This is a genomic window from Cellvibrio zantedeschiae, from assembly GCF_014652535.1.
GTDB lineage: Bacteria > Pseudomonadota > Gammaproteobacteria > Pseudomonadales > Cellvibrionaceae > Cellvibrio > Cellvibrio zantedeschiae.
Map to the genome: position 1 here is coordinate 1439909 of NZ_BMYZ01000001.1, position 57671 is coordinate 1497579.

Annotated in this window: 50 protein-coding genes and 2 tRNA genes (2 of these 52 running past the window's edge); 31 read left to right on the forward strand and 21 right to left on the reverse strand. The window is 44.0% G+C overall.

The genetic code is table 11. The annotated features are described in order from the left end of the window. The 3 genes in view from IE104_RS06335 to IE104_RS06345 are tightly spaced (at most 20 nt apart) and all read right to left on the reverse strand, a layout consistent with a single transcriptional unit that may run on beyond the window. A protein-coding gene (locus tag IE104_RS06335) for an ExbD/TolR family protein (protein WP_189416816.1) crosses the window boundary here: on the reverse strand, positions 1-42 show its start. The gene continues 369 nt to the left of window position 1, outside the view; 42 of the gene's 411 nt are visible here — the first part of the coding sequence; it begins with the start codon at positions 40-42; its stop codon lies off the left edge, out of view. A 14-nt stretch (positions 43-56) separates the two neighbouring features. After that, positions 57-785, reverse strand: a complete 729-nt coding sequence (locus IE104_RS06340) for a MotA/TolQ/ExbB proton channel family protein (protein WP_189416818.1) — start codon at positions 783-785, stop codon at positions 57-59. Positions 786-805: 20 nt separating this feature from the next. Further along, positions 806-1423 (reverse strand): energy transducer TonB, encoded by a 618-nt coding sequence (locus tag IE104_RS06345; RefSeq protein WP_189416820.1) that lies wholly within the window; start codon positions 1421-1423, stop codon positions 806-808. A 292-nt stretch (positions 1424-1715) separates the two neighbouring features. Between IE104_RS06345 and IE104_RS06350 the strand changes: the two genes are divergently transcribed. The 7 genes from IE104_RS06350 (at position 1716) to IE104_RS06380 (ending at position 8181) form a co-directional block, all read left to right on the forward strand. Continuing rightward, the gene (locus tag IE104_RS06350; protein ID WP_189416821.1) at positions 1716-1979 is read left to right on the forward strand and encodes a hypothetical protein; all 264 of its coding nucleotides are present in this window, start codon (positions 1716-1718) and stop codon (positions 1977-1979) included. Between the two features lie 149 nt (positions 1980-2128). Then, complete coding sequence (locus IE104_RS06355) at positions 2129-2584, forward strand: ferritin-like domain-containing protein (RefSeq protein WP_189416823.1); 456 nt, start codon at positions 2129-2131, stop codon at positions 2582-2584. A 399-nt stretch (positions 2585-2983) separates the two neighbouring features. Continuing rightward, positions 2984-3280, forward strand: a complete 297-nt coding sequence (locus IE104_RS06360) for a PepSY domain-containing protein (RefSeq protein ID WP_189416824.1) — start codon at positions 2984-2986, stop codon at positions 3278-3280. A gap of 134 nt (positions 3281-3414) precedes the next feature. Next, positions 3415-5769 carry a TonB-dependent receptor gene (locus IE104_RS06365; protein WP_189416826.1) on the forward strand — a complete coding sequence of 785 codons (2355 nt, stop codon included), beginning with the start codon at positions 3415-3417 and terminating at the stop codon, positions 5767-5769. A 42-nt stretch (positions 5770-5811) separates the two neighbouring features. Further along, positions 5812-6927, forward strand: coding sequence for an alpha-hydroxy acid oxidase (locus IE104_RS06370; RefSeq protein ID WP_189416827.1), 1116 nt, complete (start codon positions 5812-5814; stop codon positions 6925-6927). Positions 6928-6946: 19 nt separating this feature from the next. Continuing rightward, on the forward strand, positions 6947-7630 hold the full coding sequence (locus IE104_RS06375) for a Fe2+-dependent dioxygenase (protein ID WP_189416829.1): 684 nt from the start codon (positions 6947-6949) through the stop codon (positions 7628-7630). After that, positions 7627-8181 (forward strand): cytochrome b/b6 domain-containing protein, encoded by a 555-nt coding sequence (locus IE104_RS06380; protein ID WP_189416830.1) that lies wholly within the window; start codon positions 7627-7629, stop codon positions 8179-8181. Before IE104_RS06375 ends, IE104_RS06380 begins: the two co-directional genes overlap by 4 nt. Here IE104_RS06380 and IE104_RS06385 read toward each other — a convergent pair. Next, the gene (locus IE104_RS06385; protein ID WP_189416832.1) at positions 8178-8903 is read right to left on the reverse strand and encodes a substrate-binding periplasmic protein; all 726 of its coding nucleotides are present in this window, start codon (positions 8901-8903) and stop codon (positions 8178-8180) included. The genes IE104_RS06380 and IE104_RS06385 overlap by 4 nt on opposite strands. A 286-nt stretch (positions 8904-9189) precedes the next feature. Between IE104_RS06385 and IE104_RS06390 the strand changes: the two genes are divergently transcribed. The 7 genes from IE104_RS06390 to IE104_RS06420 all read left to right on the forward strand — a co-directional run bounded on the left by IE104_RS06390 (position 9190) and on the right by IE104_RS06420 (position 18907). Then, positions 9190-11529 (forward strand): catecholate siderophore receptor Fiu, encoded by a 2340-nt coding sequence (locus IE104_RS06390; RefSeq protein WP_189416836.1) that lies wholly within the window; start codon positions 9190-9192, stop codon positions 11527-11529. A 129-nt stretch (positions 11530-11658) separates the two neighbouring features. Next, entirely contained in the window at positions 11659-12321 is a 663-nt protein-coding gene (locus IE104_RS06395) for a PepSY-associated TM helix domain-containing protein (protein WP_229837650.1), read from the forward strand. Positions 12322-12329: 8 nt separating this feature from the next. Then, complete coding sequence (locus tag IE104_RS06400; protein ID WP_189416839.1) at positions 12330-12851, forward strand: DUF2271 domain-containing protein; 522 nt, start codon at positions 12330-12332, stop codon at positions 12849-12851. A 16-nt stretch (positions 12852-12867) separates the two neighbouring features. Beyond that, entirely contained in the window at positions 12868-13692 is an 825-nt protein-coding gene (locus IE104_RS06405; protein WP_189416841.1) for a DUF4198 domain-containing protein, read from the forward strand. A gap of 239 nt (positions 13693-13931) precedes the next feature. Further along, positions 13932-15497, forward strand: a complete 1566-nt coding sequence (locus IE104_RS06410) for an efflux RND transporter periplasmic adaptor subunit (RefSeq protein WP_189416842.1) — start codon at positions 13932-13934, stop codon at positions 15495-15497. An 84-nt stretch (positions 15498-15581) separates the two neighbouring features. Next, positions 15582-17516 (forward strand): MacB family efflux pump subunit, encoded by a 1935-nt coding sequence (locus tag IE104_RS06415; RefSeq protein WP_189416844.1) that lies wholly within the window; start codon positions 15582-15584, stop codon positions 17514-17516. 5 nt (positions 17517-17521) lie between these two features. Beyond that, the gene (locus tag IE104_RS06420; protein WP_189416845.1) at positions 17522-18907 is read left to right on the forward strand and encodes an efflux transporter outer membrane subunit; all 1386 of its coding nucleotides are present in this window, start codon (positions 17522-17524) and stop codon (positions 18905-18907) included. 662 nt (positions 18908-19569) lie between these two features. On the opposite strand, the gene IE104_RS06425 is transcribed toward IE104_RS06420, so the two are convergent. Continuing rightward, positions 19570-21207 carry an electron transfer flavoprotein-ubiquinone oxidoreductase gene (locus IE104_RS06425; protein ID WP_189416847.1) on the reverse strand — a complete coding sequence of 546 codons (1638 nt, stop codon included), beginning with the start codon at positions 21205-21207 and terminating at the stop codon, positions 19570-19572. Between the two features lie 191 nt (positions 21208-21398). Then, positions 21399-21647, reverse strand: a complete 249-nt coding sequence (locus IE104_RS06430) for a hypothetical protein (RefSeq protein ID WP_189416848.1) — start codon at positions 21645-21647, stop codon at positions 21399-21401. 214 nt (positions 21648-21861) lie between these two features. On the opposite strand from IE104_RS06430, the gene IE104_RS06435 reads away from it, so the two are divergent. Both IE104_RS06435 and IE104_RS06440 read left to right on the forward strand, forming a co-directional pair. Beyond that, positions 21862-22062: a DUF2788 domain-containing protein gene (locus IE104_RS06435; protein ID WP_189416850.1), complete on the forward strand. Its 201-nt coding sequence runs from the start codon at positions 21862-21864 to the stop codon at positions 22060-22062. A 314-nt stretch (positions 22063-22376) separates the two neighbouring features. Next, on the forward strand, positions 22377-25853 hold the full coding sequence (locus IE104_RS06440; protein ID WP_189416851.1) for a ThuA domain-containing protein: 3477 nt from the start codon (positions 22377-22379) through the stop codon (positions 25851-25853). 73 nt (positions 25854-25926) lie between these two features. Here IE104_RS06440 and xthA read toward each other — a convergent pair whose 3' ends face one another. From xthA to IE104_RS06465, 5 genes are all read right to left on the reverse strand, one after another. After that, a complete protein-coding gene (gene xthA / locus IE104_RS06445) occupies positions 25927-26739 on the reverse strand; it encodes an exodeoxyribonuclease III (protein ID WP_189416853.1) in 813 nt (270 codons plus the stop codon). 67 nt (positions 26740-26806) lie between these two features. Beyond that, positions 26807-28915 (reverse strand): carboxy terminal-processing peptidase, encoded by a 2109-nt coding sequence (locus tag IE104_RS06450; RefSeq protein ID WP_189416854.1) that lies wholly within the window; start codon positions 28913-28915, stop codon positions 26807-26809. A 138-nt stretch (positions 28916-29053) separates the two neighbouring features. Continuing rightward, positions 29054-29959: a transporter substrate-binding domain-containing protein gene (locus IE104_RS06455; protein ID WP_189416856.1), complete on the reverse strand. Its 906-nt coding sequence runs from the start codon at positions 29957-29959 to the stop codon at positions 29054-29056. Between the two features lie 117 nt (positions 29960-30076). Beyond that, complete coding sequence (locus IE104_RS06460; protein ID WP_189416857.1) at positions 30077-30493, reverse strand: hypothetical protein; 417 nt, start codon at positions 30491-30493, stop codon at positions 30077-30079. A gap of 320 nt (positions 30494-30813) precedes the next feature. Further along, positions 30814-31887, reverse strand: coding sequence for a 3-deoxy-7-phosphoheptulonate synthase (locus IE104_RS06465; RefSeq protein WP_189416859.1), 1074 nt, complete (start codon positions 31885-31887; stop codon positions 30814-30816). Positions 31888-32240: 353 nt separating this feature from the next. Here IE104_RS06465 and IE104_RS06470 point away from each other — a divergent pair, with 353 nt between their 5' ends. The 5 genes from IE104_RS06470 to IE104_RS06490 all read left to right on the forward strand — a co-directional run bounded on the left by IE104_RS06470 (position 32241) and on the right by IE104_RS06490 (position 34580). Beyond that, positions 32241-32732, forward strand: a complete 492-nt coding sequence (locus IE104_RS06470) for a hypothetical protein (protein ID WP_189416860.1) — start codon at positions 32241-32243, stop codon at positions 32730-32732. Between the two features lie 81 nt (positions 32733-32813). Further along, a complete protein-coding gene (locus IE104_RS06475) occupies positions 32814-33395 on the forward strand; it encodes an RNA polymerase sigma factor (protein ID WP_189416861.1) in 582 nt (193 codons plus the stop codon). A 12-nt stretch (positions 33396-33407) separates the two neighbouring features. Then, positions 33408-33764, forward strand: a complete 357-nt coding sequence (locus IE104_RS06480) for a hypothetical protein (RefSeq protein ID WP_189416863.1) — start codon at positions 33408-33410, stop codon at positions 33762-33764. Continuing rightward, positions 33757-34080 (forward strand): hypothetical protein, encoded by a 324-nt coding sequence (locus IE104_RS06485; protein WP_189416864.1) that lies wholly within the window; start codon positions 33757-33759, stop codon positions 34078-34080. Before IE104_RS06480 ends, IE104_RS06485 begins: the two co-directional genes overlap by 8 nt. Further along, positions 34077-34580 carry a DUF3106 domain-containing protein gene (locus tag IE104_RS06490; RefSeq protein ID WP_189416866.1) on the forward strand — a complete coding sequence of 168 codons (504 nt, stop codon included), beginning with the start codon at positions 34077-34079 and terminating at the stop codon, positions 34578-34580. Before IE104_RS06485 ends, IE104_RS06490 begins: the two co-directional genes overlap by 4 nt. A gap of 4 nt (positions 34581-34584) precedes the next feature. Here IE104_RS06490 and IE104_RS06495 read toward each other — a convergent pair whose 3' ends face one another. Both IE104_RS06495 and IE104_RS06500 read right to left on the reverse strand, forming a co-directional pair. After that, the gene (locus tag IE104_RS06495; protein WP_189416867.1) at positions 34585-35544 is read right to left on the reverse strand and encodes a transporter substrate-binding domain-containing protein; all 960 of its coding nucleotides are present in this window, start codon (positions 35542-35544) and stop codon (positions 34585-34587) included. A 99-nt stretch (positions 35545-35643) separates the two neighbouring features. Beyond that, the gene (locus IE104_RS06500; protein WP_189416869.1) at positions 35644-36591 is read right to left on the reverse strand and encodes a LysR family transcriptional regulator; all 948 of its coding nucleotides are present in this window, start codon (positions 36589-36591) and stop codon (positions 35644-35646) included. 232 nt (positions 36592-36823) lie between these two features. On the opposite strand from IE104_RS06500, the gene IE104_RS06505 reads away from it, so the two are divergent. From IE104_RS06505 to IE104_RS06520, 4 genes are all read left to right on the forward strand, one after another. Next, positions 36824-37573, forward strand: coding sequence for an electron transfer flavoprotein subunit beta/FixA family protein (locus IE104_RS06505; RefSeq protein ID WP_189416870.1), 750 nt, complete (start codon positions 36824-36826; stop codon positions 37571-37573). Next, positions 37574-38506, forward strand: a complete 933-nt coding sequence (locus IE104_RS06510) for an FAD-binding protein (RefSeq protein WP_189416872.1) — start codon at positions 37574-37576, stop codon at positions 38504-38506. A gap of 25 nt (positions 38507-38531) precedes the next feature. Beyond that, on the forward strand, positions 38532-39308 hold the full coding sequence (locus tag IE104_RS06515; protein ID WP_189416873.1) for a ferredoxin--NADP reductase: 777 nt from the start codon (positions 38532-38534) through the stop codon (positions 39306-39308). 166 nt (positions 39309-39474) lie between these two features. After that, on the forward strand, positions 39475-40260 hold the full coding sequence (locus tag IE104_RS06520; protein ID WP_189416875.1) for a DUF481 domain-containing protein: 786 nt from the start codon (positions 39475-39477) through the stop codon (positions 40258-40260). A 31-nt stretch (positions 40261-40291) separates the two neighbouring features. On the opposite strand, the gene IE104_RS06525 is transcribed toward IE104_RS06520, so the two are convergent. The 6 genes from IE104_RS06525 to murI all read right to left on the reverse strand — a co-directional run bounded on the left by IE104_RS06525 (position 40292) and on the right by murI (position 49824). Next, positions 40292-40600 carry a putative signal transducing protein gene (locus tag IE104_RS06525; RefSeq protein ID WP_189416876.1) on the reverse strand — a complete coding sequence of 103 codons (309 nt, stop codon included), beginning with the start codon at positions 40598-40600 and terminating at the stop codon, positions 40292-40294. Positions 40601-40646: 46 nt separating this feature from the next. Beyond that, entirely contained in the window at positions 40647-44141 is a 3495-nt protein-coding gene (locus IE104_RS06530; protein WP_189416878.1) for a UvrD-helicase domain-containing protein, read from the reverse strand. Next, entirely contained in the window at positions 44138-46846 is a 2709-nt protein-coding gene (locus IE104_RS06535) for a PD-(D/E)XK nuclease family protein (RefSeq protein ID WP_189416880.1), read from the reverse strand. Before IE104_RS06535 ends, IE104_RS06530 begins: the two co-directional genes overlap by 4 nt. Before the next feature lie 86 nt (positions 46847-46932). Further along, positions 46933-47613, reverse strand: coding sequence for a Bax inhibitor-1/YccA family protein (locus tag IE104_RS06540; RefSeq protein WP_189416881.1), 681 nt, complete (start codon positions 47611-47613; stop codon positions 46933-46935). A gap of 149 nt (positions 47614-47762) precedes the next feature. After that, complete coding sequence (locus IE104_RS06545) at positions 47763-48977, reverse strand: class I SAM-dependent methyltransferase (protein ID WP_189416883.1); 1215 nt, start codon at positions 48975-48977, stop codon at positions 47763-47765. A gap of 28 nt (positions 48978-49005) precedes the next feature. Then, positions 49006-49824, reverse strand: a complete 819-nt coding sequence (gene murI, locus IE104_RS06550; protein ID WP_189416884.1) for a glutamate racemase — start codon at positions 49822-49824, stop codon at positions 49006-49008. Positions 49825-49917: 93 nt separating this feature from the next. Between murI and IE104_RS06555 the strand changes: the two genes are divergently transcribed. Both IE104_RS06555 and IE104_RS06560 read left to right on the forward strand, forming a co-directional pair. Beyond that, positions 49918-51471 carry a DNA recombination protein RmuC gene (locus IE104_RS06555; RefSeq protein ID WP_229837652.1) on the forward strand — a complete coding sequence of 518 codons (1554 nt, stop codon included), beginning with the start codon at positions 49918-49920 and terminating at the stop codon, positions 51469-51471. Continuing rightward, positions 51468-51977, forward strand: a complete 510-nt coding sequence (locus IE104_RS06560; RefSeq protein WP_229837654.1) for a GNAT family N-acetyltransferase — start codon at positions 51468-51470, stop codon at positions 51975-51977. Before IE104_RS06555 ends, IE104_RS06560 begins: the two co-directional genes overlap by 4 nt. A gap of 28 nt (positions 51978-52005) precedes the next feature. On the opposite strand, the gene trmA is transcribed toward IE104_RS06560, so the two are convergent. Together trmA and IE104_RS06570 are read right to left on the reverse strand one after the other, a co-directional pair. Beyond that, positions 52006-53100: a tRNA (uridine(54)-C5)-methyltransferase TrmA gene (gene trmA, locus IE104_RS06565; protein ID WP_189416885.1), complete on the reverse strand. Its 1095-nt coding sequence runs from the start codon at positions 53098-53100 to the stop codon at positions 52006-52008. 22 nt (positions 53101-53122) lie between these two features. Further along, the gene (locus IE104_RS06570) at positions 53123-54649 is read right to left on the reverse strand and encodes a two-component system sensor histidine kinase NtrB (protein ID WP_229837656.1); all 1527 of its coding nucleotides are present in this window, start codon (positions 54647-54649) and stop codon (positions 53123-53125) included. Between the two features lie 213 nt (positions 54650-54862). On the opposite strand from IE104_RS06570, the gene IE104_RS06575 reads away from it, so the two are divergent. The 4 genes from IE104_RS06575 to IE104_RS06590 all read left to right on the forward strand — a co-directional run. Next, positions 54863-54938, forward strand: a tRNA-Val gene (locus tag IE104_RS06575). 28 nt (positions 54939-54966) lie between these two features. After that, a tRNA-Asp gene (locus tag IE104_RS06580) sits at positions 54967-55043 on the forward strand. Positions 55044-55697: 654 nt separating this feature from the next. Further along, positions 55698-57059 carry a hypothetical protein gene (locus IE104_RS06585; RefSeq protein ID WP_189416887.1) on the forward strand — a complete coding sequence of 454 codons (1362 nt, stop codon included), beginning with the start codon at positions 55698-55700 and terminating at the stop codon, positions 57057-57059. Between the two features lie 68 nt (positions 57060-57127). Then, positions 57128-57671 carry the 5' portion of a 1-aminocyclopropane-1-carboxylate deaminase/D-cysteine desulfhydrase gene (locus tag IE104_RS06590; RefSeq protein ID WP_229837658.1) on the forward strand. The gene runs 410 nt beyond the window's last position, so 544 of the gene's 954 nt are visible here — the first part of the coding sequence; the start codon lies at positions 57128-57130; its stop codon lies off the right edge, out of view.

Genomic DNA, 57671 nt, shown 5'->3' on the forward strand with positions numbered 1-57671 from the left:
ACTCATGTCTTTATCGTCTTCAAAATCACTACCAAAGGCCATGATCGTCTCCTGAATTATTCAGCTTTTGAGCGAATGGATTTGACCAGGGCGCCGTTGGTTTTGCTGCTGGCTGGCGGTGCACCCGTTAGGAAATAAGCATGTAATTGGTGTGCGAAGCGGTTGAGTTTGGCGCTTACCGTGCGGTTGCCGCGGTTGATGGCGTTGTAACCAAGCACAGCGGGAATCGCTACTACCAAACCGAAAGCCGTCATGATCAATGCTTCGCCTACCGGGCCTGCAATTTTGTCGATGCTTGCTGAACCGTTTACGCCAATGCTAACCAGCGCATGGTAAATGCCCCAAACCGTACCGAATAAACCCACGAAAGGCGCTGTTGAACCCACGGAGGCAAGTACAGCCAGGCCGCGTTGTAATTTATCGGTGCTTTGGTCAATTGAATCTTTCAAACACGCCGTAAGCCAATCAGATAGTGGCAAGTTGCCGTGCAAGTCGGTCTTGTGGTTTTGGTGATGGTCGAGGGCAGCCTGGCCTTCTTCAGCCAAATGACGATAGGGGTTATCGTTGCGATCAGTACCTAACACATGCAAGCCTTCGGCAAAGCTTTGCGCGTGCCAAAAATCCGAGAGCGCCTGGTTTGGTTTGCGAAGTCGCGCCAATCCCCATGTGCGCAAAACGATGACAAACCAACTCACAATAGACATAAGAAATAAAATAATCGCAACGGTTTTGATAACCGCATCGCCCTGGAGCCAGATGGACGCTATACCATAGGGAGAGTTCATAGTTGCCTCGTTAACTACATTTATCTGTTAAGTGAAAATTCAATCGGTAATTCATACCAAAAATCTATAGATTCGCTCCCGCGTTTGGCTGGAACGAAATGCCAATTTTTAACGGCGCGCAGTGCTGCTTCATCCAAACGGTCAGAGCCGCTGGACGTTTTCAAACGAAGATCGCCCAAGCTGCCGTCTGCCTTAACCAAGACTTCCAGCACTACGGTTCCTTGCTCACGCAACCGGCGCGATTGGGTGGGGTAGACGGGAGCGGGGTTATTGAGATGGCTTGCATCTGCCTGGGGTGGAACAACCGGCGCCGACGTTGGCTCGGCAGATTTCACCGGATTATCTACTGGCGGCGCGGGCTCTGGCTGTGCTTCCTGTTGAATAGCACGATCTGATGCGGGCGCTTTGGGTAAAGGAATTTTGGGAGCTACTACGGGCTTTTGCTCTGGCGGCGGGGGAGGCGTTGGCTCAAGCGGCTTGGTAACTGGCTCGCTGGATACGATCATTCCCTGAATTGTAGGTAGTTCAATCACCACTGGCGCAGCAGCTTGACGAGCAAGAAGCACGGCGCCTAAAACTGCGAAGTGGACTAGCACCACAATTAATAAGGAGTAATGAGCAGCGTATTTGGATTTCATTAATAGCGGATACTGGAAAGCAAAAGGTCTATGCTGCAAATGATAATATTTATCATTCGTCACTGCAATCTATTTCCGTTGGTCCCTAGCCAGGCCTACCCCCATAGCCCAATGCTCAGACATAAGTCATTTATACAAACGCTTAGTTCCCTCTTGCGTAATCGCTCTCTTTGGGTTTAATGATAATTATTCTCAATAATGCTTGTTTTGATCAGAAACCTTGTGTTAGCTTTGTCTTAAATGAGAATTATTCTTATTAATATGGGCGTTGATATCACAAGAGGGTTTTTCTATGCGCGAAGCTACGAGTGGTCGAGAGCTAAAGTTTGAGGATTTTCAGGAAGAGCTTTTTGTTTTTCTGGCCCGGCGATTCGGATCTATCGCCTTGGCAGAAAGAATCAGCAAGGAAATGAAAACGCGTATAAATGAATCGGACGTGCTGGGCCTGGTGGGAAATCCCAAGGTGTATTTAAGCAGCTACGGTCTGTCACTGGGATTACAGTTCCTTCAGGAAGAGTTGGGAATTAGCCCGCATCACAGGAATTTGCGTCAATAAGGGATGCATGTACACCTACATAAAAAGGCTTGTTTTAACGCGTGGATAATTCTGAAATTGTGTGGATGACATCTCTCCTGTATTGAACAATAATGTTTCGTTTTCTGCATAAACAGGGCGTTACATTTTTATTCGATGAGGGTACTGATATGAACGAAGCAGATAAAGTTGAAGCGATTAAAGCCTTAAATCGCATTATGGAAACGGAATTGGCTGGCGTGGTGAAATACACGCATTATTCGTTAATGGTGTTTGGCTACAATCGCATTCCTATAGTTTCATGGTTAAAAGGAAATGCTGATGAAAGCCTTGTACACGCGCACAGAGCGGGGGAGTTGCTTACCTTGTTAGGCGGGCATCCATCGTTAAAAATCGGTTCCCTGCTGGAAACAGAAAAACATGATATTGGCGATATTCTGCGCGAAAGCCTGGAGCATGAAACCTCTGCGATCAAGTCCTATTACGAGCTGTTAAGAATCGCAGAGGGCAAATCCATTTTACTTGAAGAATATGCACGTGAAATGATCGTGCAGGAAGAGCTTCATCTTGATGAGGTCGACAAAATGCTGCGTCGTCCCGGTGAAATCGCTGCCTTTCAATCTTGATCCTTATCTACAAGTTACTCATTGCGCTGCAAAGGATTGCGGCAAAGTCCTTATTTTCCTGCCTTTACCTCCAGCTCAACTTTTGATCTCTCCAGCTCACGACAGCTAGCTTCTCGCCATAGCAAATTCATTGGTGGGCGAGTGCGCTTATCCCGCTTGGATCACTGTCTATATAAATGGACGGTTCATCTTCTCCAGGATTTGTGGCATCTCAAGTCTTGACAGGGTTTTGCCGCTCAATGATAATAATGAGAATCTGTTTCATTTGAAATATCTTGCTTTTGGTCAATATAAGTCATTTGTTACTTTAAGGCGTTTGCTACTGGAGAGCATTTGGCATCTTCTACTTATTAGTCGCGCCACATTCACTTATTCAAACTCTTATTGGGAGCGGGCTCCATGAAAAAATTTATGTCTATCGCTGTTGGTTTAAGCCTTTTTGCAAGTGCGCAGGTGTTTGCTCATGCGGATATGGAGTGCACGGATAAACCTAAAACTCAATGGTTACACCCACTCGAGATACAAAAGAAAATCGTTAACGAATATGGTTTCGCCATTAAAAAATTCCAGGAGTCGGGCAGCTGCTACGAAATTTACGGCTGGGGCTTAAGCAAAGATGGCAAAAAATTCGAAGAAATTGAAGTCTATTTCAATCCAGTTACTGGCGAAATTGTTAAAAAGAAATTTAGAGATTGATTAGGCGCAGGCTCAGTGCCCAGCAAAATTTATAGGCAGAAATTACTAGCTCAACAAGAATGCTTCTCTTGATAGAAATTTCTCTCAATAGAAGCTTCAAAAGAAATACACACACTTACTATCAGGTAGTTAGAATGAAGAATCAGAGTTCAAAATTTAACCTTGACGCAGCAAAACCATCAATGGTTAAAAGCAGCCTTGCTTTGAGTATTGCCGCTGCAATGTTGTTGCCTTTAGGCGCAGTTGCAGAAGAAGCTAAAGCAACTAAAGATCAAGCAGAAAGCAAAAAAGTATTGAACACTGTAAAAGTTCAAGCGACTGCACTTGAAGCAAATCCAAATGCACAACCCGGTGTTCCTTACAAAGCACAACTCTCTGGTGATGAGCGTCATACTCGTCCGATTGCTGAAACTCCACAAAATATTACTGTCTTGACCAAAGCAGAAATTGAAGAATCTGGTTACACAGATTTGCGCGCAATTCTCGATGCACAACCCGGTATTACTTTAGGTACTGGTGAAAACGGCAATGCCTTCGGTGACCGTTATATTATTCGCGGCCAGGAAGTGCGCAGCGATATTTTCGTTGATGGCTTGCGTGATCCAGGCATGACGACTCGTGAAAGTTTCGCAGTAGAACAACTTGAAATTACCAAAGGTCCTAACTCAAGTTTTGCTGGCCGTGGTAGTTCGGGCGGTGCGGTAAATGCCATCACCAAACAAGCGACAGCTGATTATGATTACACCAGTTTAACTGCTGGCGTAGGTACTGATGGTTATCACCGTGTTACTTTGGATAGCAATCAGGCGTTGACCGATGAATTAGCGATTCGCGCGAATTTATTAACGGCAAAAGAAGATGTACCTGATCGTGATCCTGCGTATCGCGAGCGTAAAGGCGTTGCAGTTTCCGGCTTCTACAATCCAACTGAAGAGTTTGAAATGACTCTGGATTATTACGGCTTGGACGCAAAAGATAATCCGGATTTGGGCAGCTATTTGGTGGGTAATGTTCCCAACCGTAAACCTGCTGACGATGCTCCGGTTTACGCACAGAAACAAGATTTCCTTGAGTCTGATGTGGATACACTTACTGCGCGTTTGAAATATCGTTTCAATTCAGATTTGCGCATTACCAACATCACTCGTAAAGGTACTTCTGATAACGGATATGTTGCGACTGGTGCGCGTGCTGCGACTACTAATGCTAAAGATCCAAACGGTGCTTACTCGACTGTAACTCTGAGTACTCACCAGGGTTGGCAAGAAGTTGATTACTTTGCCAACCAAACCAATTTGTTTATTGATAAAGAAATCGGTGGCTTAAAACACGAATTTATTATCGGTGCTGAATATACTGATCATGCTGTATTGAACGGCAACTACACCGTGACCAACTCTGGTCAAAATTGTTTTACCTCCAACGTTGCAGCGGCAAATGGCTGGTGTGTAATTGATAAATCCGGCAAAGAAATTGCCAACATTAATAAAGTAATGAACCGCAACATTACCAAAAGCACTTGGGACACTGATTGGGCGGTAAAGGCAAAATCATTGTCGATTATGGATACTGTTGATCTGAACGATCAGTGGAGCGTGTTTGCAGGTATTCGTGCAGATAGATTTGATTTTGATTTGGGCACGCAATCTGCTGCGCTTGTTAAAGCTAAATACGATTACTCAGACACCTTGACCAACAGTCACTTGGGTGTGGTCTATGACATCAATGATGTTGGCAATGTGTATTTTACCTGGTCAACTGCAGCTGACATTAACGGCGGTGAATCTGACGTAGGCACCAGCAGCGGTTACGGCGGCACTGTGATTTATAACGGTAGCGTTGCCGGTGCAAAACCAGAGCGCTCAGACAATTACGAATTGGGCACCAAGTGGAATCTATTTGATGAAACCTTATTGTTGACCGGTGCTATTTTCCAGGTAACAAAATCTGACGTAATGGAAGGTGCTAACTACGATTCAGTAGGTACTTTCAATACGGGCGAGATTCGTGTTCGCGGTATCGAGTTTGGTGCTAGCGGTCAAGTTACTGATAAGTTAACTACCCAAGCGGGTATTACTTATATGGATGCAGAAGTATTGGAATCCGCAACTGCTGCTAACGTGGGTAAAACCATCAGTAACTTTGCTGACTTGTCTGTAAACGTACAATTGAAATATCAATTCACCGAGAAATTCAGCTTGGGCGGTGCATGGAAATATGAAGGTAAAAAGTTCGCGGGTCAGCCTGATACAGCAGCTGTTTACACCACACTGGCTGCAACGGGTAATTATTACTACGCGCAACCCATTCCAGCTTATTCAGTGTTTGATTTGTTCGCGACCTACGATTTCAGCAAAAACCTGGATCTACGTTTGAACATTGGTAACGCAACTGACAAGGATTATTACCTTGCAGCTTACCGTTCTGGCTCCTTTGTTTATAAAGGCGATGCACGTACAACACGTGTTACGGTAAACTACAATTTCTAATCCCCAGTTGACCAGAGAGCCGGGCTTAGCCCGGCTTTTTTTATGAGCGAAAAACAGCAATTATTGTCGCCGTTAAATTACATTCCCGCTGATATCCAATCCGCACAGGATTACGAATATCTGGCGCGGCGTTTTATTGCAGCGCCGAACTATGAATATATCGCAGGCGGTAGTGGCCGCGATCAAACTCTTGCAAGCAATCTCGCTGCATTTAATAAATGGGCGGTGTGTCCGCGTATTTTGTGTGATGTGACCAAAGGGCATACAGGTTTTAATTTATTAAATCGCGAATACGCACATCCCATTTTTCTTGCACCTGTGGCTTATCAAAAACTCGCACACCCACTGGGTGAGATTGAAAGCGCACGCGCAGCAGAAGCTATGCAAAGCTGTTTTATTAGCAGCACTCTTGCTACCCAAAGTTTAGAAACTATTGCCGCTACTGGCGCAGAAGCAAAATGGTTTCAGTTATATTTTCAACCGAAACTCGAAGCAACGCTCGATTTGGTTCGCCGCGCAGAAACTGCCGGTTACAGCGCCTTGGTTGTTACGGTGGATGCATCCATTCGCATGCCGAGCCTGGGTGCTTTGCGCGCACAATTTAAAATGCCTGATGAATGTGTTGCAGTAAACGTGCAGCACTATGAAATAAATCCGTCTGCAGAAATTGCTGCAAATGAAAGCCGGATTTTCCAAGGTGCTATGCGTGAAGCTCCTACATGGGCTGATTTGGAATGGTTAATCAGTGAAACTAATTTGCCCGTAATTGTGAAAGGTGTATTGCATCCAGTAGATGCTTTAAAGCTAAAAAATGTGGGCGCTGCCGGTATTGTTGTTTCTAATCACGGTGGTCGCAGTTTGGATGGCGCACCCGCAAGTCTTGATTGCCTTGCTGCTATTCGCGCAGCAGTGGGTGATGATTATCCGGTATTGTTTGATAGTGGTATTCGTTCAGGCCTGGATATTTTTAAGGCCATTGCATTGGGTGCGGATGCAGTATTAATTGGGCGCTTGCAAGTTTATGCGCTCAGTGTTGCAGGAGCGCTCGGCGTTGCGCATATGTTGCGATTGCTGCGCGAAGAATTGGAGCTTTGCATGGCGCAAACAGGTTGTGCAACCTTGGATGATATTCGCAATACACGCTTGCAATCGGCGTGAAAATTATGGGAGCTGGCCGGTGCTACTGATTATTGAAAACCTTTTAAGCAAAGATGAAGTAAAGCAATTCCGTTCGCACATGGAGCAGGCCGCTTGGGAACCCGGCGTTAAAACTGCGGGGAGTCTGGCGCGGTCGGCAAAACAAAATTTACAGCTCGATGACGCATCAGAATTAGCTACAAGTTTACGTAATCACATTTTGCGTAAACTGGGCCAACATTCTTTATTTATTTCTGCGGCGCTGCCTGGAAAAATATATCCACCCAAGTTCAATTGTTACACCAACGGTGGTACCTACGGCACTCATATTGATAGTGCGATTATGCCTGTGCCTGGCACCAATTTGAGTGTGCGTGGAGATCTATCAGCCACGCTGTTTTTATCTGAGCCCAACGAATATGTTGGCGGTGAATTGGAAATTGACGGTGTCTTGGGTGGCGAAGGAATCAAGCTGGCCGCAGGCGATATGGTGCTTTATTCCTCGGGTTTTGAGCATCGCGTAAATCCTGTTACCCAAGGCGCGCGTTTCGCATCGTTTTTTTGGGTTGAGAGTTACGTGCGCGATGAAAAACAACGCGCGATTTTATTCGATCTCGATCAAACCATTCAAAAGCTAACGCCCAAGTTAGAAGCTGGCGATAAAGAGTTGCTTAAATTGACGGGGCTTTATCACAACTTGTTGCGTGCATGGGCAACAACATGAACGACAATAAAATAATACTATGGGATCCGCTGGTTCGACTTTTCCATTGGTCTATCGCAGGTGTTTTTGTAGCGAATTATTGGATAAATGAAACGGGCGAAGATTGGCACGAATGGCTTGGCTATTTTGCAGTGTGCTGGTTGTTGGTTCGATTTGTGTGGGGCTTTTTGGCAAAAGGCGCTGCACGCTGGTCAGATTTTTTTCCAACTTATAGCCGTCTAAAGTTGCATCTTCACGCATTAATCAAACGCGAAGATTATCACCGCCTGGGCCATTCTCCACTTGGGGCGCTCGTCATGATTTTAATGATGTTACTCATTTTGGTGTTGGGTATTAGCGGTTTTATGATGGAAGAAATTGATTATTTCTGGGGCGAGGATTGGGTTCAGGATTTACATGGCTGGTGCGCTCACGCACTCTTATGTTTGGTATTTATTCACTTAGGTGCCGCACTTTTTGAAAGTTATAGGCTCAAGGAAAATCTTCCGCTGTCTATGATTACGGGTAAGCGAAAATCCATTACCACAAAATCACCTAAACCAAATTCTTAGTGATTTAACAATTGCTGATATTCCCCGGTTTCTTTCAGTATTTTAATTCCTTGATCGAGTTTTTTCGCATTTTCTTCTGATTGAGGATTTTTGCGTGAGAAGGCGAGGTAAATATCACTGGTGTGATTAAACATACCTTTTTGGATTGCGTCTTGCTGTAAACCCATATCTTTCAAGGTTTGGTTTGCTTCCTCCTCAAACATAAGCGCGGCGTCTATTCGGCCCTGTTGCAACATGCGGATCAATTGCACTTGCCGTGGTACTTTCACTTCCTTAAATCGTTGGCGTTCATGTTCGTAGGTGTCGCCATATTCGTAATCAATAATGCAACCCACACGAAAGCCATCGGGTAGGGCGCTTGGCGTTTTGAATTTTGTTTTCGTTTTGCTCGCAAAATACCAATAAGCTTTAGCTTGCAAAATGGGTTCTTTGCCAAAAATAAATTCTTGCTCAGTATTTTGCTGGCGCGTCACGTTGTAACCCGCATCCAAAAGCCCTGCTTTTACATCCTGCAATACGCGCGCGTAGTTGCGCACTTGAATTTTGGTTGTGATCCCCACTTTAGCGAAGGCGGCTTTAATAATGTTGGTGGAAATGCCTTCCCCATTTTTATCGCTGTAGGGTGGCCAGGAGTCTTCCGCGCCAAGCACAAGTTGAGTTTGGCCGAAACTCAGACTTGGCAAGGCGAGGGTGAACATGGTGAGAAGTAGGCAGAGTTTCATTATAAGTTTTTAAATGCGTTTTTTTGCAGTGTAGTAGGGAATGAGTGCTTGTGGTCATTTTTTAGTCCCTTTATTCCTATCCTCACAAATGATATTAATTCTTATTTGTATTGATAATAATTATCATTTGAGTTAAATTATCGAAATAAAATAACGAAAAGGTACTTAAGTTTGTTGAGTGCCCGAAAAAAAATCCCGAAAGGGATTTATTTTTAACTTTAAATAGTAATGATTATCAATAATGTTTGAGATTAAATATCTTCAATTTTAAGGAATGGGACTAAGTATGAGCAAAACAAAATCACTTTCGGTTGTGGCCGGTAAAAATGTTGGCCTATACCAATTCAAGGTATCTGCCTTATCTTCAATGATGCTGCTGGTTGCAAGCGGCGCTATGGCAGCAGAACCCCTTAAAAAAGATGAGAAGAAAGCCGAGCCAACCAGCAAATTAAGCACGGTTAAAGTAAACGCAGACGCCCTGAGTACTGACTTTAAAGCCGAAAAAGTCAGCTCGGCAAAGTTTACCCAACCCTTGGTTGATACCCCGCAAACTATCGTGGTTGTTAAAAAAGAACTATTCCAGCAACAAGCGGCGACCAGCTTAAGCGAAACTCTCCGCAATACTCCCGGAATCACTTTGTTAATGGGTGAGAACGGTAATACCGCGACCGGCGATTCAATTTTTATGCGTGGATTCGATACCCAGGGCAGCATATTCGTTGACGGTATTCGCGACTTGGGATCGATTTCTCGCGATACCTTTAACACCGAGCAAGTAGAAATTGCAAAAGGTCCGGCTGGTGTCGATAACGGTCGTGGTGCTGCCTCAGGTTACGTGAATATGAGTAGCAAGATGGCTAATCTGGATGAAGCCACATCTGGAAATGTGAGCCTTGGTTCAGGGAATTACAAACGTGCGACGCTTGATCTCAACAAAACCCTGGGCGAAACCTCAGCTATTCGCGTGAATTTGCTTAAGCAGGATGCTGGTGTCGCCGGGCGCGATAAAGTTGAAAATAATTACCAGGGTTTTGCTGCATCATTGGGTTTAGGTTTGGGCACTGACACCCGCATTCACGCCAATTTGTTGAATGTCCAACAATCTGGTATTCCGGACGGGGGCATTTCTACCATCGGCCTCGATGGTTACTACAACGCGATTTTTGCAACGGGTGTCCTGGCCGGACAAAAACCGCGCCCGGTAGATACCAGCAATTTTTACGGTTCGACTAGCGATCACAACGACGTACTCGCAAACATGGTGACCGTTCGTGTTGAGCACGACCTCACTGATACAGTGACCATTCGAAATACCTCCCGTTACGGTCGCACAAAACAAGATCAGGTTTTGACAGGTGTCAATTCCGTGACCTTCGTGCCTCCAACTAATCCAGACGCATGGACACTTTCTCGCTCGCGTCAGGGCAAAGACATACTCAACAAAATTTTAACTAACCAAACTAACCTGACCGCGACTTTTGAACAGGGAAGCGTCAAGCATGAGTTGAGTGGTGGTATCGAATTTATTTACGAAAACCAATTGGGTTACACCGTGGGTATTCCAACGGGTTCGCCGTCCCAGGTACCAGCTAACCTTTACAACCCAGGCTCGGGCGATTTATTCCAGGCTGTCGTGCGCACTGGAAATAAAACCGAAGGTGAAACCACTACTTCAGCTTTTTATGTGTTGGATACGATTAGTTTTAACGAGCACTGGGAACTGAGCGCTGGCCTGCGCGCTGAAAATTATCACACTCGTTACGACACACTTACTCGTCAAACGGCAGTGACGCCTCCGGCTGTTCAAACCATACCTGTCGGCACCATGGTAGGTGCATCACAGGAAGCAGATGATCGACTATTGAGTTGGAAAATTGGTGGTGTTTATAAGCCTTCTGCAAATGGCTCCATCTATGTGTCTTATGCGACATCGCAATTGCCACCTGGTGGTTCCAATTTTTCGTTGAGCACCAGCGCTACCAATGTAAATAATCCTAATGTAGATCCACAAAAAGGTACCAATCAGGAAATCGGTACCAAATGGAATGTGTTTGGAGAAAAACTTGCGTTAACTGCTGCGGTATTTCGCAGCACTAATGACAACGAATTTGTATCAAATCCCGATGGAACTACCACCGCGATAGGTGAGCGTCGTGTGCAAGGAATTGAACTCGGTGCATCAGGAATCATCATGCAAAACTGGCAACTTAATGCAGGCTTGGCATACATGGAGCCGGAAATCACCCGCGGGAACCGTGCTACTCAAGCGGCGAGTACCGATGGCGGCACTATTCAATGGTCTCCGAAATTAACGTTCACTTTGTGGAATAGCTACACCTTTGGTAATGGACTTGTTCTGGGTGGTGGTGCGCGTTATGTGGATTCCGCATTGAGTACCAGCTTGACCAGCGCTGCAGCATTAGCAACACGCTCTATGGTGGAGGTTCCGGATTATTGGGTGGTGGATGCTATGGCCTCTTATCCAATTAGTAAAAACGTCACTGTGCAATTGAATTTAATGAATCTGACTGACGAAGAATATATCGCCAGTTTAAACAGTGGTGTATCTCGTTATTATCCGGGTGTTGAGCGCTCTGCGCGCTTGGGCGTGAACTTCTCGTTCTAATTCTGTGAGAGATGGAATTTTCTAATCAATGCTTTAACGAAGCCGGTTATCTATTTAGATAACTGGTTTTCTAATTTGAAATTCATCCACATGTTTAAATATTTTTTCAAGATGCGATCGGAATTAGATGTGACTCACGCTAAAAAATCACCTTATAAAAATTCTGGTGTTGATCAGGCCAAGAAAAAGCCTTTGCTCAATCTAATGACTATTCGCAAATGGCATTGGATGAGTTCAGCAATTTGTTTTGTTTGCATGCTGTTGTTTTCAATAACGGGAATTACCTTAAATCATGCGGATATGATTGAAAATAAACCCACAACAGTACGTATTGCCGGCCAGGTTCCTGAAGAATTGTTGCCGCAGTTAACGGTTAAAAGTGAACAGAAAAATATTGATTTACCTATTACTGTCCACGATTGGTTAAAACAGCACAAGGCAATAAATGTAAGCGCCGTTGCTGCTGAAGTGAATGGTGCTGAAATCTATTTGCCTATGGCTCGCCCCGGTGGTGATGCATGGTTGAGCATTGATAGTGAGACGGGCGAATTTGAATACGAATCTACTGATCGTGGTTGGATTTCCTATTTTAACGATATTCATAAGGGCAGAAATACTGGCAAGGCATGGATATATTTTATGGATATCTTCGCATTGGCTTGCATTATTTTTTCGGTAACTGGTTTTATTTTATTGCAACGTTACGCAGATACTCGCAGCCAAACATGGCCGCTGGTTATTTCTGGTTTAGTTCTACCCATCTTTTTTATGTTGTTTTTAATTCATAAGTGAGTAATGAAATGTTAAAAAAAATAACCCTGGCCTGTGCGCTGCTTTTATCACCTCTGACTTATGCAGCAGGTTTGCAAATCTCGGTTGAAATTCCCAAATTGAATGTGACGGAATATCACACGCCTTATACCGCAGTGTGGTTGGAATCTACCGCTGAGGGCGACAAGAAATTTACCAAAACTCTCGCCGTTTGGTATGCCGACAAAAAGCGCGAAGGTGGTGGTGAAAAGTGGTTAAAAGATTTGCGCCAATGGTGGCGTCGTGATGGTCGTAATTTAACTTTTCCAGTTGATGGTGTTTCAGGTGCAACCAAATTGGCAGGTGTTCACCAATTAAGTTTCACTCAAGGCGCGGCACCCTTGGGTACTTTGCCAAAAGGTGATTATGTACTTTTTGTGGAAGTTGCACGTGAGGGTGGTGGCCGTGAAGTTGTGAGGGTGCCTTTCACATGGCCCGTTGAAAAACCAACATCATTCAAGGAAAGTGGTTCAGCAGAAGTTGGTGCTGTGACCCTTGATTTAAATCCATAATTTCCGGGGAAACATAATGAAAAATATTATTCAATGCGTACTTTTTTCATCAGCCATGGTTGCGAGCGCTGTTGCGCAGGCACACAGTACCTGGTTGTTGCCATCAGACACGAGCAAAGGTAATAAAGGTGGTTGGGTCGCCTTTGATTTGACTTCATCAGAAGAATTCTTCACCTTCAATGGTGGTGCGCCAAAATTGGGGCCAATTCAAGTTATTGCTCCTGATGCCAACACAACAGAAGTGCAAAATATATTTGAAGGAAAGGTGCGTAACAGTTTTGAAGTTGAGATGACTCAACAAGGCACCTATAAAGTATTCAATACAAACAGTGGTTTAACCGCGCGTTGGGAAACTGCTGACGGAAAACGTGGTTTTTGGCCTCCACGCGGTGCAAAAGCTGACCCTGCAGAGCTTGCTACTGCAGTACCTAAGGATGCAAAAAATCTGGAAGTAACTCAAGCCTCTCGCCGTGTAGAAACCTTTGTAACTGTTGGGGCGCCAACCAGGGAATCCTTAAAGCCCACCAATCAAGGTTTGGAGTTGGTTCCCGTGACTCATCCCAATGATTTGGCAGCAAGTGAAGCTTCGGAATTTATATTTCTTATGGACGGCAAACCTGCAGTGGGTGCAAAAATTGAGGTGGTTGAAGGCGGGAGCCGTTACCGTTTATCGCCCGCAGAGCAAAATTACGAGACTGATAAAAATGGTCGTGTGAAAATTCAATGGAAAAAGACCGGCATGTATTGGCTGGGTGCTAGCTATAAAGACAATAAAGCGGCCAAGCCTGCGACCGGCCGTTCGGGAAGTTACAGCGCTACTTTCGAAGTTTTAGCTGAATAAGGTTTCGTGTTTAAAAAAGCCCGGTTGGCACTCTGCCAGCCGGGCTTTTTCACTTTTTGGCAAGTGGTTTATATCAGCTGGTTTTCGCCGTCCATAGGCGCCAGATTCATGAAATCGCCACATTTTTTGCACAAAACTTTACTTAAACAATGGTAAAGTTGGCGCCTGTTGTTAGGTCTTTTCTATTATCGGTCTAATTAAATGGCTGATTTCCATGTAATTTATTTTGAGATGGGTTTATGTCTAAATTGTTGACATCGATTGGAGAGTTTTTTTCACTGTGGCGCTTTAGTCGCATTGTATTTTTAATTGTGGCGATTTTGGTGGCTATAGGCATCTGGAAATTTTTTTTCAGCCACAACAAAGATGCAGAAAATTATTTAACAGCAACTGTTGAGCACCGCGATATCCAAAATCTGGTTACTGCTACGGGTATTTTGCAGCCACGCGAATATGTAGATGTGGGTGCGCAAGTTTCTGGCCAATTAAAAAAATTACATGTTGTCGTTGGGCAACAAGTGAAAGCGGGTGACTTGTTAGCTGAAATTGATGCAACAGTTTACCGCGCCAAGGTAGATGGTATTCGCGCTCAGTTGGAAAACCAACGCGCGCAATTGGGTGACAAACAAGCCCAATTAGTTTTGGCAAAAATTCGGGTAGAGCGCCAGCAAAATTTATTCAAAGATGATGCAACCACAAAAGAATCATTGCAAACTGCAGAAGCCAGTTATCAATCTTCTGGCTCACTATTAAAAGCCCTGCAAGCACAAATCCAGCAAACCGAATCCAGTTTACGTGCTGAAGAAGCGAACCTTGCTTATGCGCGTATATACGCCCCCATGAACGGGACTGTTGTGACTATTACTTCACGTCAAGGCCAAACCCTGAACGCCAACCAACAAGCGCCAACTATTATGCGCATTGCTGACCTGAGTACTATGACAGTACAGACACAAGTATCAGAAGCAGATATTGGAAAGTTACAGGTAGGTATGCCTGTTTATTTTACAACCTTGGGTGGGCAGGATTATCGCTGGTACAGCAAATTGGATCGTGTAGAACCAACGCCAGTAGTGACTAACAATGTTGTTCTTTATAACGCACTTTTTGATGTTCCCAATGACAGCAAAGTCTTAATGACACAAATGAGTACGCAGGTATTTTTTATTGCTTCGCAAGCAAAAAATGCTTTGGTCATTCCTGCTTCTGCCGTCAATTTTAAACCGCGCAAACCTGGCGAAGCACCGGAAAACAAATGGGGCGATAAATCAAACGGACCAGACCGCAATAAAAAATCCGAGCAGAATGGTGATAGCGATAAAAACAAATCTGCATCTTCTGAAAAAGAAGTGGCAGATAAAAAAGATATTGCTAAAGAAGATTCCGCGAAAGAAAACTCCGCGAAAGAGCGCGCGGGTAAAAAAGAATTTGCAACTAACGAACAGTCAAATCATTTGTCCTCTGCAGATACAAACTCAGGAGCTGGTGATGAGGGTAGACGCAAACGGTGGCCGCGTAAAGGCCTGCCTGTAGCTGGCGCAGAGGCGAAACCAACTCCCGCTGTTGTGCAAGTGATGGATGCAAAAGGCAACCTGACCGAACGCAATGTGGTTATAGGTATTAGCAACCGCGTACAGGTACAAGTGTTGGAAGGTTTGCAAGAAGGTGAAATTGTTGTATCAGGTATGCGTCAACTTGATAAGCCCAACGCAGCGGGTGGTGCACCTATGGGGCAGGGTGGTCCTGGTGGTCCTGGTGGTCCAGGTGGCGGTGGTGCGGGCGGCGGCGCGCGTCAAATGCGTTAACCCTATTTGGTTCGCGCAATTGAAGAGAGTGTGTATGAATTCCCGCTCTCTTTTGATGAGTTACTTTTACTTTGTTGATAATCTATGACTGATAAACAACCGCTTATAAAACTGTCTGGCGTCACCAAAACTTTTCAGAATGGTGATTTGGCTACGCGTGTTTTACACGGCATTGATTTGGAAATTTACCCAGGCGAATTTGTTGCGATTATCGGGCAATCGGGTTCAGGTAAATCGACCTTAATGAATATTTTGGGATGTTTGGATAAACCCAGCACCGGCGAATATTTTTTTGCAGGAAAAGAAGTTTCAGATTTTGAGGCAGATGAGTTAGCACAGTTACGTCGTGAAGCTTTTGGCTTTGTTTTCCAAAGTTATAACCTGCTTGCTGGTGCAACTGCCTGCGAGAACGTGGAAATGCCTGCGACTTATTCAGGTATGCCACCACACGAGCGCCGTGAACGTGCGAGCGAATTATTGAGCTCGCTAGGGCTGCAAGCACGTTTGGATCATCGCCCCAATCAATTGTCAGGCGGGCAACAACAACGCGTTTCAATTGCGCGCGCACTAATGAACGGCGGCCAAATTATTTTGGCTGACGAGCCCACAGGTGCGCTTGATAGTAATAGTGGTAAAGAGGTAATGAAGCTGCTCAAGAATTTATCGGAGCAGGGGCACACTATTATTTTGATTACGCACGATACTCATGTAGCGAATCATGCTCACCGTTTAATTGAAATTCGCGATGGTCTGATTGTCTCCGATCCTGGGCCGAGCGAAGTCACACATGCACCAATCAATGAACATAAACTGCATGGTGAGCCGAGTTTTTCCACAGAAATTAAAGAAGGTTCGAAAACGGCGTTTCGCTCTTTGCGCAGTAATGTTTTCCGTACCGTTTTAACCTTGCTCGGTATTGTGATTGGTGTGGGCTCGGTAATTACTATGTTGGCCATTGGCGATGGTGCAAAAAAAGCCGTGGTCGATAGCATTAGCGCCATGGGTTCAAATCTATTAGTTATTCGACCCGGAGGACCCGAACAGCGACGTGCGTGGGAGATCCAAACACTTATTCCTGCGGATGTAGAAGAGATAAATAAATTACCTCATGTCGCTGCAGCGCTACCGGAATTAACAGGAAGCTATACGCTGCGTTATGGCAATGTGGATGTGAGTACAGATGTAAACGCGACGGGTTACCAATATCCTTTAGCGCGTAAATGGGATATTGCATCAGGTACTTTTTTTAGTGAAGAAGATGAAAAAAACTTCGCCACAGTAGCAGTGCTCGGAAAAACCGTTGTACGTAAATTGTTTGGCGATGAAGATCCTCTGGGCAAATACATTATCGTTAACAATGTTCTTTTCCAGGTTATTGGAATTATGTCGGAACGCGGCGCTGACCCAGGCGGGGCAGATCAAGATGATAAAATTCTGGTGCCTTATACAACAGGTAGTTTACGAATTATGGGGCGGCGTTTTTTGCGTAACGTTACTGTATCCGTAGATTCAGAAGAGCACATGATGGATGTTCAAAACTCGGTGCATTCTTTGTTAACCGAGCGCCACGGCACAGAGGATTTTACAATCCGCAATATGGCGTCCTTGATTGATACATTGTCGGCGACGCAAAACACTATGACAATTTTGTTAGGCTCTATCGCTGCAATTTCGCTTTTAGTAGGCGGCATAGGGGTTATGAATATTATGTTGGTGAGTGTAAGCGAACGTACACGCGAAATTGGGGTGCGTATGGCAACAGGCGCACGCCAGCGAAATATCATGCAGCAATTTCTTATTGAGGCCTTGGCTGTATCTGCACTTGGAGGCGTTATTGGTGTGATTCTGGGTTTGCTTGCGGCAGCTATAGTTGGGCGTTTAGGAATGCCAATAGATTATTCGCTGGGGCCGGTGGTGCTTGCTTTTAGCTGTGCATTCTTAACCGGATTAATTTTTGGTTTTTTACCTGCGCGCAAAGCTGCTCGTTTAAATCCTGTTGTCGCTTTAGCGTCGGAGTAACCAAGGTGAAATATTTTAAAATAACCTCAATCAGTTTCGCCATCTGTGTTGGCTTAACGGCGTGTTCTTCAATGGACAAAGTTCCCGAAGCCAATATTACTTACGCGCCTGTGTGGGAATATCTTCCGCAAAATGAAGGTGCAATCAATATTGAGAAGGATTGGTGGAAAGCCTTTGAATCTCCACAGCTGACACAATTAGTTGAAATAGCACAGCAAAAAAACTCTGATGTGATTATCGCCAGCGAGCGTGTCAAACAAGCAGAGTTACAAATGAAAATCGCTAACGCCAGCTTGTTTCCAACGCTGAGTTTAAACGCTTCTAGTGGAGAGAAACGATCAAAACCAGAAGGAGGGACTTGGTCAAATTCAGGCTCAACTTCTGTTGGTCTTGGCGCGAGTTATGAAGTGGATTTGTGGGGCGGTGAAATGGCCAATCGCCACGCTGCCAAATCGAATTATAGGGCTAGCGTATTTTCCAACGAGGCAGTACGTTTAAGTATTTCTGCAGGTGTTGCAACAGCCTGGTTTAATTATCTTGCGCTGCAAGAGCGCACTATAACCGCTAAAAAGAATGTAGAAATCGCCGAGCGAATCCAAAAAATTGTTGATTCACTTTATCGCAATGGCGCGGCTACCGCGGCCGATGTTGCCGTGCAAAAAACTAATTTGCTGTCGCAACAAAATGCGCTTTTACCTTTGCAGCTGCAATTGGATCAAACCCGCGCAGCTATAGCCTTATTGGAGGGACAAGTTCCGCAAGCCTATCAGTTGGCTAGTGAAAAAATTAGCGATTTAAAAATCCCGAAATTAAGCGCCGGTGTTCCGGCAGATGTCATCACGCGTCGTCCGGATGTCGCTATCGCAGAGGCGCAATTGAAAGCCTCATCTGCAAATGTTTATGCCGCGCGTACAGCTTTTTTGCCCGGTCTTCAACTCAGTGGCAGCGCGGGTAAATCGGCATCTGAATTGTTTTCCCTCAATTCCGCCTTGCAAAGCACGGGTTGGAGTTTGTCTTTAGTGCAAACAATTTTTGCCGGAGGGCGGGTCGCTAATCAGGTGCGTATCAGTGAGTCGCGCCGGGTAGAATTACTTGAGCAATATCGCAAAGTCATTTTGACTGCCTTGCAGGAAACAGATGATGCATTGAATCGCGTCAATATTACTGAACAGCAAGAGAACAACCAGCAAAATATCCTCACACAAGCATCACGTAGCCTGAAGCTTAATGAAGATCGTTATCGTGAGGGCAGTATTGATTTACAAACTCTACTGGATTCACAGCGAAGCTTTTTCCAGGCACAGGATTCTCTGGTTCAACAAAGACTTGCACGCTTAAAAGCCACTGTTGATTTGTACAAAGCGCTGGGTGGCGGTTGGCAGAATCAATAGCCTCGAGTCCATCCATAAAAAATCCCGAATAGGTTTGGCTTATTCGGGATTTTTTTTGATTAAAAATGGTGCGTCAAAGTATTTTTTGCACACTTAGATTTCGCGTATTTGAAGTTTCCTTTGATAAAACACGCGTGTTTATAGGGTTTTTCCTGCTGGCATTTTTTATGCAATACCCTTATCAAATACATGAGATCAGCTTATGGGTTCACTCTACAATTATTTCGCCTTTATCAAGCCGGGTAGGTTGGTGCTCTGGTGTTATTTAATATGGTATTTGGTAACCCTGTACTTTCATTTTGATCCTTCGCCCAAAATCTGGATTAACTCGTTGGGTATAAGTTTGGTGATAGGTTCCGCGTTAATTTTAAGTGTTTCAGGCGATGTAAAGTCAAATCCCTGGCAAACATTTCGGCTGTATTGGATGCCTTTCGCTGTGTCGAGTTTTGCTGCGCTTATTAAGGATAAAAGTTATATCGTTATTTTTTCACCGAATTTATATGAAGTGAATGTCGCCTTGTGTGCCTGTGGATTGTTTATATTTTTTGTCGCTGTCGTTAAATGGACCAGAACGAAAACGGAATTGCCGCAAGGATGCCGTGGGAATTAAAAAAGCCTGCAAGATGCAGGCTTTTTTATTTTCAATCTTTGCATGATTGAGTTTACATTGCTGAATAGTTAGGTCCGCCACCACCTTCAGGTGTAACCCATTGAATATTTTGGGTGGGATCTTTGATGTCACAGGTTTTACAGTGCACGCAATTTTGCGAATTGATCTGCAACCTTTTATCCCCGTTTTCGTTGGCGACAATTTCATAAACACCGGCAGGGCAATAGCGCTGAGCGGGTTCATCAAATTTCGGTAAATTAATCGCAACGGGGATATTAGGATCTTTCAATTGCAAATGACAAGGTTGGTTTTCAGCGTGATTAGTGTTTGATAAATATACTGAAGACAACTTATCGAAGCTGAGTTTATTGTCAGGTTTGGGATAATCTATTTTTTTTGATTCACTGGCGAGCTTTAACTGTGTATGGTCAGCTTTGCTGTTGCGTAAGGTCCAGGGCAGTTTTCCACGCAAAGTCATATCGATAAAAGCATAGACGCTGCCGAGCTGCGAGCCAAATTTCTGTTGCGCAGGACCTACGTTGCGTTGCTCATAAAGTTCTTCGTACGCCCACGAATTTTTGTAGGCTGTTTCGAATTCGCTAAGTGAATCATTTGCGCGACCAGCTGCCAGTGCGGGCGCCAATATTTCCGCTGCAATCATTCCGCTTTTCATTGCGGTATGGCTGCCCTTAATTTTCGCAAAGTTTAAGGTGCCAGCATCATCGCCCAATAACAATCCACCGGCAAAAAACATTTGCGGTTGTGATTGAATTCCGCCTTTTACAATGGCGCGTGCGCCATAACCTAAACGCTCGCCACCCTGTAAGTATTGGGCAATTTTAGGATGATGTTTGTAGCGCTGAAATTCATCAAACGGACTCAAGTGCGGGTTGTCGTAACAAAGATCTGTAATTAAACCTACTGCAATCTGCGTATCATTTAAATGATATAAAAAACCGCCGCCGCTCGTATTGGTTTCGCTAAGAGGCCAGCCGAGTGAGTGCATCACTAAACCTTCTTTATGTTGCGCTGCGGGTACGCGCCAAATTTCTTTAATGCCAATCGCATAATGTTGCGGGTCTTTACCTTGGTCTAAATTAAAGTGCGCTATCAGCTCCTTGCCGAGGTGACCACGCGCGCCCTCACAGAACAGAGTATATTTTCCGTGTAATTCTATGCCCTCAACAAATTCAGGTTTTTCGGAGCCATCTGCCGCGCGCCCCATATCGCCGGTGATAACACCACCTACGCTGCCATCATCGCGGTAGAGCACTTGCGAAGCTGCAAAGCCGGGGAAAATATCAACGCCTAGTTCGGCTGCCTTTTCTGCTAACCATTGGCACAGGCGACCGAGGCTGATGATGTAATTATTATTGTTGTGTAAAAGTCCCGGTAATAATCCATTAGGTATTTGTAATGAATTGGTAGCGGAACTTAAGAATTGCCAATCCTCTGCACTCACTGCAGTTTCAAGCGGAGCGCCCTGATTTTTCCAATCAGGAAACAATTCATTCAAGGCTCGTGGTTCAAATACCGCGCCGGACAAAATATGTGCGCCAACATCCGCGCCTTTTTCAAGCAGGCAGACACTTAAATTATTGTCGAGCTGACGTAGGCGGCACGCCGCAGCTAAGCCGGCTGGGCCAGCACCAATAATTACAACGTCGTAATGCATTTGTTCGCGCGCCATAAGGTTTCCTATTCTAAAAATAAGCTAGCAATTGAGGCGCATTATAAAGGAAAAGAAACATTTCTGGTTCTGGATCAACTTAAGTTGTCCAAGCGGTGAGAGGAAGGCTTGTCACTATCAATATGCAGAAAATAAAAAAGGCCGCCGAAGCGACCTTTTTCAACCCTGCGTAAGCAGGGCGGGTATTGCAATTACTGAGCAGCGGCAGATGAAGAAGATGCAGCGTCAGCAGCTGGAGCAGCTTCAGTAGCAGCAGAAGATGCAGCGTCAGCAGCAGGAGCGGCAGCATCAGCAGCAGGTGCTTCAGCAGGAGCAGCAGCTGGTGCTTCAGCAGCTGGTGCTGGAGCTGGAGCTTCAGCAGGAGCTTCTTCTTTTTTAGCACAGCCAGCCAAAAGACCAGCAGCAAGGATGAATGATGCAACGATTTGAATAGTTTTCATGGTGTGCTCCGTCAGTATGGGACAATGTTTGAAATTAACGGACTAATTTTTCGACTTCTAGAATAAGAACTAGGCCCGTGCAAAAGAGTGTATATTTTTGCAAACAATATGAATAGGGGTTTGCTATAAGTAGTTGCTCATTTTCGCTAGAATAGCCCCAAAATAGCGCGAAATTGGTTAATAAAGATTCATTTTTTAATGATTTGAGGTGTTTATGTCGGTTGAACAATTCGAAACCTGGTCAATGTATGTGTGTGTTGGGGGGCTAATTGCGTTTATGATTTTCATTGTGTGGGATTTGGCGAAGAAATCCAAAGCCGGAAAGTTTGGCACATTTATTCTGTTTTTGGCCTTAGGCTTGGGCTTGTTGGGCTTTATTATTAAAACAGTGCTGGTTTCCAGCCTTGAGCAATAAATAGTATTTGGCTGTCGTCATTCCATAGGTTTGCATTCCCGGTTGACTCTGGGGACATTTCTTCTAAGGTTAAGATGGTAAGCAACTGAAAGAAAAGTTTATGAATGTAAATCAAGATGTCTAGCGAAAACCGCACTGTTAGACTCGGTGCGCAATTTTTGAGTAGATAGGTCAATTTGCCGCTCGCCGCATCATCGTATCGAGCCGTGCCCCCATACAAGAACGTTGAGTTGCCAACCTCAAATACATAAGTACATCAACCCGGGTTTTTATTTAACCCAATCATGTCGAATTTAAAAATAGAAGGAATCAAGATGCGTATTTCTTTACTCTGGCCAAAGTTACTTGTAACAGGTTTGTTTTTTACCTTGGTTGGATGTGGTGAGCCCGCAAGTCAGACCGCCGCTAAACCAACAGCAGATGCAAAAGCCCAAGCGCTTTTTAATTCTGATATCAAAGATGCGAAAGTGTTGGTATTTTCCAAAACCAAGGGCTGGCGTCACGATTCAATTCCGGCAGGCATAGCCGCCTTGCAAAAAATGGCAACTGATAACGCCTTTACGGTTGTCGCCACTGAAGATGCAGCTGTATTTACCGATGCACAATTAAGTACCTTCAATGCAATTGTTTTCCTGAACACGACTTTGGATGTGTTGGACGATAACCAACAAGTTGCAATGGAACGCTTTATTCAAGCGGGTGGTGGCTTTGTTGGTATTCACGCCGCAGCTGATACTGAGTGGGAGGGCGATTGGCATTGGTATCGCCGTCTGTTGGGCGGTGTGTTCAAAAGTCATCCGAATGAGCCTAGCAATGTTCAAAATGCTCGCGTGGTTTTAAGAGATGCTCATCACCCTGCAACCGAAGCTACCCCTTCCTCGTTTGAAATTGCGGATGAGTGGTATGACTATCGTGATTTCTACGAATTCAACAAAGTGCTTTTGACTGTTGACGAAAAAACTTATCGCGGTGGCCAGCATGGTGACTATCATCCCATTACCTGGTATCACGATTTTGACGGTGGTCGTTCTTTTTATACAGGTTTGGGCCACACCGCAGAAACTTTCACCAATGCCGAATTTATTAAAATTTTATTGGGCGGTTTGAAATACGCTGTTGGTGGCAAGCCAAAGCTCGATTACACCAAGGCTGCTCCAGAGCCAAATCGTTTTACTAAAAAGACTATTGTTAGCAATTTAAATGAACCCGTTAATTTAAGTTTCTTTGCCAACGGTGACGCTTTGATTGCGCTGCGTGGCGGCGGTATTTTGTTGGTGGATTACAAAACGGGTGAAGCCCGTGATGCGGGCAAAATTGAGATTGATCCTCACACCCAAATCGAATTTGGTCTGCTTGGTTTTGCGGTCGACCCGAATTTTGAAAAAAATCACCTTATTTATGCGACCTACAATGCTGCAAAAGAAGATGGCAGCACGGTAGAGCGTTTGTCTCGCTTTAAGTGGGCTGACGGGAAACTGGATAACAAATCCGAAGAAATTTTTTGGGAATACCATGTTGATCAAAATTGCTGTCACACAGGTGGCGATTTGCAGTGGGGCAATAACGGTGAACTGTTTGTTTCTACTGGCGACAACTCAAATCCTTTTACTGAAGAAGGTTCTGCACCTATAGATTTTCGCGATGATATGGCGAAAAGCGATGCATTGCGCGGTGCGGGCAACACCCAGGATTTCCGCGGAAAAGTATTGCGTATCATTCCAAAAGAATCTGGCGGTTATGATATTCCTAAAGGAAATCTCTTTGCAGATCCTAAAGAAGGTCGCCCAGAGATTTACGTGATGGGTACGCGCAACGCATACAAAATTACTTACGATAAACCAACATCAACTTTGTTTTATGGTGATATTGGCCCGGATGCAGGTGAAGACACCGCACTTAAAGGCACACGCGGCTACGATGAAGTTAACCGCGTTACTAAAGCAGGTAATTTCGGCTGGCCATTGTTTGTGGGTAATAATTATGCGTACAAAGATTTCGATTACAGAACTGGCAAATCAGAGAAGTTTTTTAATCCTTTAGCGCCGATTAATAATTCGCCTCGCAACACCGGCGCAAAACAATTGCCTCCTGCGCAACCACCATTGTTGTGGTATCCCTATGGTCCATCTGAGCAATTCCCTGAGCTAGGCAAGGGCGGCCGCATGGCGTTAGTAGCAGACGTTTATCATATGGATGACTATCCTGCGAGCGAACATCGTTTGCCTGCCTATTACAACAACAAATTGTTTATTTTGGAGTTCATGCGTAACTGGGTGAAAGCTGTGAGCTTTGACGATGCTGGCCGCATTATTAAAATCGAACCTTTTGCTCCGCAAGTTGAATATACATCGCCGATTGATGCACGCTTTGCACCTGACGGTACACTCTATGTTCTTGAATATGGTAAAGCCTGGTTTAAAGGTAACCCCGAAGCTAGCTTGAGCCGTATTGAATATTCGGGTCCAGGTAATCGTCCGCCTGTCGCGAAAATTAATTTTGATAAGCCACAAGGTGCCTTGCCTTATAAAGCTATGGCAGATGCAAAATCTTCTATAGATCTTGATGGTGATAAATTAACGTACGCTTGGTCAATTAAATCTCCAAGTGGCAAGGTCACAGTATTAGGTACTGCTGAACAACAAGAGCTTTCAATTGCTGAAGCTGGCGAACACATTGTTAAGTTGGATTTAAAAGATCCGTCAGGTGCATCTGCAAGCGTCGAATCAAAAGTGCAAGTGGGTAACGAGCCTGCGACCATTGATGTCAAACTCGAAGGCAACCAATCTTTCTATTGGCCAAATACCAGCTCTGTTAAATACTCTATTAACGTTGCTGACAAAGAGGATGGCGCTATTGCAAATGACGCGGCAAATCTCGCTATAGCTTTTGCTGCCAAAGAAGATCCGAATGCACCAGCAGCTGAAGGTCATCAACAGGCAGATGTTGCCACCGTTGCCAAAGGCATTATGGAAGCTAACGGTTGTAAAGCTTGTCACAGCATTGATACAAAAGTTGTTGGACCCGCGTTTAAAGATGTGGCGGCCAAATATAAAAATGACAAGAATGGTATGAACCATTTGGTCAACAAAATCAAGAAAGGTGGTAGCGGTGTTTGGGGCGAATTAAATATGCCTGCGTTCGCAACCTTGAGTGATGAAGATCGAACTGCAATTGTTACTTACGTGTTGTCATTGGCTGATGTTAAAAAATCTTTGCCGCTGCAAGGTAATCTGAGTTTCACTGCAAATGCGCAAAACCAAAGTGCGTTTGAAGCAGCTGCAGTTCCAGAAAAATTGCCAACACAAGAGTTTGAATTGCTTGCGTCCTATACCGATAAAGGTAATGCAGGTATTGGCCCAATCACTGTTAAAAAAGCGGTTGATTTGAAGCCTGCCCGTTTCTATTTATATCCCGTTATTGATTTTAGTACGGCTGATAAATTAATTGATAAGGCAAGACACAAGCGCTTGGATACGGTTAAATTACCAGCTGCAGGTAAGGATATTGCGTTAGCGATTGGTCGCTATGATTTAACTGGCGTCAAGGCGTTAAAAGTGGGTGCTTGGTCAGTTCTGAAAGAAACCGTTTGGCAGTACGAGTTACATGCTGGCTCTGCCAATGGAACTCTTTTGGCGAAAGGTGAGAGTACTTCAACCGAAGCAGATGCCTACTCACGCACTGAACTTAAATTGCAGCCTCAAACGGATTATCAAGATCTTTATCTGGTGGTTCGTAGTAATGGCAAGTCAGAAGGGGAATTGCATTTACTTGATGTATCCTTTCATAAGTAAGCGCTAAACCCGCAATAAAAAAGCCCGATTGATTTTCAATCGGGCTTTTTTATTGGTTAAGAAAACGTAAAGGTTATTTCTTAAATGTCGCCCAAATAGGGCAGTGGTCAGATGCTTTTTCTAAACCTCTGATGTTGTAATCTATTCCTGTTTCAACACAGTACTCATGTAACTTTTTAGTAGCCAGAATTAAATCAATACGCAGCCCGCGTTTCGGGTTATCTTCAAAACCGCCACTGCGATAATCAAACCAGCTAAATAAATTTGCAACTTCTGGATTCATTTCGCGGAAAGTGTCTTTAAAGCCCCAATCCAATAACTGGTTTAACCAAATACGCTCTTCTGGCAAGAAACTGCATTTTCCAGTGCGCAGCCAGCGTTTGCGATTGTCTTCACCAATACCAATATCACAATCCTGATGAGAGATATTCATGTCACCCATCAAAATAATATTCTGATCCGTGATATGAGTTGAACCCAGGTAAGCGTATAAATCACTGTAAAATTTTTGTTTGGCCGGAAATTTAACGGGATGATCGCGGCTTTCACCTTGCGGAAAATAACCATTCAGTACGGTAACTTCGCCCAGCGGCGTATCGAAAGTCCCGCCAATAAAACGTTTTTGTGCTGTTTCATCATCACCAGGAAAACCTTTCAAGGTATGCTTAAAAGGATACTTTGAAAGCAGGGCAACACCGTAATGTGTTTTCTGTCCGTGATACGCAAAGTGATAACCGAGTTTTTCGAAATCAGCCACGGGAAAATCAGGGTCGTTCACTTTGGTTTCTTGTAAACCAATAAAATCTGGTGCGTGATGATCGATAACAGCTTGCAAATGACCTAAACGTTGGCGAACGCTGTTTACGTTAAAAGATACGACTTTCATATTTTAATTCCTGAGGATAAAAAAACCCGAGCTAATAAACTCGGGTTCTGGTTACTCTTTATAAAAATTATGGTGTGGCAGTTTTCTGCGCAATTTGTTTTTTAGTTTGCAAAATAAAGTCGCCCAGGATTTTACCCGTTTCTACCAGGTAAGGATCTTTCTCAGGTTCAAACTCTTTCTTTTTGGGCGCGGCAGATTCTTCATCGTCCTTTTTCAATTCCTTGGCTTTGTAATCGGCATAGTTTGCATAAACAGTTTCACCTTTAGCTTTGCGTTTTTGGTTTTCTATGTCGAGTGTGCGCTGTTCTATTTGCTGTTGTTCTTGTTGGCGCACCGCCAATTTCAAAGACACTGTCTTCTTGTTGTTAAGCTCTTCATAAAGCGCGGCTTGTTGTTTTAAATAAACAAATTCCGGATCTGTTTTCATGCGCTCCTGGTGAGCAGGTTTGAGCACAGGTAAAACATCTTTGATGTTATTGTAAACGTCGTGCGGTGCTGCGCGAATTTGATCCCAAGGTAAGGCGTTATCATAGCTGCTCTCGCCCAACTCTTTAGTGTCAATCAAACTTGGCAACTCAATATCAGGAATCACACCGCGATGCTGGGTACTATCGCCAGATATACGATAGAACTTCGCTTGGGTGATTTTGATATTGCCTTCGCCTTTATTGATTGGCATATAGCTTTGCACCGAGCCTTTGCCCCAGGTTGTTGAGCCTACGACTAAACCGCGGCCGTAATCCTGAATTGCACCAGCAAAAATTTCTGATGCGGATGCGCTAAAGCGATTGATCAACACAATCAGCGGACCGCGATACACTGCAGGTACGCTTGCTCTTACATCGCGTGAAATCACATCGTCTGCCTGGCGAATTTGTACAACGGGACCCGGATCAACAAACAAGTTGGTGAGCGTAGCCGCTTCGGGTAGAGAGCCACCGCCATTTTCGCGTAAATCTAAAATAATGCCGTCGATATTTTCTTGTCTTAATTCTTGCAGCAAACGATACACATCTCTGCCGACACTCGAATTAGGATCAAAGTTACCGTAAAAAACCGGAATATCTATCACACCAAGTTTGAGTGTTTGCCCGCCATTTTTAACATTCAAAATAGCTTTCTTGGCTTTTTGCTCTTCAAGCTCAATAGTGTCACGCTTAATCGAAATAATTTTATGCTGCGTAATTGTTGGGTCTGCAGCTATAACTTCCAGGCGGACAATAGTCCCTTTCGGGCCTTTAATTTTTTTAACAACATCGGTGAGTCTCCAACCGATGATATCTTCAAATTCACCTTTTTCACCTTGCGCTACACCCACGATTTTATCGTTAGGTTTTAACTGGCCTTGTTTCTCTGCCGGGCTTGCAGGAATTAAACGAGCAACTTTGGTGTAATCTTCATCCGTTTTTAATTCAGCACCAATACCTTCAAATTTATTGGTCATGCTGGTGGTAAAATTCTGCGAAGTATCTGGCGACAAATAATTGGTGTGAGGATCAAACAAGGTGGTCAGTGAATTCATAATCAGGCTGAATACTTCTTCTGACGTTTGCTGATTAAAATAACGCAACTGAGTCGTAAATCTTTTACGTAAATTGGTGCGGCTTTCTTCCAATGATTTTCCACTTAGCATAGAACTCAATAAACTTGCTTTGATATTTTGCAGCCACAATTTATCAGCTTCTTCCGGGTTGGCCGGCCAGGAGGCATTTTTTCTATCTGGATTGTAAGTTTCATCCGTATCGAATGTGAATTGAACTTTCTTATCATCAAGCATTGCAATAACGCGATTAAGGCGCGCTACGTAACGATCACCAAAACGGCTGTAGATGGCGAAACCATTGTTCAGCTTGCCTGCTTTGAAATCATCATCGAAGGTTTTGCGATATTTATCGAACTCGGCGATGTCCGAAGCAATAAAAATATTTTTTGAGCTATCGAGGGTTTTTAAATATTCGTCCAAAAAGCGCGAGCTTAAACTGTCATTCAATTCTTGTTTGCGGTAATGATGTTTGCTGAGTTGGTCAACAATTTCTACGGCGGTTTTGGATTGAATTTCAAGCGGTTTTAATTTGGCTACTTTTGCCGTGTCATCAAGTGCAAAACTGCTTAGGCTAAAAACGAGAGCGGAGGTTAGAAATGATGTACGTAAAATGCGAGAAAACAAAGGTTGCATAAACAGATCTCAAATGTTGAACGGCAGCCAAGTTCCAAACAGCGGCTAGCGAGGGGCTTACTATAACGTACTTGTTACAGGGCAGGCCATCATTAGCGCGGCTTGCCGCTGTAAAAAACTGTAGCTAGTCAGGGCGGATTATTTCGCCTGTTTAGCGGCTCTGGCTTTTAAATCATCAATTGTAATCCAGAGTTCTTTGCGATCGAGTGGGGTAGCTTTTGGGAGGAAGGGATTGCTGATATAAAAAGCTCTGCGATTGGGAAGGTCTGCACGGTCCAATGCATCTTTTACTTCCTTACTGTTGTAAAAGTAAGTGTCAAAACTGCCATCTTTAATAGCGGCTTCCATACCATTTTCCAGATCTTTAGCGAGTTCTGTATCTCCCTTATAAACAAAGAAGTAGGTGGGTAGGGGATATACCAATACGAGTTGCTTTTCTACCGCCAGGTCTAGCTTTGGAAATGCGCTAACTTCGCTCCAGGCTTCGTTGGCGCCGCGCGGAAAAGCGTCAAAGCGGCCACCATCCAGCATGTAAAAAAGGCCAGGCTTTTTTGTACTCTTTATTACGTTGAATCCGGCGTTTTCCATAATACTAGCGTCTTGCCAACTACGGCCCTGGCCAAATTTGATTTTGCGTAAATCATCCAGAGTTTTAACAGAATCAAAACGCGTCTGGTCGCCATTGCGAATAATCAGCACACGGTGACTCATAAGGCCGCGATAGGCATCAATACGAATGGGGATATAGTCGCTTTCCATTTGTTCTGAAGTGCCGCCCCACATCAAAGAGACGCCGCCATTCTTAACAGATTCCATTAGGCGCGGACGGGAATAGGTTTCTTCGGTAGTAGTGAAAGTGTAGTGTTTACCGCTGTAATTCAGGGCTAATTTCATTAAGCCTTGCATATAGTCAGTTTGTACAGCGGAGGGCATGTTGTATTTGACTTGTTTTTCCACTGCGTGAGCTGTGCTGCAACACAGCAAAGCCAGGCTGCTGATGAGGCTGGTAGTGATTAATTTTCGGAGTTGGGCGAGCCTGATCATCTTTTTTCCTTGTCGAATAATAATCCTATAAATTTAGCCCATAAAATTTTTTTTGCCTGAAAAACAAAAAACGCCATGTGTTTAAGCATGGCGTTTACAGTGTAATTCAATTGTTATTTAGTAAATGGTGACTGCTGCGGTGCTGCAACGCCATATCATTTCCATAAACTCGTGTTGTTCCGGGTGCGAGATGGTAATGCTCTCAACCCTGCAAACCTTGTGTCTGTACCAAGTCAGGTCGTGGCGAACAAAAGTTAAGGCTCCGGTCAATGACTCATCAACGCTCACTGCGACTGTATGAGTTTCAGCCAGTTCTAATTGCTGGATAAGATCGTCCAATAAGCTGTGCAACACAGCCGGATTTTTCAAGGGCAGCTCGATTTCCCGGCTATTGAGAAATACATAATCGCGGCCCAATAATTGGCTGACGCTAACGTGTTCTAAATCTATCGCCTTTGGCTGAGCTTTTAGGGTTGAAGCAAAATGTTGTGGTAATTCTGTGTTTGGCTGAAAGGCACGTTGACTAGTTGCCATGCTATGCTCCGCTGAAATCGTTAAACGCTTAAAGGTTGAACAGGCGGAAGTCTTGCGCAGATGAAAGCCGGGAAGGGGTTTTAAACCTATCAACCGGACCGACCTGACGCGTATGACTTCGTTATATTTTTTATTTATGTCGAGCTATGGGCAGTCCGTTGAAAACGAATCTATCAGGCAAGTTTGTTAATTGCTAAGAATTCTTAGTACGAAGTTTTGAAAAAATGACCAAAAAAGGTAATTAAAACGCAAGTTTTGAATATTAAAAAAGCGGCTTTTGCCGCTTTTTTATATAAATATCAATGAGATATTTCTTATAACTAAAGTTGTCTATTAAGTAAGCTTTCTTTGATTGTGTTGCGCATTTTTCGTACAACATTTTCCGTTGTTACCCAATCGATACACGCATCTGTTACCGAAATACCATATTTGAGGTCACAAAGGTTAGCAGGAATGCTTTGATTTCCTGCGCCGATGTTACTTTCAACCATCAGGCCGATAATAGATTTGTTGCCTTCAAGGATTTGGTTGGCAACGTTTTCCATGACCAAAGTCTGCAACTCATGGTTTTTATTGGAGTTGGCGTGGCTGCAGTCAACCATGATATTTGGCGTAACTTTCGCTTTTGCCAACTCTTGTTCACATACAGCAACACTAACAGAGTCATAATTTGGCTTGCCGTTACCGCCACGCAGCACAACATGGCCATAGGCGTTACCGCGAGTGTGGATAATCGCAACCTGACCCTCTGTGTTGATTCCCAAAAAGCGATGGGGCTTGGAAACCGATTGCAAGGCGTTAATAGCAACCGTTAAACCACCATCTGTACCATTCTTGAAGCCTACCGCTGAAGACAAGCCGCTCGCCATTTCGCGATGGGTTTGTGATTCGGTGGTACGGGCTCCAATCGCAGACCAGCTGATCAAGTCGTGAAGGTACTGTGGGGATATAGGGTCGAGCGCTTCAGTTGCAGTTGGCAAACCAAGTTCTGCTATATCTAACAATAACTTACGACCGATATGTAATCCTTCTTGTATCTTGAAAGAATCATTCAGGTAGGGGTCATTGATCAAACCTTTCCAGCCTACGGTAGTGCGTGGCTTTTCAAAATAGACGCGCATTACTATGTAGATGGAGTCGCTAACTTCTTCCGCCAGTTTTTTCAGGCGTTGGGCGTAATCTTTAGCGGCTTCCACATCGTGAATAGAGCAAGGCCCAATCACCAGGAAAATACGGTGATCTTTGCGGTCGAGAATGTCACGAATGACAGCGCGACCCTTGGTCACTACATCGCGAGCTTTTTCCGACAAAGGCAATTCGGCCTTAAGCTCGGCAGGTGATATCAGCAATTCTTGCGATACCACATTAAGGTCATCTAATTGAATGTCAGTCATTATGGTTTTCCGTTAATTTGGTCGATTCGGAGGCTATTCTACTTAAAATAATTCGCTTTTGTAGATATTTTTTTTAATTATCGCCATAAAAACAAGCAATACGTATGTTCTAGTGTTGGGGTACTATCTGAGAATTTTCCGACCAAAATGATACTCATCCTATTTAGGAGCGCTACAGGTCTTCATTTAGGGAATTTTAAAGCCTCGAAGGTTACGGGTTTGTTTTATCAGAGGTATGTCGATCAAAAAATAAACATGGTGAGAATTTTGGCTTTCTCTGTCAACCAAAGTAGGTAATGGGCGTTAATTGCTAAGAAAGGTGCAATTCATAAACCAAACTTGCGGAGAAAACGATGTTAAAAGCTATTTTTTCTAAAACCCTGATTTCTGTTGTGGTGATGGCGCTCTTAACCGGAGTTCCAGCTGCCCTTGCTTCTGATTCAGCAAGGCAACACAAGCACAATCTTGTAAGCCGCGAAACCTCAAAAACTAAAACCGATTCTGGTTTTATCCATACACTCAACAAAACGGATGATAAAGGTGCAACTGCTATGCGCCGCACGGAAGTCTCAAATAACAAGGCGGATAGATCTCGTACCAGAACTGTGTCCGGCTCGACTTTTGAAGGTAAAACATATTCCGGGCAAAGTGTCAGCCGTAAAACTGATACTGGTTACACATCTCAAGAACATCTCTCAAATTCTGACGGCAAGGTGGTTGACCGTTCAGTCAATGCAACGATTGACAAGGAGGCCAATACAGTGACAAAGGAAATTTCTGTTACGGAGCAAGGGGAAGAGACTAAAACACGCACCCGTGTGCACCCATTAAAAAGAGCTAAATAATTAGCGTCAATTGCGTTGTTAATAGTGCAATTGAAATTTGAACTCAGTTTATACTGAAGAAAATTGTTTTATGGAATTCTAATGTTAGAAAGCGAGCAGCCTTATTATTCAAATTTATCTGAAGTGAAATCGCATGCGCTTTCGCTCGATGATTTTTTGAGTCAGGTTGAGCGCAGGGCTTATCGCACCGCAATGCTGAGCACGCGTAAGCCCGCAGATGCTTTGGATATAGTGCAGGATGCAATGATGAAATTGGTCCAACATTATCGTGAGCGCCCTGCTGCGGAATGGCCTTTATTGTTTCAGCGAATTTTGCAGCATCGCATTATGGATTGGCATCGTCAGCAAACGCGTCATAAAAAATGGTTTTGGCAAACCGCATCTGATGTCGACCATGACACCGATGACGAAATTAATTTGGTTGTAGATGAGCGTGAACAAGATCCAGCAGAATTGTTGGCGCAAGCAAGTGATATTCAATGCGTTGTTAATGCCTTGGAGCAATTGCCACTTCGTCAACGACAGGCATTTATGTTGCGTGCGTGGGAGGGTTTTGATGTGCAGGAAACCGCTGCGGCTATGGGATGCGGTGAAGGTAGTGTGAAAACGCATTATTTTAGAGCGCTACAAACCTTGAGAGAGCATTTAGGTAGAAATACCTGATAGGAGGTTGAAATGGTAGAACAAAAATCACCACAAACAGACAACAAAGCTGATGAAATACTAGTTACTGTAATCACGCATTCATTGGATAAAAGTCTTGACGATATTGATGAGTTAAATTTACAGCGCTTAAAACAGGCGCGTGCCAATGCGCTGAACTTTAGCTCGATAAAAAATCGCAGATGGATTCCTTTGGCTGCGGTTGCAAGCCTGGCTGCTTTGCTGTTGGTTCCTTTTGTATTGCAAAACTATCCACATCACTCGCTTGCTGAAAGTGAATTTGAAATCGTTTCGCAGGAGTTACCTTTGTCGTCAGAAGAAATGGATGATATCGATATGTTGATGGCATTGGAGGATACCGATGCTTAAGCGTTTGATACGTGTGCGCCAAAAGCGATTTTTCGGAATGGTGTTAATAGGTGTTTGTGTGTGTGCAGATGCTCCACCTCCATCGCAAGAATTTTGGGAATATATGATTGAGTACGGCGATGAAAAAGGCGAGGTGTTAGATCCCTTGGAGTATGACCAAATTCTTACTATGAAAGACACGGATAAAAATGAAAGTGTTGAGCAAGAAAAGCTTTCGATGAATAAACCTCGAGTTAAAAATACTGATATGAAAAATGAACATAAATCGTCTGTACAGGCAGCGCCAGTGGTAGATGCCAAAGGAGCAAAGCTATGAAGCTGATTGTATTGCTGGCAAGTTTGTTTTTTGTGCCTATGTTGTGGGCAGATTCGTCTTTGGAGTGGAATCAGCTGAGTCCTTCACAACAACAGGTGTTGGCAGCAGTTCAACCGCGTTGGGATAAAATCCCCTTGGAACGCCGTCAGGAATTAATCAAAAAAGCAGATAAGTTTTCCAGCCTTAAACCTGAACAGCAACAAAAAATACTGGAGCGCTTCGAAAAATGGAAAGGCTTACCGGCTGAGCAGAAGGATGCATTGCGCCAACGCTACAAAGATTTTAATAATTTACCGGCTGATCAAAAGGCCGAGGTGCGTAAGCGTTTGGAATGGTTTCAGGCTCTGCCTGAAGAGCAGAAAAAAACTATTCGCGGAAAGTGGCAATCATTAACGCCTGAGCAAAAACACCGGATGCGTGAACGGTTTAAGAATATGACTCCTGACGAGCGTAAAGCTGCGCGCGAGCGCTTGATGCGCTTGCGTGAAAATAAAGAGTAATTTTTCAGGGGGCAGTAGGTTTGTGTGGATCAAAGTAATATTGTTGGTAATTTGTGGGTAGATTTTTAATGTAGGGGTTGCTTAGTCGAAAGATGCGGCGCTTATTAAATTGACTCGCTGCAATATTTTCTTTGTTCTGCATCATCCAGAGCTTATGTAAGGAGCCATCTTTTTCTGCTATTACTAAACCTTGCTGAATACGCTTTAAAATTGCGCTGTTGTTGCTATTTGCAAATAAAAATTTAGGTAGCGGGTAATAAAGTAAAAAACTTTCGTCGTAGCTCAGCCCTTCGGTTTCAGGTTCATTTTTTATTTCATTGAATATTTCGTTAAACCCGCGGCAAAAAAAATCGACTCTACCGGCTTTGGTCATGCGAATGAGACTTTGCACATTCGTTTGTTCGATCACCTTAAAACCATGGTGGCGCAAGATTTTTATATCCAGCCAGCCTATGCCTGCACCAAATGTATAGCGGCGCAACTCATCAATACTTTGAACGCTTTTAAGCTTGGCTTTTAATGCGGGGCGCATGAAACAAATACGATAACTATTTGCACCAAAATCAATTGGAATATCAATGTATTCGTAGGGGTTTTTCGCCACCATATCATCTTCGTAGCTCATCATCATGACGAGGTTGGGGTAAATATTATTGTTTAAGGCAGATAATGTTCGAGCGCGATTCATGGGTGGAATGGGGCGCAATTCGAATGGCCCGTAAGAGGCTTTGGTTTTTTCCAGTGCGAGGTTGATAACATCAACCTCTGAGAGTTGCTGGGTATTATTTTTAAGTTCGGGCTTTTTTACTGACACTACAACGGGTAGCACAGGCTCAGTAATGGCGTGAGTGCAAACTGTGATGGCGAAAAATAGTAAACCAAAAAATATTTTTAGCGCGCAAAGAAATCCTGTCGCGTTAGCGCTGCGCTTATTAAACTTGACCGATTCCCGTACCAAGCCCATTGTGTGGGTTCCGTGGTTAGCTTGTCTTTGTGTGGATGCCAATGTCCACAACTATTTAATAGTCCTTAAAGTTTAGCAGTTTCAGGTTCAATCACCAGCTCAACGGTATTCAACTGGTTTGCCGTCGGGTTTGCGCAAAATAATCAGGTCGCTGCGGCTGACATTTTCGGTTACCTCCCTGCACAGTTGTAAAAAGCTTGAAATTCCCGCAGTTAAAAACTTTTGCTTGTGTAACACAAAATTAAATTGCCGTTTTAAATCCAGGCCTGCAATTTCCAAAGGAACTAAACTTCCGCGTCTAAATGCATCTTTTAGCGCCAGCCGGGAGATGCAACCAATTCCCAATCCAGATTCTACGGCGCGTTTGATGGCCTCTGTGTGTTCCAGCTCCAGCAATACTTTTAAATTGGTGAGTTGATGACGCATAGCCGCATCAAATACCTGGCGTGTGCCTGAGCCGCGCTCGCGTAGTATCCAATTTTCGTTAATGAGGTCTTGCAGCTTAACGCCTGATTTACTGGCAAGAGGGTGATCGGGAGCCGCAAAGATTACTAGCTCATCGTCTACCCAGGGAGTGATTTGTAAATCCGGGTGATAGCTATCGCCTTCAATCAACCCCAAGTCGAGTTTGAAGTGCGCCACCTGATCAATAATGGTGGAGGTATTCTGTACCGCAAGCTCAACCCTGCTGCCAGGATTTTGCTGCATGTAATCGCCTATTAATAAGGTGGCCAGATAGTTGCCAATAGTCAAAGTGGCGCCAATACGTAGAGAGCCGGTACCGATTTTACCCTCCAATAGAGCTTCCAATTCCTGCGCGCGATCCAATAACTCCATGGCGCGCGGTAATAATTCCCGGCCTTCGGTATTCAGTTGCAGGCGTTTGCCCTGTCGGTCAAATAACCGCGTGTTGAATTGCCGCTCTAGCTCAGCGAGAGCCATGCTGGTCGCCGATTGAGTCATGGATAGGGCTTCAGCGGCGCGCGAAACGCTACTTTCACGTCCTATGGCAACTAAAACTTCAAGCTGGCGAAGGCTAAATTTCATGGATTCATCCGTTTATTGAAAATAGTCGGCTAAATATGGATTAAATCAGGCTTTGGCCTGCTAAAGACGCCACTATTTGTAGGCTCAAGCATCTATAATGCGCGCCAATTTCTGTGATTTGTAAAACTTGGTTTTATATCAGTTTTACTGATTAACAATATAAGAGTAATCAATTTTACATATATTGTTCAAATATTTATAATTGAGCCCAAATGTTTATGGAGCTACATGCATGAAAGTGTTGGTTGGAATCAAGCGCGTCGTGGATCACAACGTACGTGTGCGTGCTAAAGCTGATGGCAGCGGGGCTGATATTGCCAGCGCTAAAATGAGTATTAACCCCTTTGATGAACACGCTGTTGAAGAAGCGGTACGTTTAAAAGAAGCCGGTGTAGCAACTGAAGTTGTAGTCGTGACTGCTGGTGCTGCTAATGCGCAAGATGTTTTGCGTCATGCTTTGGCCCTGGGTGCAGACCGCGCCATTTTGGTTGAGACTACCGATCATCTTAATTCGCTTGCCAGTGCAAAAGTGCTGCGCGAAATTGCAAAACGTGAAGCACCGCAACTGATTTTAATTGGCAAGCAAGCAATCGATGATGACGCTGCAGAAGTAGGTCAAATGCTTGCAGCCTTGTTGAATGTTGGCCAAGCCACTTTTGCGTCGACGATAAAAATTGCTAACGGCAAAGCAGAAGTCACTCGCGAAATTGACGGCGGTCAGGAAACGGTTGAATTAACTTTACCAGCAGTTATCACCGCAGACTTGCGTTTGAATGACCCTCGTTATATCAAGCTCCCGAATATGATGATGGCAAAGAAAAAGCCATTGGAAACTATAGCCATCGCTGATTTACAGCTAAACACTGTTAGCAAAGTTGCAACTATTAATGTTGCAGAGCCGCCTGCGCGTGCTGTGGGCAAAATGCTTAACAGTGTTGAAGAATTGATTGAAGTCTTGCAAGCGCAAGTGAAGGTGAACTAAATGTCTGTTTTATTAATTGCCGAATTCGATCAACAAAGTTTAAAAGCCGCAACCCGTTCCGCCATTACTGCTGCAACCCAATTGGGTGGCGATCTTGATGTATTGGTTATTGGTCACAATGTAAATGCAATTGCGCAACAAGTTGCAAAAGTGCAGGGCGTAACACGCGTTTTAGTTGCAGATGATGCGGCTTACGCAAAACCGCTTGCTGAAAATTTTGCTCCTTTAGTACAAGGCATTGCCGCGCGTTATTCTCATATTCTTGCAGCAGCATCCAGTTTTGGTAAAAACCTGGTTCCGCGCGTAGCTGCATTGCTTGATGTGGATATGGTTTCAGAAGTGACCAAAATTATCGATGCGTCGACTTATGTGCGTCCACTTTATGCGGGCAATTTAAATGCAACCGTACAAACTTCTGAAGTGATTAAATTATTAACTGTTCGTCCAACCGGTTTTACAGCTGCAAAAGATGGCGAGCAAGCTGCACCTATTGAAGCTATTGCAACCCTGGGTGATCAAAGTTTATCGCGTTTTGTGAGCGAAAATATCCAGGTAAGTGAACGTCCGGAATTGGGTACAGCCAGCGTTATAGTTACCGGTGGCCGCTCGCTGGGTAGCGCAGAAAAATTTGAAGCGCTTATGTCGCCACTTGCGAATAAATTAAATGCAGCTATAGGTGCAACTCGTGCTGCGGTTGATGCGGGCTTTGCTCCAAACGAATGGCAAGTTGGCCAAACAGGTACTGTAGTAGCGCCAGATGTTTATATTGCGATTGGTGTTTCAGGTGCTGCGCAACATATCGCGGGCATGAAAGAAAGTCGCTTGATTATTGCAATTAACCAGGACCCGGATGCACAAATTTTCCAATGGTCGGATTACGGTTTGGTTGCTGATTTGTTTGATGCTGTGCCGAAAATTTCGGCTGCGCTCTAATTTAGAAACTTAAAGGTAAAAAAGAATGGCTGCTGTAGCTCCCGAGAAAGTATTAAGTGTGCGTCATTGGAATGAGTCTTTGTTTAGCTTTACCACCACGCGTTCTGATTCACTGCGTTTTGAAAACGGTCAATTTGTCATGATCGGTTTGGAAATCAATGGTCGCCCGTTATTGCGTGCTTACAGTATCGCCAGCGCAAACTATGAAGAAGAGTTAGAGTTTTTTAGCATTAAGGTTCCAAATGGTCCACTGACTTCTCATTTGCAAAACCTGAAAGTAGGCGATGATTTGTTGGTTGGAAAAAAACCAACGGGCTCTCTGTTAATCGATGACTTAAAGCCAGGAAAGAATTTATATTACCTCAGCACAGGTACTGGTCTTGCTCCATTCCTGAGTTTGATTCGTGATCCATCCGTGTATGAAAAGTTTGAAAAAGTAGTGCTTTTCCATGGTGTACGTACTGTAAGCGAATTAGCTTATATGGATTACATCACCAATGAGTTGCCCAAAAATGAATTTTTTGGGGACATGGTGCGTGAAAAATTAATTTATTATCCATCAGTAACCCGTGAACCATTCCGCAATCAAGGTCGTTTAACTGACTTGGTTGAAAGTGGTAAATTGTTTGAAGACATTGGTTTGCCGCCTTTTAATCCGGAAACTGATCGCGCCATGTTGTGCGGAAGCCCGGAAATGTTAACGAGCACATGTGAGTTGCTGGATGCTCGCGGTTTTAAAATTTCTCCGCGTATTGGCGAGCAAGGTGACTATGTGATTGAAAGAGCTTTTGTTGAAAAATAAAAGTTCCCAATAACGAAAAGGCGGATATGCGAAAGCAATCCGCCTTTTTTTATGGCGTCAGGGTATGTTAGCGAACAGTTAAGCGTTTTGTGGATGGCATAATACGTTGGAATTTTTTGTAATCATGTTTAGTTGTGTTTTGTCTTAAAAATGGAAGGTAATTACTATGTTAAAACTACATTTGGCTTTACTTGCGGCTTCTCTATCGACATTAGCACTCGCAGATGAAGTTCGCCCGTGGGAGGTGGAAGTTGAGTTGGGTGCTATGGCTACATCCGGTAATACGCAAACAACCAGCCTTCACAGTAAATTAAATGCCAAACAAAATCTTACCAAATTTAGAAACGAATATATTCTAAGTTCGTTGTACAAAAAAGATGAAGTATTGCAAGACGACAATACAAAGGTGAAAGAAAAGACAGCAGATAAATATTTGGTTTCTGCAAAGTCAGCATATTTATTAGAGGGCCAAACTGCAAAAAGCGGAGAGAAAGCTTCCTATCTCTTTGGATTTGCATCCTATACCCATGACAAATTTGGTGCATATAGAACTTATGAAACCGTAGCTCTGGGTTATGGTGATTGGTTTTACTCGAGTGATGCCTTCAATTGGTTTGCAGAAGCGGGTCCCGGTTATTTTCGCGGAGAAAAAATACTCGGCACTGGAAGTGTTAGTGATCCATACATTGCTGAAACAGAGCAGGGAGCTTTGTTGCGATTGGCGAGCGAAATTGAGTGGAAGTTTAGCCAAACTGCAGTATTCAAACAAATTCTTAGTGTTGAGACAGGATCCGATAACACGCGTGTTCTAAGTGAAACATCTGTTGCCGCATCCATAACCAATGCTATGCAAATGAAAATCGCTTTTGCGGCAGCAAGCGATAGTAAAGTGGCGCCAGGAAAAGAAAAGACTGATACAACTACATCGGCAACTATTGTTTATAGATTTTAATTCGTTATTTAGAAAAATGGACTGCCAGGAATTAAACGACGTTTTCTTTCTGGCAGTTCCAACACAAATCAAAAGTGGCAGCATTGGTTTCGTTGCATCCAGGGCAAGTCCATTCATTTTTGGTTTCGTTGGTTAAAGCAGCATTAACCAAGTGCATCGCCCGTTCATAATCATTTTCATTTAATACCCAAACTTCAGGCCAAGTGTTGAGAAATGACAGGTCTCCTGAAGCGCTGCCAACGTATTCATTTTTTAAAGTTACTGCTATATCTGAATTTTCCAGAATATTCTTTACGTTGCTAACCAACAATCGATTCTCATGGGTGTAAATTAATTTCATATGAATTCCTATTGGCGGTTTAACTTTTTCTGTTAAGTAACTGCTGTTAAATATCTATTTCCACAAACCGCTCAGTGTTTTCCAAGAGTGGAAAGTAGAATCCCATCTTGATTTCATTTTCACCTAGTGCAGTAAAACAGTTTTTGTATCTGAGAAGTTGCGTTCGGTAGGCTAATATTTCCTGGGTAATAAAGTCGGCAGTTGTTTGCCCTTCGGTGGGCTCACTGCTTTTGTAATCGATAATCCAGCGAGTTCCATTGGCTATAAACGTGCGGTCAATAATATTTTCACGCAGTTTTAAGTCTATCTTGTCACCTTGTTTGTAGGTAATTGCCAGTTCGCAGGCACTTTGCAAATGGCTGTTATCCAATATCCACTGGCCGCGTTTATCATTCAAGGTGTTGTTTATCGCCCGCACAATTTTTTTAATGGATAAAGCAATTTCTTCCGGTTGCCAACCATATTGTTTTAGTTGAATTCGCCAAAAAGCTTCCTGTGTTGTTATCCATTTACTAATATCTTTAGACTTTTGTGTTCCAACTAAATTTTGGAGCGCACGGTGGATAATAGTTCCTGTGTGGCGTGCAAGCTTGGCTTTAGGTGTTTCGATTTCAGGAATGTTTTCTTCTTCGCTTACTTCTTTGCCGCGATAAAGTTTAAGCAGTTCATTATCAACTAAAGCTGGCAATTGCCATTCTGGTTTTAGGGCAACGATTTGTTGTAATCCGGGCCGCTCGAAAGCAACTTCGTGTATGTTGGATTTTTTCAACACCCCTGTGGAAATTGTGCTGGCTTCATTCTGAACGCTTTGCCAAATACTACTGAGCAGTGATTTTTTGGGCGGTGTTTTCCAGCTTCCATCGTCCGTCTGTGCAAGTGTTGCAAATAAATATAGTTTTTTGATGGCGCGAGTACATCCAACATAAAATAAACGCGTTGCTTCATAATCCAATTGTAAGGCGGCTTCTTTCTGAATGTATTTGTAGAGTTTATCTTTGTCGCCGCCAACTGGAGCCAAAGGTCCTAATAATAGTTGACGCTCGCCTTGATGGCTCAAACGCTCACGCCAAAGCATAAGTTGTTGTCCATCGCCCGGGGATAACTTGTGCAGGCGGGGAATAATGACATGATCAAACTCCAAGCCTTTAGATTTATGCATAGTCATCACTTGTAAATTTACATCAGCATTTTGACGCGGAGCTGCATAGAGTTTTTCCACTGCGCGATTGAATTTGCTCCAGTCGGTGATGCTTCCACTTTGTTGATGCTGTTCAAGCAGTGCAAAAAAAGTAGGTGTGTCTTTAATATCTTGTGGATCTAACAGGGTGGCAGGTCCGCCTAATGCGAGCCAAACGCCTTCAATCCATTGACGTAACGGTTTACGTTGACGTGATTCAAGCGCAGGTTGAATAACATTGATAAAACGTAAAAGTGCTCTTTGTCCACGGCTGCTTATGTTTTCAATATCTTCAAAGCATAAAACTTGTTGCCAAATAAATGGAAAATCATTGGTCTTGCCAATTGGATTATTTTCGAGTTTGGTATTGGCGATAGCGTGTAAATCTTTTAAATCGAGCCCACACCAGGGCGCACGTAAAATTGCGAGCCAGGCTATACGGTCTGCGGGATTCAGCAGGGCGCGCGTTAAACTGGTTAAATCAATAATAGCCATGCGTTGCGAAAGGCTATCAATATCCGTCGCTTGCCAGCTTAGTCCCAACCGGCTCATGGCCGGAAAAATGTGTTGTAAATGATTGCGGCCGCGAGCAAGTAATGCGACGGAATCATCGGGGTTATTGGTTCGCAATTCTTTGATAAGATTTGCTATAGCTTCTGCTTCGTGTAGCTCTGCTAAATAGCGATTTTCGCTGGTGCTTTCTTCATCATCCGTATCGGTGTTTGCATCTGCTTTAGAAAATGGGCTTAGATAAAGCTCAACCGCGTTTCCATCCAGTTCAGGTTTAAATGCATTAGAAGGTGAATATTTTACTGCGCCACGACTAATATCGTCCTCGACAGGAAATGCTCTGTAAAATTGTTCGTTAACCCAATTAACAATGCCGCTTTGCGAACGGAAGTTCACTGTCAGGTCTAATTTTTCCAAGGGTAAATGGCCGATGCCCTGGGCGCGTGCTTCTAAAAAAATACCCACGTTGGCATTGCGAAAGCTATAACAACTTTGCATTCCGTCGCCCACAATAAATAAACTACGACCGTCCCCGGTTTGCCAGCCAGCAGTGAGTTTCTGTAATAGTTCAAGCTGAGTGCTTGCAGTATCCTGGAATTCATCCACTAAAATATGGCGAATACGATAATCAAGTTGTAGAGCAATTTCACTCGGCGATTCTTCGTAGCCCAAGGCGGTGAGTGCGGCCTGACTTACGGCAGTAAAATCTGTCTCACCGGTGTCTGCAAAAACTATATCAAGGCGTGCAGCTAAGCGTGGTAACAAACGCGTTAGGCTATCGAGTAATTCCCACTGGTTTTCGTCGTAATGTGCGGGAGGCAGATTGCGCAACTCATGGAGGACTTCCGCTGCATCCGGATGCAAATCTACTATCGCAGCAACCATTTCTGCAAAGCGATCTTTATAGCTTGTGCTTTCTTTATTTTCTTTTGCGCTGGGGAAGCCCTGATTTTTATTGAGCGCTTTTCGAAAACTTCCATCGCCTGTTAATAAGAGTTCAGCAATCGCTATCCATTGTTCAAAGTCATTTAAATCAATATCAGGTAAACCGGCAATACCCCTTAATTTTGCAATAAGTGTTTGTGGTGCGGAATCTTGTAGATTTCCCGCTGCCCAATCTGCAATGCCCGCCAATTCGCTAGCGTGCAATTGCAATACTTTGGTGGCAGCTGAGAGGCTATCCAAAATAATATTTTGCAATACGTCTTCTAAATATGCGCGTGCATTTTTATGTTGCGCTTGGAAAACCAGCCCTAACCATTGATCACGTTTTGCTAAAAGGGCAATCAACAAAGTTTCCAGTGCCGGTAAATTATTATCCAAATGTTCAAGTAAGCGTGTTAAATCATCGCGCACAGAAGTTTCGGATTCCAGCTCGTTTAGCAGTTGATGTACTGCCTGGCGATAAGCTGCGTCAGTATCGTCACCTGGTTTGGGTTGGCTACCAAAACCACTGGCGATGGGTAATTGACGGGCAATGGCACTGCACAAGCTATCAATTGTTTGTATGCGCAAACGTTGCGGGCACTGCAATAAATTCCAGTTTTTTTCGCTATCGTGCGCTAATAAATTCGTTGCCAATTGCCATGTTAATAAATCGTGGGGGTTACTGGGTTGTGGTTGCTCTTTTGCATTCCATAAGGCTTGTAATACCCGATCTTGCATTTCACCTGCGGCTTTTCGCGTAAAGGTAATTGCAAGAACTTCTTCCGGGTTGTCACAAAGGCTTAGCAGTTTTAATAAACGCTGCGTTAATAATCCCGTTTTACCAGAGCCCGCTGGTGCGCTAACGGCAAAGGAGCGGGTAGGATCAAGCGCAGCTTGGCGAGCTAATAAGTCCAGGGGCTGATTCATTGTGCATCGCCCCCGGAGGAGAATTGTGTAATTGCATCCGCATCTGCCAAGCGAGTTAAGGGAATTAAATCTGCTGCATAAGTTTCAAGCGTCGCATCTTTAAAATCTACTCGCGCGTCACCGGCAATAAAATCATTGGCAAGTTTTTGTAATTGATCTCGCCATTCTTGCAACTGGTATTGCCAGTCATCGCTAGGTTTAATTCCTTGTTGATTTAAACTGGTATCGTGAAGCTCGCCAAGTCCATCCCATTTTTGTTGCTTGCGGTTTATTTGTGCGAAGCTAATTGCGGTAATATCCTTACCTGTTACCGCATAGAGCGGAAGTTGTGGTTCAGTGATGCGTTCACCCTGCCAGGACTTCGAACTGGCATTACCGGTTTTATAATCGATGAGAAGACGGTCGCCGTTGGAAAATTCGTCAATGCGGTCAATGCGCAATTTTAGTTTTAATCCTGCAAATTCAATGTCGTTATCTTCTTCAATTGCAACAACGTCAAAGTCTGGGCGTTCGCGCTCAGCGCTCAGCCATTCTGTTAATAATTGTGTGAGACGCTTTTGTTCAAGTTCACAATAAACCTTGCCCAATTTACGTGGGTTGCGCGCTTGTATTTTGCCAATAATATCGTGGGTAATATTGCTAACCAATGTGTGTAGGGAGTGATCATCCAGCGCAGCTAAGCCTTTGGAGCTTTTCAGTTCTCTCCATATTGCTGCTAATGAATCATGTAATAAATTTCCGCGTTCCGCTGCATTAAAACCTATCACGGGTTCATCGGGAGTTGTAGCGCCCAGGCGTAGACGGACAAAAGCCTCAAAAGGACATGCTGCTTGATATCTAAATAAACTGCTACCGCCACGCACAGGTTCTTGCGCTTTCAACTGAGGTCCGCTTGCATCCTGAATGATCTCCAGTTGCGAATAGTTTTGGAGCTGCGCGTAGTAATTCTGCAACGCGGATTCAGGTTGCTTGAGAATCGCTGATATATCGGTTAACGGAATGTCACGAATTAACGCGCTGGGACGAAGCTCTGTGTCGCCGTCGCCATGAGCGCTACTAAAAATAATGTGCTGTGCAGATTGCTTGTAGCGTTGCGTTAATCCTTCGGCAATTTCCAATTCGCGCGTTGCACTCGCATGCGGCATCTTGTGTTCGCGCTGCAAATGCAATGGTAGCATTGGATTTGGTGATGGAACTGGTGGCCATTGGTTATCGCTTAGTCCCATTACCCACAAATGACTAAATTGCAAACCCGCTGCTTCAAGGGCGCCTAATATTTGAATCGGTGAGTCGGGCGTTTGTGCCTGGAACGGTGTTTTGTCTGCAAGTTCACGTAAATATCGGCAGGCTTGCGGGTAACTAATCGTGGTGGAGTAATTATCCATACTCGCAAATTGGTCGCGTACCTCAAACCATTGATTGAGCTGTTGATACTCTTGTGAATCGAGGCGGCGAGTTCCTGGCCAATTCATTATTGCCAACAGCTGGTCAAAAACAATTAGCCAAGCGCTCGCAGATTTGTTGTCAAAGCGACGGCGCAATAAATTTCCAATTTCTTCAAATCGTTTACTTAAACCCAAGTTGGAAAATTGCGGAATACGCTCTTCCAACTTGCTGGTGCAATAACGCAAATCGCTGGTGTTTAATGTGATTCGCCCAAGTTTGCGCAGGTCTGTAATCAAATGTGCACGCGCTATAGCTTCTTGTGGTTCATCTCCCCAAAAGGGTGAATGAAGGAGATTGCATAACTTTTCCAGCGGCCAATTGTCGTCTTGCAAACGTAATATTTCGAACAGGCTATTGATAAGGGGCGTAGTGCCTAAAGGTGTGCCCGCTGAAAAGTTGAAGGGTAGGGTATAACGTGGTGAATTTGGCACAATCGAATGCGCCTCAAAAACTTCGGTAAAAATACGCTCGACTTGATCGCGGCATTGACCCAGGTTGGGAACAACAATACCGATTAGCGCATCTGATGGCGCTGCTTGTAATTCTGAATAACTCCACAAGGCGGCAGCGCGAATTTCTTCTTCAAGATTACTGGTTTGTGTGCGTATCAAATGGCTATGTTTGGCTGTTTGATTCGGTAAATGTATAGGGCTATCAGTCGCTATGTCCAATATATGACGAATCAAAGGCGGTAAATCGTCGAACCCTTCAAGATAAATTTCGTCTAATTTTTTCAGGTCACCTAATGCAAAGGCTTGGGCGATGAGTTCGTAACTGGTTTCGCGAGTTACCGAATTTTGAAGATGTAATACACGTTTGAATTCGGTCATCCACTCAATAAATTGAGCAGTGTTATTTTTGCTGTCTGTAAAATAATTCGTTGAAAGCTCATTGCTCAGACGCCATAGCTCCAGATTTTTAAAAGCGCTATCCGCCTGCTGTGCTAGAGGTTTTGGCTGTAGCAGGGTGGCTCCTATTGCTGAGTTTTTTATCGCAGCTTCCCAAATTATCTGTCGCTGTAAATTGGTAGCTATGCTCGCGCAAGAATAACTTACTCCATTGTTTTGCAAGGTTTCCCACTGGCTTTCCAACCATTGACTCAGGCTTTGGATATTAGGCTTTAACCAGGCTTGAGCGGTTTGTTGTGTAGCGAATGCTCGCAGTAAGTGGTTGCGAAGCCGGTTGTTAGGGACGAGAACAAGTGCGCCGGTTTGCAAGGCGGGTGAAAGTAATTCTAACGAAAGGTAAGTTGCTGCCATGCATGTGTTCCAAGCGAATTAGCGCATTAATAAAAAGGCCCCTGACCCGAACGGTGAGGAGCCTTTCTTTAAAACTGCAAAATTAATTATTCGTCGTTAGTGGCGCCTAACAGGTGGAGAAGGCTGGTGAACAAATTAATGATCGACATAAACAAGGTTGTAGTCGCCAAAATATAATTGGTTTCGCCGCCATGAATAATTTCGCTGGTTTGGTAGAGGATCAATGCAGACATGAGTAGAACTACACCGGCAGAAATAGCCAGGCTGGTAGCAGAGAATTGGTAGCCGAAAAGAGATGCTATAACGACAAACAAAGAGGCGGCAATTATCAGCATAAATCCTGCAGCAATAAACCCGCCCAGGAATTGAAAGTTTTTACGAGTGGTTAACACATAAGCAGACAGGCCAACAAACACAGCCGCAGTACCGCCCAAGGCTTGCATGATGATGGTGCCGCCATGAGCCATTTTCAGATAATGATTAAGTATTGGACCCAAGCTGCCACCGATTAATCCGGTAAACGCGAAAACTACTAGCAGGCCGGTAGATGAATTAGCCGTTTTAGGTAATACGAACCAAACCAGACCAAGGGCAACAAGGCTCATTACCAGGCCAATGGTGTGGCTCAAACCTGCTGCCATGGAAATGCCAGCGGTTAGGGCGCTAAATGCCAAGGTCAAACCTAGCAGCATGTAAGTATTACGTAACACCTTACTGACATCAGTTTGGCTTAGTGTTTGGGACTGGATACTTGTTACATTTTGCATGGTGCTCTCCAAGAGATGCCAAAAATGCTGGCCATGGTTATTGGGTTTAGCTGATATAAATCTGCGACAGATACTACAAAAGAATTGACACTTTTACTACGTTTAAGTTCGCGTAAATATTGATCAAGCCGGCGCTTGGGACTGATTCCTTACGTCGAGCTACCGCTTTCACTCAACAGTTTCTCCAGGCAATGCTCCTGAATTCCATAAAAGCCTTTAATCGCAGCAATTTGGTTCAAAATCTCGCGATTATCTCTAGACCGCTTCCGTTTTTGGGCGAGGATCATTTTGTTTTTGCTGGTGTGTTCAAGGGAAATAAATTCGAAAACCTGGGTGTCGTAGCCATGCGCCTCCAATAACAAGGCGCGCAAGCCATCAGTGATCATTTCAGCTTCCTGTCCTAAATGAATCCCGTGTTGCAAAACCGGGGCGAGCAGGGCCGGGCTTTTAAGTTGCGGACGAATTTGTTTGTGGCAACAAGGCGAACACATAATTATTTCTGCACCTGTGCGAATACCCATGTGAATTGCATAGTCGGTTGCCGTATCACAAGCATGTAAAGCAATCATCACATTAATGCCCTGTGCGGCAAAATGTTTGACATCGCCTTGCTCAAACTGGATTCCCGTCAAACAGAGTTTATCAGCCGTTTGATTACATAAATCTACGAGCGCCTGACGAAGTTCCACGCCAGTAACTTGAGTATTAATACCAAGTTGTGCGCTTAAATAATCATGTACCGCAAAGGTTAAGTAGGCTTTACCAGAACCAAAATCAGCAATATGTACTTTTTCACGTTGAGCTAAACCTGTATGGGTAATCGCAGCGGAAAGCACTTCAATAAATTTATTAATTTGTTTCCACTTACGCGACATGGCAGGAATAATTTGGCCTTGGGCATCAGTAATGCCGAGTTCACGTAAATAGGGACGGCTTTGCTCCACAAATCTATGTTTTTCATTATTGTGCGACAGAGATTTCTGTTGCGTTTGGTCAGAGAGTTTACTTACAGGAGTATTTTTATTCCTATGTTTATTAATAAGTACTTTGCCTTTTTTGCTAAAGCTTAGTTGGATTTCCCACGAATCAGTTAGTAAATGCACGTTTTTAAAATCATTGCCTAAAGATAATTCCAAAAAGCTGATCGCATCGACTATGTTTAAATTTTTGGTAAGGTGATTGGTGCGGTATTCGTATAAAAAAGAAAGCAGGTATTCATCTTTAATTTGCACCGGACGAACAGAAATACGCGAAAGATCCGCTTCGCTGCCCTGGTATTTAGACAGCACGAAACGTTGCAGAGATTTTTCATCAAATGCTTTTTTAATATCCGCGAAAAATTGTTCAAGCTCTGGCAATGCCATAGTTATACCTACAAGTGACTTCTTGAGTCTAAACCTCAAGAATATCTAGATTATGAATTCCAAATTGAGCAAGCTGCGGTTGAAGTGCAGTTACGGCAGGTGAAGCTTTGGTAAAAACCGCAAGGTGTTCTGGTGCTTGTTCTGCAAATTTTCTATCGCCTAATAAAGATACTACTCTGCGCGCTATGGCTTCGCCTGAATCAATGAGTTGCACATGCGCAGGAAATTGGATGCGTAACTCATCGCGGAGCAAAGGAAAGTGGGTGCAAGCGAGTACCAATGCATCCATCTCGTCACCGCGCGGATGATCAAAGAAGGGCTGCAAAATCGGGCGTATTTGCTGCGAACTAATTTTCTCCCCGCGCAATTTTTTTTCGGCTAGTTGAACTAGCTCACTGGAACCCACAGAAATAACGTCTGCGTTAGGGGCATGCTCACGAATCAAATTATGGGTGTAAGGGCGTGCCACAGTGGCCGGCGTGGCGAGCAAGCCAATCACTTGGGATTTACTTTGTGCGGCCGCAGGTTTAATTGCTGGTACAACACCCACAATCGGTTGCGAAAAATGGCTGCGTATATGAGGCAAGGTAAGCGTACTGGCAGTATTGCAAGCCACAACGATGATATCTACGGCATAGGTTTCGGTAAGCTTATGAAAAACCGCATCCACGCGGCTAATTAATTCAGCCTCGCCTTTGGTCCCGTAAGGAAAAAAGGCGTTGTCAGATACGTAGATCAATGGCACAAAAGGCAATTTTTGTTGGATTTCGTGAACTATGCTCAAACCACCAACACCGGAATCAAAAACCAGTATGCGCGGACTTGGGTTTGTTGGCGATAAAGACATGAGGGCTCTGCGACAGAATTGCGTTAAAATGCCGAAAATCGAATTTTAGGGTAGCCGCTCTATACCCTCAACCTATTTATGTAAGGATCATCTGTGAACAGTGCATTTATTATTCTTGCCGTGGTGTTAATTGCGCTTTTAATTGGCTTTTTTTTCGCCAGTTTGGTGTTGGGCAGGAGCAATCGCAAAGCATTGGATGCGGCGCTCTTGTTGCGGGAAAACGAGCTCAAAACAATTCAGGTGCAAGAGCTGCATCAGGCAGCTTTGCGTGAAGCCAGTTTGCAACAAGAGTTGGGGCAGGCGAGAGCCCAAGCGCAAGATGCCAAGCAAGAACTGCTGCAGCTTAAAACTGCGCATCAACAATTACAAGATCAAACAAACCTTAGCTTGCAAGCTTTGGCAGCGGCTAAGCAGCAACTTCAGCAGCTTGCCGATACGCAATTAGCCTTACAGCAAAAAGACGCTGCCTTAATGAGTGCCACAGCGGAGCTTACGGAACTAAATACACGTCTTGAGCAGGAGCGTAAAAGCTTCACAGAGCAGCTTGCAATCTTGCAAAACGCAAAAGTCGAATTGGCGAAAGAGTTTGAAAATATTGCCAATAAAATCTTTGATAATAAGCAGCAGCAATTTTCACAATCCAGCAAAAGCTTATTGGAGACAACGCTTGATCCGTTCAAATTGCAGCTTAATGATTTCCGCAAAAAAGTAGAGGACGTTTACGAAAAAGAAAATGCTGATCGCAATCGCTTATCCGGGCAGGTGTTAGAACTACAAAAACAAGCGCAAAAAATTGGTGAAGATGCCGTTAATCTGGCGCAAGCCTTAAAAGGCAATAACAAAACCCAGGGTAGTTGGGGTGAAGTCATTCTAGAGCGCTTGCTGGAAGAATCCGGTTTGCAAAAAGGTCGCGAATACGACACGCAGATGAGTTTCACCAGCGATGAAGGCTCGCGCCGCATGCCGGACGTGATCATTCATTTACCAGAACAAAAAGACATCATTATTGATTCCAAAGTATCTTTAATCGACTACGAAAAATTTTGCACCACAGAAGATGATCAGGAACGTAAATATCACTTAAATGCTCATGTGAATTCGCTGCGCGGGCACATTAAAGGTTTGAATATAAAAGACTACGAAAAGCTTGAAGGTGTTAAATCTCTGGATTTCGTATTTATTTTCATTCCTATTGAAGCTGCATTTATGCTGGCTCTCCAGCACGAACCCAATCTTTACCGTGAAGCCTACGACAAGCATATTATTTTGGTCAGCCCGACCACATTGCTTGCTACTTTACGCACGGTGGAAAATATCTGGCGTTACGAAAAACAAAACAAAAATGCAGAGCGTATCGCTAAAGAAGCAGGCGCCTTACATGATCAGTTCGTGTTGCTTTTGGATGCTATGGATAATATTCAAAACTATTTAAGCAAGTCGCAGGAGGCTTACAACACAGCGCGCAATCGTCTGCAAAGTGGTCGAGGAAATCTTGTGAAGCGCGTGGATGATTTGCGTCGCTTGGGTGCCAAAACCAAAAAACGCATTGATGGCAATCTGGTTGATCCAGATGATGAAATGGATGGAAATACTTTGCTGCTCGAAGCTGATGATAGTGAGGTTGCAAACACGGACTCCAATGAATGAGTTTTAACATCCGGCCAATGCTATCGAGCGATTTACGCACTGTAGAAGCGATTCAGGCAGAAGCTTACGCTGGTCATTTTTTAGAATCAGCGCATATTATTGCCCAACGATTTGATTCAAGCCCAACGACATCATGGGTAGCAGAGCGGGACGGGCAAGTGTGCGCTTATTTAGTGGCTTATTGGTCGAAGGTAGGAAAAATCAGCCCGCTCAATGCGCCATTCGCACCAATTGAAGAAATGCAGTGTTTATATTTACATGATCTGGCTTTATTAAAAATAGCGCAGGGGTTTGGATTGGCAAGGCTTTTAATTAATGCTGCGACTGATCACGCTTCAAATCAGTCTGCGTATGCAATCGCACTTCTATCTGTACAGAGCTCAAAGGCGTTTTGGCAGGGCTTGGGCTTCTCCGAATTTGCTCATTTGGAAGAATCCCAGCAGGAAAATTTGAATACTTATTTGACTGGAAATAATGCAGCATTTTATATGCTTAAGCATTTGTAAATTACTGGGTGCGAGTTTCAGGCCTGCTTTACTTAGCTCGCTTCCTTAGGGTAACCCCAACTTCCAAATGGTGTGTGTAGGGGAACTGATCAAATAAAGCGACATTTGTGATGTCATGGGTTTGCACGATAGTTTTCAGATTTTCGCGTAGCGTCGCCGGGTTGCATGAAATATACATAATATTATCGTAACGCTGGGTAATTGATGTTGTATGTGGGTCCATTCCTGAGCGCGGTGGATCTACAAAAATACTGGAGAATGTGTAGCTGTCTAAATCAATCCCTTCAAGACGATTAAAGCTTCGCACCTTATCCATTGCTTGCGAAAAGTCCTCACTAGATAAGCGTGCAATTGAAACATTATTAACTTGATTCAACTCCATATTATAAAGCGCTGATTTAACCGATGGTTTGGCTAATTCCGTAGCCAAAACGCGGTTAAAGTTTTGCGATAGAGGCAGGGTAAAATTTCCATTCCCGCAATAAAGCTCAATGAGGTCTCCACCCCAGTTCCGGCTTTTTTCAACAGCCCAGGTCAGCATTTTTTCACACACGCCTGCATTGGGCTGTGTAAAGCCTGATTCTATTTGTTGATAACGAAATTGTTTTCCACAAACGTTTAATTGTTCTATAACAAAATCTTGTTCAACAACAATCTTTTGACCTTTACTGCGGCCAATAATAAAAATATTTAATTTGGTTTGAATGTCACGCGCAGCGGAAATCCATTCATCGTCAAGCTTGCGGTGATAAATGAGAGAAATTAACGCTTGGCCACTCAGCGTGGTTAAGAAATCGATTTGAAAAAGTTTTGTGCGGAGGATTTCATTAGCATTAATTTCTGTCATCAGTTCCGTCATCAGTCGGTTCATTAATGCTGAACCTATGGGAAACTCACTAATGTCATAGGCTCGTTTGAACTCATCATCTGTAAACATGCAGTAGGTAGAAACAGGACCTTTATGCCAAATACGAAATTCAGCACGCATACGGAAATGCTTTTCAGCTGATTCAAAAATTACTGGCTCGGGAAACGAAAATTCGGCAAAGTCGTGTTTGAAGATAGCGATTTTTTCTGCGAGTTGCGCTTGATATTCTACTTGTGTGTACTGTCGTGAGTTCATAATCTACTTATGGAAAATGGATTTATATATTTAATGAAAATTGGCGTTCGCCAGCCATGGGTAATCGAATTTTGAAAACAGCACCTTTGCCATAATGGGAGCTGACGCTAATTTTACCTTTGTGATGTTCGGTAATAATAAAATAAGATACTGAAAGACCGAGCCCTGTACCTTTACCGACTTCTTTGGTGGTGAAAAAAGGTTCAAAAATATGGTCTTTAATGTTGTCCTTTATTCCCGGGCCATTGTCAGAAATCTCAATGACAACATCTGATTTTTTTACGTAGCCAGAAATTTCTACGCGTAGCTCTTCAGGATGTTTGTAGTCATCCGAGCTTAATGCCTGGTAGGCGTTGCGCAATAAGTTCAGGAATACTTGCTGCAGTTCAGCCGCAGATGCGAAGACACTGGGGAAATCAGCACTGAATTGGCTGACCACCTTAATATCTGCCATTTTGGTTTGCTCTGCAAAACCAGCGTTACGATTAAATTCAATAGCCTGTTCGATCAGCTTTGGAATATCTACCCAGCTCTTTTCATTATGGTTACTGTGTGAGAACTCCAACATATTGGTAACAATTCGCCCGGCGCGTTCGCCAGCTTCTCTAATATTTTCCAGAAATTGGGGGATTTCGCGCTCACTTAAATAGTGATTAAAGTTTGAAAAATCCAATTGGTGTTTGTGGGCGATTTCTTTATTGGAATCCAGTTCTGGCGAAGTCCGGCGAATGATATTTTGTACATTGTGCAGAATAATTCCCAAAGGATTATTAATTTCATGGGCAATGCCTGCAGCTAATTCTCCCAGGGAAGACATTTTCTCGTTTTGAATCATCATATTTTCGAGTTGGACGCGCTGGGTCACATCTTTTAATTGAATAACCGCACCCGAGGTCTGACCGCTGGAAACCTGGCCGCTAATTAAAGGGTAGATTCTTAAATCATAAAAGCGCGGCTCATCATTTTCTATTTGCTGGAGCTGGCGATTAATAAATGGTTGTTGATGCTTGATGATTTCTTCCAGCTGATCTTCTGAAATTGGCAAGTGAGGCAGGGCGGTGGTGATGTGCGTGCCTAGAGCTTTATCAAAAGACAACCCGGTTTTTTCGAAAGCTGCAATGTTCCAATAAGTCACTCTGCCATCGGCGGCAACCCCTACTAGAATATCGGGTACCGAATTAATCATGGTTTGCAAATGACGTTTGGTGTCTTGCAGCTGGGTGGCAATTATTTTGTGGCTCTGGATGGCATTTTCCAGTTCGGTGTTTTTCTGATACAAACTTTGCGTGCGATCCTGGATTTTTTGTTCCAGTTCTTTTTGGTGTAACTTTAATAAATTTTTTGCGGCTTTATTTTTAATCCTACTGCGCTGTAAACCCGCAATAAGTATGGTTTGAATAACTAATAAACCCGCAATGATGATTAGCAAACTGAGACTTGTCTCCACCTCTCTTCCTGCTGCAAAACATGGGTTGATTGCACAGGTGCAAGCGGCCATTAATACAGCTTTGGATGCGCGCGCTTTTAGTCTTGCTGGCGTGTAAGTCATTAGGGTTTGTTGCGTCCGGGAAGAGAGCGCTATTGTCGCACTGATGGCCTTGTAGCTAAAGTCCAAGCTGCATTTTTAAAATATGTTGGCTTTTTAATCAAATGCTTAGCGGAAAATAGGGCTGGCTGCTGCGGGGCTCTCTTGTAGCTAAAACGGTGGCAAAAAAAGTTTGACACACATCTAAAATTAGGTAGAATGCGCACCTCTCAGCAAGGGCGGTTAGCTCAGTTGGTAGAGCAATGCCCTTACAAGGCATGGGTCACAAGTTCGAGTCTTGTACCGCCCACCACTTAAATGTGGCCTAGTTGAGAATATGCGGACCGGTAGTTCAGCCGGTTAGAATGCCGGCCTGTCACGCCGGAGGTCGCGGGTTCGAGCCCCGTCCGGTCCGCCACTAATTCCTGAAAAAGCTGCCTTAAAGGCGGCTTTTTTGCTTTTCTGCCTTCAGTTTTGCTATCCCTTCTTCTTGCTCTCCCTTGTATTTGCCCCCGCCGTCCCAACTTCCTCTTAAAAGTCTCTATATCTCGGGATTGTATGTCACCAAATGTTTATTTTTTGGTCACTGATTTGTCATCTCGGGCTGATAGTTTTAGCTTCAGGAACAGATTCGGGAAAGGATTCCGATTTTTAACCGCATTTGAAATTCAACCAAACTTAAGAGAGAGATGTTTTATGCAAGATTACATTGAAGACCTATTGGACGATGTTGAAGAATTTGATGACGATATTGCTGATGATTATTCCGATATTTGATTCCCATCCTTACAGCGCCATCCTATATCCCTGCTTTATCTCCGCCTGATTATCCTTTTCAAATACCACAAGGCTGGCAAAACCAGTGCTTGTTGTTCTCTGTCATTAAAATGCCAATCCAGTCACGCTTGGTCTTCTGATCAATACCGCTACGAGAGTCGAATAGGCCGCAAATATAGTTTAAATCGCTAATTTTGCGGTGGGCATCAATTAGTTAGAAAACAAGCTGGCATATACTCAAGTCATTATCTGGCAACCACGGCTATTGGGCCCGTATAGATTTGGGATAAGGCTTATGACTCTAGAAAGTACAGACTCCGTTGAGGCGGTTGTCTTATTCAAAGGTGATGTAATTACCCGAGAGCTACTCTATCCAGAGTTTGAAGCCATTTTGGATGGCTTTGTTCCTGTCCCTGATTTCAAAGGTTCTTCCGCTAAAGCCGCTTATCTCGTCATCAATTCAAACTTGCAAATTACCGCCGCAGTTTTTTTTCTCCTGGATTTTGATGACCGTGGAATGATTGATCGTCGCTGGAATGTTCCGCTACAGCAACTAGCCGAGGTTTCCGGCAGAGGGCCAGATTTGGGAGCGGGACCAATTCGTTTGGCCTGCTATAGCCAATGCGCTATTGGATGGCATCAGAAAAAGCTTTGGGATCCGCAAATGGACCCGGCTACCTCCAGTTTCGCCCAGTTGAAAAAATGTGTTCAAAATAACCGCTTGGGTGTGATTTTTAGAAAGCCGGCGCAGGAGCGTTTAGCGGCTGTGCCTACGGCGGTTGCCCAGCCAGTGCACGAACAAAATAGCTTGGCTCTTCAGCAAAAAATACATGAACATTATGCGTTAGAGCTGCGCAATCAAACTGCGAGTCTTATCAAAGAGCAACGCTTGCGTATTGCGACCTTGCATTCAAAACAGCAAGAGACTATTCAAAAACTGCAGCACGAACACCAACAACGCTTGCAAGCCTATCAAGAAAAAATCAAAGAACTCAAAACACTTAATGTGGATTTGGAGTTGCGAAATCGCTCGCTGAAAGAAAGCTTTGATGTTCAAGCCAGTAAAGTCGAAGGCATGCGTGAATATTTCTCGCATAAATTAAAGGCCGCGCAAAACGACGAGAACAGCCAAATTCAGGCACTGCAAGAAAATTTCGCGGTAGAGCTTGCATTAAAGTTACAAACTGCCACCGCAGAGTTGCGCGAAATGCTGGATATGCGTGAAGTTGAACTGTTTTATCGCCACCAGAATGAAACGACCTTAAAAGAAGAAATTGTAAATATTAAACAGGAATACCAAGAGCTCCTAAATAACAGCGGCGAACAGGTGTTAACACGTTTGGATAAAGCTGGCGTTAATTTTGTGGTTTATCATCCGGGCGCAGGGCAGTTTACAATTCCTCTGGCAGACTTGAGCCAGTACATTGAAAATCCGACCGCCTATGTTGCCAAGAATTCCGGTGTTGGCGAAAAACTCTATTCGGTGTGGTTCGACCATTATCAAAATCCTTCATGCAAAGGCCTGGATGCAAATGGGCATGCATGCGGCAAACCACTGGTGCGAATTGGCTCACCCATAGAGTTCCATGAAGGTGAGAGCGACCGTTGTGAGCATCATCAATTGATTTCCTATAAACTGGTTTCTGAAAAGCGCTAAATGCTTTTGTTGCGCTGGGGGTCTTTGTTAAAAGATGCGCGCATTTACAAAGAAATGGTTGAATAGAATTGATATCTGAAGATGAGTTTTTAACCAGAATAGAAAAGGTGCCTTTACAGCGTTTGAATTGGGCGTTGGCAACGCAAAGAAGTGTTGAAATATGGGTAAGACGAGATGATCTTATCGATACTCACTTAAGCGGCAACAAGTTTTACAAGCTTTATTATAACTTGCGAGCAGCTAAAGCAGCTGGGTATAAGCAGCTATTGAGTTTCGGTGGCGCTTACTCAAATCATATATATGCTTTGGCCGCAGCTGCAAAAGCTTACGGTTTTCAGGCGGTGGGAGTTATTCGCGGAGAGCGACCCAAATACTTAAGCCCTACTTTGCAGGATGCAGAAGCTTGGGGGATGAAATTACATTTTGTTTCGCGCACTGATTATCGTGAGCGAAGTTCGCCAGAGCTGCGACAAAAACTGACGGATATTTACGGTGATTTCTTCGAAATCCCTGAAGGTGGTGCGAATGCTTATGGCGTTCAGGGCACCAAAGCGCTGGGCGTGGCGATACACCGACAAGTTAAATCTGACTATACTTCGGTGTGCTTGGCCA

Bases quoted from the DNA above. Each gene is read 5' to 3' on its own strand.
- IE104_RS06370 (WP_189416827.1), top strand. From the start codon at position 5,812: ATGAGCGAAAAACAGCAATTATTGTCGCCGTTAAATTACATTCCCGCT.
- IE104_RS06450 (WP_189416854.1), bottom strand. From the start codon at position 28,915: ATGCAACCTTTGTTTTCTCGCATTTTACGTACATCATTTCTAACCTCC.
- IE104_RS06440 (WP_189416851.1), top strand. From the start codon at position 22,377: ATGCGTATTTCTTTACTCTGGCCAAAGTTACTTGTAACAGGTTTGTTT.
- IE104_RS06400 (WP_189416839.1), top strand. From the start codon at position 12,330: ATGTTAAAAAAAATAACCCTGGCCTGTGCGCTGCTTTTATCACCTCTG.
- IE104_RS06505 (WP_189416870.1), top strand. From the start codon at position 36,824: ATGAAAGTGTTGGTTGGAATCAAGCGCGTCGTGGATCACAACGTACGT.
- IE104_RS06345 (WP_189416820.1), bottom strand. From the start codon at position 1,423: ATGAAATCCAAATACGCTGCTCATTACTCCTTATTAATTGTGGTGCTA.
- IE104_RS06365 (WP_189416826.1), top strand. From the start codon at position 3,415: ATGAAGAATCAGAGTTCAAAATTTAACCTTGACGCAGCAAAACCATCA.
- IE104_RS06540 (WP_189416881.1), bottom strand. From the start codon at position 47,613: ATGCAAAATGTAACAAGTATCCAGTCCCAAACACTAAGCCAAACTGAT.
- IE104_RS06410 (WP_189416842.1), top strand. From the start codon at position 13,932: ATGTCTAAATTGTTGACATCGATTGGAGAGTTTTTTTCACTGTGGCGC.
- IE104_RS06360 (WP_189416824.1), top strand. From the start codon at position 2,984: ATGAAAAAATTTATGTCTATCGCTGTTGGTTTAAGCCTTTTTGCAAGT.
- IE104_RS06340 (WP_189416818.1), bottom strand. From the start codon at position 785: ATGAACTCTCCCTATGGTATAGCGTCCATCTGGCTCCAGGGCGATGCG.
- xthA (WP_189416853.1), bottom strand. From the start codon at position 26,739: ATGAAAGTCGTATCTTTTAACGTAAACAGCGTTCGCCAACGTTTAGGT.
- IE104_RS06485 (WP_189416864.1), top strand. From the start codon at position 33,757: ATGCTTAAGCGTTTGATACGTGTGCGCCAAAAGCGATTTTTCGGAATG.
- IE104_RS06350 (WP_189416821.1), top strand. From the start codon at position 1,716: ATGCGCGAAGCTACGAGTGGTCGAGAGCTAAAGTTTGAGGATTTTCAG.
- IE104_RS06470 (WP_189416860.1), top strand. From the start codon at position 32,241: ATGTTAAAAGCTATTTTTTCTAAAACCCTGATTTCTGTTGTGGTGATG.
- IE104_RS06405 (WP_189416841.1), top strand. From the start codon at position 12,868: ATGAAAAATATTATTCAATGCGTACTTTTTTCATCAGCCATGGTTGCG.
- IE104_RS06390 (WP_189416836.1), top strand. From the start codon at position 9,190: ATGAGCAAAACAAAATCACTTTCGGTTGTGGCCGGTAAAAATGTTGGC.
- IE104_RS06545 (WP_189416883.1), bottom strand. From the start codon at position 48,977: ATGGCATTGCCAGAGCTTGAACAATTTTTCGCGGATATTAAAAAAGCA.
- IE104_RS06425 (WP_189416847.1), bottom strand. From the start codon at position 21,207: ATGGCGCGCGAACAAATGCATTACGACGTTGTAATTATTGGTGCTGGC.
- IE104_RS06585 (WP_189416887.1), top strand. From the start codon at position 55,698: ATGACTCTAGAAAGTACAGACTCCGTTGAGGCGGTTGTCTTATTCAAA.
- IE104_RS06355 (WP_189416823.1), top strand. From the start codon at position 2,129: ATGAACGAAGCAGATAAAGTTGAAGCGATTAAAGCCTTAAATCGCATT.
- IE104_RS06520 (WP_189416875.1), top strand. From the start codon at position 39,475: ATGTTAAAACTACATTTGGCTTTACTTGCGGCTTCTCTATCGACATTA.
- IE104_RS06430 (WP_189416848.1), bottom strand. From the start codon at position 21,647: ATGAAAACTATTCAAATCGTTGCATCATTCATCCTTGCTGCTGGTCTT.
- IE104_RS06455 (WP_189416856.1), bottom strand. From the start codon at position 29,959: ATGATCAGGCTCGCCCAACTCCGAAAATTAATCACTACCAGCCTCATC.
- IE104_RS06525 (WP_189416876.1), bottom strand. From the start codon at position 40,600: ATGAAATTAATTTACACCCATGAGAATCGATTGTTGGTTAGCAACGTA.
- IE104_RS06560 (WP_229837654.1), top strand. From the start codon at position 51,468: ATGAGTTTTAACATCCGGCCAATGCTATCGAGCGATTTACGCACTGTA.
- IE104_RS06465 (WP_189416859.1), bottom strand. From the start codon at position 31,887: ATGACTGACATTCAATTAGATGACCTTAATGTGGTATCGCAAGAATTG.
- IE104_RS06510 (WP_189416872.1), top strand. From the start codon at position 37,574: ATGTCTGTTTTATTAATTGCCGAATTCGATCAACAAAGTTTAAAAGCC.
- IE104_RS06515 (WP_189416873.1), top strand. From the start codon at position 38,532: ATGGCTGCTGTAGCTCCCGAGAAAGTATTAAGTGTGCGTCATTGGAAT.
- IE104_RS06415 (WP_189416844.1), top strand. From the start codon at position 15,582: ATGACTGATAAACAACCGCTTATAAAACTGTCTGGCGTCACCAAAACT.
- IE104_RS06495 (WP_189416867.1), bottom strand. From the start codon at position 35,544: ATGGGCTTGGTACGGGAATCGGTCAAGTTTAATAAGCGCAGCGCTAAC.
- IE104_RS06475 (WP_189416861.1), top strand. From the start codon at position 32,814: ATGTTAGAAAGCGAGCAGCCTTATTATTCAAATTTATCTGAAGTGAAA.
- IE104_RS06380 (WP_189416830.1), top strand. From the start codon at position 7,627: ATGAACGACAATAAAATAATACTATGGGATCCGCTGGTTCGACTTTTC.
- IE104_RS06490 (WP_189416866.1), top strand. From the start codon at position 34,077: ATGAAGCTGATTGTATTGCTGGCAAGTTTGTTTTTTGTGCCTATGTTG.
- murI (WP_189416884.1), bottom strand. From the start codon at position 49,824: ATGTCTTTATCGCCAACAAACCCAAGTCCGCGCATACTGGTTTTTGAT.
- IE104_RS06385 (WP_189416832.1), bottom strand. From the start codon at position 8,903: ATGAAACTCTGCCTACTTCTCACCATGTTCACCCTCGCCTTGCCAAGT.
- IE104_RS06530 (WP_189416878.1), bottom strand. From the start codon at position 44,141: ATGAATCAGCCCCTGGACTTATTAGCTCGCCAAGCTGCGCTTGATCCT.
- IE104_RS06535 (WP_189416880.1), bottom strand. From the start codon at position 46,846: ATGGCAGCAACTTACCTTTCGTTAGAATTACTTTCACCCGCCTTGCAA.
- IE104_RS06570 (WP_229837656.1), bottom strand. From the start codon at position 54,649: ATGACTTACACGCCAGCAAGACTAAAAGCGCGCGCATCCAAAGCTGTA.
- trmA (WP_189416885.1), bottom strand. From the start codon at position 53,100: ATGAACTCACGACAGTACACACAAGTAGAATATCAAGCGCAACTCGCA.
- IE104_RS06460 (WP_189416857.1), bottom strand. From the start codon at position 30,493: ATGGCAACTAGTCAACGTGCCTTTCAGCCAAACACAGAATTACCACAA.
- IE104_RS06435 (WP_189416850.1), top strand. From the start codon at position 21,862: ATGTCGGTTGAACAATTCGAAACCTGGTCAATGTATGTGTGTGTTGGG.
- IE104_RS06480 (WP_189416863.1), top strand. From the start codon at position 33,408: ATGGTAGAACAAAAATCACCACAAACAGACAACAAAGCTGATGAAATA.
- IE104_RS06500 (WP_189416869.1), bottom strand. From the start codon at position 36,591: ATGAAATTTAGCCTTCGCCAGCTTGAAGTTTTAGTTGCCATAGGACGT.